This is a genomic window from Cytobacillus praedii (assembly GCF_001439605.1).
GTDB classification, from domain to species: domain Bacteria; phylum Bacillota; class Bacilli; order Bacillales; family Cytobacillaceae; genus Cytobacillus; species Cytobacillus praedii.
On record NZ_LMBX01000008.1, the window covers coordinates 96,654 to 140,295 of the forward strand.

The window sequence follows — 43,642 nt, forward strand, 5'->3', positions numbered from 1 at the left end:
ACAAGGCCCGCAAGGCCCGCAAGGCCCAGAAGGACCACAGGGCCCACAAGGCCCACAAGGCCCACAAGGCCCACAAGGACCTGGATTAACTGGTTTTCAAATAGTGTCACAATGTGTAACTTCACAAGCTGGTGTCGCGACCATTACAATTACCTGTCCACCTAGTAATATTGCGATCTCTGCTGGGTTTTCTATTACTGGCGGTAATCAAGTTAGACTTACTCAAATGCAACCGGTTGGTTCTCCCCCTAATCAATGGATTTTTCGAGCAGAAGGTCAAGGTGGTCAGCAGTTTACACTTTGCGGTTATATCATTTGTTCACAAATCGTATAATTGAGCTGCCAAATAACCCTCCACTATTTTATTTTGGAAGACTTCGTTGTTTAAATAAATTCAAATGCAACAGCAAAAAAACAGCATTTAGAGATAAATTCGGAGTAGATGGAAATGTATTCCATAGAGGGAAATAAATATACTGATTTCAAGGTTAGCGGGTACTTTAGTTCAAGTAGCGTAAGGCTTGTCTTTAGCAAAATTCTATTTTAGTTATTCCGTTAAAGGGCGTTTTTCTGAAACAAGAAAAACGTCTTTCTTAATGCAAATGGCCAATTAAAGGCACAACTTTATTGAATTACGATCGAGTTGTCTTTAGACAAAGCTGTTCTCAGTCAACTAAGCCCTGACCCAAAGCAGCAGGAATCCCTCTCACCTATTTCTATGTTGGGAGGTGTCACCTCAAACAAAGTGATTATGGTTACAACTTTACAATATTTCTTTCTCTTGACTGATAATCGTAAATTCCTACAAATATAGATGCTTTATCTGAATTCTTAGTTACATCAAAAGTGATGTAGTTTACTTCATTTCCATTTCCATAGGCGAAATCAGCAAATATGAATAGGTCTTACTAGTCTTTTCTCTCGCAAATATATCGCGGTTGCCTTGCACCCATCCTTTGTGGATTTGTACGTTAGTTTTGATTGAAACATCTGTAATTTTGTCAATTTCTAATTCAAAAGTGTGCTCATTTCTTTCGAAAATAATCTTATCACTACATCTATAAACGAACGTATTAGTACCCGTATTAATTGGGAGACCTGACACATGTTTTAACTTTAAACATACATCAGCACCTAGTTCTTTTATTCTAGCAATTGAACCAGGTGTTAATTTTTTTCTTTCCCTTCTAAGTTCTATTTCCCTATGAAGAGATTGGTTATTGTTATAGGATAGGAGTTTTTTTATTAAAAAGGATTCAAGTATGACCAAAAAAACCAGAAAAACCAAAACTATTGCATAGTCAACTGCTTGGTAACTGTTCATGTTAATAAAAATACCCGATACAAATACCACAAGATACAAGCCAACTAGTACAGAACCAATTAAATACAAATTCCTTTTCAATACCATCTTCACTTGACCTCTTTTTCCTTATAGTTTTTTTAGAAATGCTGAAATGGTAATTTTATTCCCTTTATAAAATGTAGCTCCTTAATATGCTGTCTAAGCCATTTATTAAAAATTGTTCAGGTAAATATAGTTTTAAAGTTAAGAATTAAGTACTTTTGAAAAGACATCATTCCGCTTTAAAAGAAACTCCCATACTTCCATTGTAAAGGAATTTATTGGTGTCTGCACCTTACGTGTAATGGCTGACTTGAAACAAATTTTATGCATAATGAGTTTTATTTAAGTAAATCTAGACAAGGCAGGCAAGAACTTTTGCAAAAAAAACTTGGATGGTCGTTAATGTACGTGCTTTAAGTACGTACTGTTTTTGATGATATGGCGGTTGTTGTAATGACATTCGCAGTACAAAGTTATAAAGGATTCAGGTCTTTTTTCGAAAAAGCTCTTATTAATGATAAGGTCACATAAAAGATAAGAACCATTAGTTACGTTGCAGGTGCAATCCAGTATTTTTCAGTTGATTAAAATAACTGTAAAGTTTATAATTACAGTAGGGGTTTTTCAAAGTGAATTGTGTGTGATGCAGGTGTATTTCCATCGTCTGTAGAATGTAGTTACAGACAGTTCAAGTTAAGAAAAATTAAGCATTGTCGAATAGATCACATTAGGTGATTTTGATTGTAAACTGTAATTTTTTTTTGATACATTTTATCATCTCATTCTTGAATCAGCCTGGCATTGTACATTTGAAAAAAATATTAAAGGAGAGTGTAATAACATGGTGATTTTATATACAACTCCAAGCTGTGGTTCATGCCGGAAAGCTAAAGCCTGGCTCGAGGAACATCATATTGATTATATTGAAAGAAACATTCTATCAAGTCCTATTACAGTTGATGAGCTTAAATCGATTCTTCGTATAACTGAAGAAGGGGTTACCGAAATTATTTCCACAAAATCCAAAACATTTCAGGAACTAAATATAAATATCGAGGCACTTTCGCTTAATGAATTTTATCATTTAATAATTGAACACCCACAAATGTTACGTCGGCCAATTATCCTTGATGAAAAAAGATTACAGGTTGGTTATAACGAGGAAGAAATTCGTAAATTTTTGCCACGTAGGATTCGAACATTTTTGAACACTGAATATCAAAAATTGGCTAATTAATAAGCATCATTTTTTGAAAGAAAAGTTTTTTGGAAGGAGGGGGCAGGAGATGATTCAAGTATTTGTTACAGTTAATTATAAAAATAGAAATTATCAAACCAATGTCATTGTGAGTAAAGATTCGATCTGGACAAATATTAAACAGTTAGCGGAGGAACAAGTCAAGAAACAATGGAATCTTTAAATTTTTTTGGACTTAAAAGCAAGCATAAATGATAGTTCTTTCTGGTTAAGAATTATTTTTGATATATCCAAACTTTGGATAAACCTACCAGTAACATTTATTGTTACAGTATGTTAGTATTGTGGGAAAAATACTTCAACGTAAAAATGGATTAACAATTTATATCTTAGGAGAAAAAACATGAACAGTGATTTTACACTTGCCATTCATAGTTTAGCTTTTCTAGCTTTACAGCCAGATCGGATGTCAACAAGCATTGATATTTCAGAAAGTGCAGGTGTTCACCCAGTACGCATTCGCAAAGTGTTAAGTTTATTAAAAAAACACAGATTTATCCAATCAAAAGAGGGGACTGGTGGAGGGTTTATATTTTCTTTGGACTTAAGTGAAGTAAATCTTTGGCATATTTATCAGTTAACCTCAGAAGGGGCTTTGCAGCCTAAGTGTCCTGAATCAAATAATCAGTGTATCGTGGGTTCGAATATGCAAAAAGTCCTTTTTACTATTTTTTTAGGTGCTGAAGAACATCTAGGTGATTATTTAAAGAACTATACAATAAAAGATGTAGTTGATCTTATCAATCAAAAACAATAAGCGGCTTAATTGTTATATAGCCGTGATTTTTATAAAGTTTAAATGTAACAAAAAACATTACAGTTTTATCGCATTTCAAGTCCTTTTAATACTTGAATTTTTTAAAGAAGGAGAAAAGAATGGTGTCAAATTATAATCCTGTTTTAAAAGTAGGAGATTGGGTTCGTGGAAAATCAAGGGAGGGTGAATTAATTATTGGTTACATTGAATCACTTGATCCCATAGGGGGAGTTGTTAAGGTAACTGTTGTTAAATGTGACAACAATGACACAATAAGCAAAACAATTTCAATGTTAAGACAACACGTTAAAAAACTCCCTGATTCTAAGGTAGTAAACAAGGAACAAATCCTTTTTCTAATAGACATAGCATTATTAACAGGTGATGAAGAATGGTTTATAGGGCTTTCTTCAAAACTCAACTCGATGAAACAGCTAGTTAATGGGGCGTTTTAAAAAATTACAATAAATACGCTATCTATCTGTATTTTTTAGTTGCGGTAAGATCAATTGTTTTGTTTAATTTGATCTGCAATAACACTTGGATTTAAAAAAGTTCATTTAAACAGGGAATCTAGCAGAAGCGTAATAATATCATTTTTCAAGCATGTTTTTTGTGACTTATAGCATTAGTTGAGCCTTAATATATCACTTATCTATTTTTATTGATTGTATAAGAAATAATATTTTTTAAAATTAACGGGCATTCCTTTAATGAGGACTGCCTTTTTCTTTTTAATGAAAGGGTGTGCTGCCATTAATAAGGCATGGATTACGGTAATTATCAAACATTTATCTTTAACAGAGCCTATGAAAAAGCATCAGGCTTGTTGATATCTTTATCTACCATTTTTAAACTGGAATATCCTAAATGGTACTCTATAAAAGCACAAAAAAAAAGCTTGTAATCGATTTTGATAATCATTATCATTGGTATTGAAATATTAAACTATTACGGAAGCGGGAACATGCATGAAAAAAATATCATTATTGTCAGTATTAGTAGCAGGAGGCATTCTAATGGCTGGCTGTGGGAATACAGATGAAGCGAAAAAGGATAAAAAATCCACAGAAGAGCAAACAGAAACAACAGCACAAGAGGTTGATTTATCTACGGAACTATCAGCCTATCAACAATTTGCTTTAGAGCAAATGGACCAATTCTTATTAGAAACAGAAGAATTCGTCAACCTATTTAAGGCGGGAGATATTGAAGGGGCGAAAGCAGCATATGCTCCAGCACGTATGTATTTTGAACGCTCAGAGCCCATTGCAGAAAGCTTTGGAGATCTTGATCCTCGTATTGACGGTCGTTTAGCAGATATTCAGGAAGAGGGGAAAGGCGAGGAAGAGTGGTCGGGCTACCATAAGCTTGAACATGCATTGTGGGTAGAAAATACAACGAAGGGCTATGAGGCTGTAGCAGATCAACTTCTTGCCGATGCGAAGGAATTACATGCACTTGTGCAAACAGTTGAAGTGACACCGGATTTAATGATCACCGGTGCTGTGGATTTATTAAATGAAGTATCCACCTCAAAAATTACAGGTGAAGAGGAAATTTATTCACATACGGACCTTTATGATTTTAAAGCAAATATTGAAGGCGCAGAAAAAATCTTTGAAATTTTACGTTCAAAATTAGAAGCGAAAGATCAAGGACTAGTAACAACTCTTGATGAAAAATTCAAAGCAGTGGATGATTTATTAGCACAGCATGCTACAGCTGATGGCGGCTATGTGTCCTATGAAGAATTAACAGAGGACCACACGAAAGCACTTGCAGCAGCTGTTAATCAACTTGGAGAACCATTAAGCCAAATGGGTATTATTTTGGAGTGAGCATAAATGATAGCGCCAAATGATGAAAAAAGAAGTATAAAAAAAATCTCTAGACGTGATATGTTAAAGCTGACAGGCATCGGTGCAGCTGGTGCAGCAATTGGTGCCTCCGGCTTAGGCGGTGTCATGAAGGCAATGGGCTATGATGTATCTGAGCCTGTTGCAGACAGCACTACAGCAAGCAATAAAGCAAATTTCTATGGCAAGCATCAATCGGGAATCACTACCCCGGTCCAAACAAATATCTATTTTGCATCTTTGGATGTTTTATTTTCAACTAAGAATGACCTGCAAGAGTTATTCAAACAATGGACACCTCTCGTTGTACGCTTAATGAATGGTGAATTAATGGTCGATTTAACAACGAACACCAGAATTCCAACAGGTGATACAGGTGAGGCAGTAGGCTTGGATGCTTCAAATTTAACTATTACGATCGGAGTAGGACCCTCTTTGTTTGATAAGCTTAGTATTCAGCATTTGAAGCCTGCGGAATTAGAGGACTTGCCACATTTCCCGAAAGATCAGCTGCAAAAGGAGTTTACAGGTGGCGATTTATGTATTCAAGCTTGTGCGGATGATCCACAGGTAGCGTTCCATGCTGTGCGCAATTTAGTTCGAGCAGCCTCAGGTAAGGTACAGATTAAATGGTCACAGGCAGGTTTTAACTCGTTTCCTGCTGGTGGCGGAACACCGCTTAACTTATTTGCGTTCAAGGATGGTACGGTGAACCCTGCTATTACAGATGAAAAAGATTTAAATAAAGTTGTCTGGGTCGATAAAGGATGGCTCAAGGGTGGCACGTATTTAGTTGCACGCAAAATTCAAATGCATCTTGAAACATGGGATCGTACATCTTTAAAGGACCAGGAAGCAACATTTGGACGCTATCGGGATAGCGGGGCTCCATTTGGGAAAACAAAGGAATTTGATGATTTCGATGTAGAGGCGAAGGACAGTAATGGTGACTATATTATGCCAGATACGTCACATGTACACTTGGCACGTAAATCGGGTGCGCGTATTTTACGGCGCTCATATTCTTATGCATCAGGTGTGATGTCGAATACTGGGGCACATGACGCGGGTCTAATATTCATTTCTTTTCAAAAAGATCCAGCTCAATTTACGACTGTACAAAATAGTTTAGGGCGATTGGATAAAATGAATGAGTACGTTACCCATCGAGGCAGTGCGGTGTTTGCTTGCTTCCCTGGTGTACAAAAGGGGAGTTATTTAGGTGAAGCACTTTTTAACGCGCTGTAGTATTTTGATTTGCTTAATCCTGACACTTGCTATACCAGTGCAGGCGGAGCAATCTTACAGTCACTTATATATTTCTATCAGTGATGCGCTTATTAATACGAAGCAGGATAAAGATGCCGAAGCAAAGCTTGCACTTGAACAGTTTTCCAAGGATTGGGCTTCCGTCACATCCGAACATAAGGAAGCCAAGGATAAAGTGAATGATAGTCTTGCCCAAGCAAGGGAAGCATCGTCCAAGGAGGATCGGCTACAAGCTCTTTCAGCATTGTCAAATGCATTACTGGCACTGGAGAAGCAAGAAAATCCAGTGGATGAAGCCGCACAGAGAGCTGAGTTTGGTACTAAATTTAAGCCTAGTATGAAAGCCTTTGAAGATGCCTTAGCAAGTGGTGACATTGCTGCAATTGAATCTGCCTATAAGGATTTCAATACAAAATGGAATAAAATTGAACGTCCAGTGCGAGAACAGAGTATGGCCATGTATGGCCAAATTGAAACACAAATGGCCTTTATACGAATATCACTTGCATCTGAAAAACCAGATATAGACTCAATGCAATCACAATATGAAGAATTAAAACAATCAATCCAGGACTTTGTGGCAGGGAAGGATACAGCGCAAGTTGTAGAGGGAGAATATTCTTTAGCAACATTAATTACTTATATTGATGAGGCGAAAGGTCTAATTGACGCAGGCGACTATAAGGGTGCATCTGATAAAATTAGAGAATTCATTAAAATATGGCCAAGTGTAGAGATAGACATTTCAACCCGTAACGGTAGTCTGTATACAAGAATTGAAAGCGACATGCCAATCCTTGTTAGTGATTTATTGAAGTCTCAAGTTGATGCCAAAGCTATTAAAAGTAAGCTTAATACTTTCCGCACTGAAATAGAGCTGATTCAAGGTGCCTCAGATTATACTTTATGGGATGCAGCGCTCATTTTATTGCGAGAGGGCTTAGAGGCGCTGCTTATTATTTTAGCCTTAGCTTCCTTCTTAGAGAGAGCAGGGCAAAAGAGTATGCGTAAATGGATTTATATTGGTGCATTGGCGGGGGGTTTATTATCAGCTGTAGCAGCTATTTTAATGTCGACAATTTTTCGCTCAGCAACAATTGATACGAGTCGAGAGCTAATGGAAGGCTATATTGGTTTACTTGCTGCCGCTATGATGATTGGCGTTGGTATTTGGCTTCATAGTAAATCAAGTGTGGCCAGCTGGAATCGCTATATCTCCAAACAATTGGGGAGTGCAATCTCAAATGGCTCCGTGCTTGCCATGGCAACAGTAAGCTTTTTATCTGTCTTCCGTGAAGGGGCAGAAACACTTATATTCTATGCGGGAATTGCTCCAAAAATGGAGACATTACAATTTATGTTAGGTATTCTAGTGGCATTTTTGATATTAGCTATTTTAGCCTTCGTGTTAGTTAAAGCAAGTGGAAAAATTCCAATTCATAAATTCTTTGCAGTGGCAACAGTGTTAATTTACGTACTTGCCTTTAAAATTATTGGTGCCAGCCTGCATACGCTGCAGTTAAGGGGTACAATTTCAACAACAATTGTAGATGGGTTGCCAGTTATCAGTATGATTGGTTTTTATCCAACAGCAGAAACAATGATTGGACAAGCGTTTTTACTTGTACTGGTTTTAGCTGCGATCATCTATAAAAAGAGAAAAAACTAATAAAGAAGGGCAGATGACTACTATGTTCATCTGCCCTTTTTTAAATTAGTTACTTTAATAAAATGGCTGCATAAGTAATTGAGTGAAAGGGAGACTAAATTCTATGACTCTTTTTCTTTATTATCAAGCGGGAAATGTGCATGATCTGCTGTATTCCTAATACCATTTTGATTTAGGAACCGACCTGTCTAATTTGCAGGCCGGTTTTCCATGTTATAATAATGAATAAGAATGATTTAATTCGAGGTGACTTATGAAACATAATGAAGAACAAGATGTGAGTAAGCTAAATAAGCAAATAAATTCTTTGGACGAAGAAACGCTGTTTATTGTGTCGCAAACCTTTAAGGCTTTATCAGACCCAACAAGAATTAGAATTCTATATTTATTATCTCAAAAACAGCATTCTGTAAATGAGATCGCTGAAAACTTGCACCTGCTTCAATCTACTGTTTCGCACCAATTGAGATTTTTAAAAAACCTGCGGCTAGTTAAATACCGCCGTGAAGGGACTACCATGATCTATTCATGTGATGATGATCATGTAATGGATATTCTAAAAGAAACGATTGACCATGCCAGACATCATTAATATTTATTGTGGGAGCTTATATTTACAAGCTTCTTTTTTTATGTTCATTTATTTATGCAAATAAGGGTGTAAAAATTTGAAATTGACAGAAATCTAGGCCTAGCTTATAATTGTTATATGAGCACATATTCATATTTTCTTATAAAAGTATTTACTCCTAAGGTACACATCGTGGCGAAGAAGCATATTAATGAATTATATATGTGCAAATGTTCATATATGTAGCTTTATACTTAAACATATTTGGGAAATAACAAATATCAAGAAATCCAGGTGATGAGATGGGAGCAAAAGCAGCAAGAAAAGAACTTGTACTTGAAGGTCTAGATTGTGCCTCATGTGCAGCTAAAATTGAAAACAATGTAAAGAGAATTAACGGAGTTGAGGCATGTTCAGTTAATTTTGTAACAAAAACATTAATAATGGAAACTGCAAGTACAAAAAACGAGTCAATTGTCGATGAGGCAAAGCAGTTAATTAATAAATTGGAACCAGATATCCGGATTAATGATAAAGCAAATAGTTCTGGGGCAAAACAGATAGTATATTTAAAAGGTCTTGATTGCGCAAACTGTGCAGCAAAAGTTGAAAAACATGTAAATAGCATCGACGGTGTGACTGCAGCATCTGTAGATTTTGTTTCAAAAAAGCTTATGATTGAAGCTCCAAACGAAAATGTACTTCAAAAAATTGTAAGTGAAGTATCCATTAGCATTCCAAAGATTGAACCAAACATTGAGGTTGAACTTGAGCAGCACTCAATATCCAATGAAAAAGAAAGCTTCGGCATGAAGAAGCTGATTATTAGACTTTCAGCAGGATTCCTTTTAGGAGCAATCGCATTAATTTTTGATCTTGGCTTTTCTGTTGAGCTTCCTTTATTTTTAATCGCTTACTTAATTATTGGCGGAGATATTCTTTTAAGAGCAGGGAAGAATATTGTACGCGGTCAATTATTTGATGAAAATTTCTTAATGTCCATTGCAACAATCGGTGCATTTGCTATCGGGCAATATCCTGAAGGAATTGCAGTTATGCTATTTTACCAGGTTGGTGAATTATTTCAAAGCATTGCCGTTAATCGTTCACGGAAATCAATTAGTGAGTTAATGGATATCCGCCCAGAGTATGCGACCTTAAAAGTTGGGAATGAAATGAAGAAAGTATCACCAGAGGAAGTTCATGTCGGAGATCTTATTATTGTAAAACCTGGGGAGAAAATACCGCTTGATGGGATGGTTATTGAAGGAAACTCTATGGTTGATACATCGGCTTTAACAGGTGAATCAGTTCCAAGAGAAGTGGAAGCAGGCAGCGAAGTTTTAAGCGGCTTTGTGAATTCAAACGGTGTTTTGTCTATTCAGGTCACTAAAGAATATAGTGAGTCGACTGTAGCCAAAATTCTAGACTTAGTCCAAAATGCTAGCAGCCGTAAAGCGCCGACAGAAAACTTTATTACCAAATTTGCCCGTTATTACACTCCTGTTGTGGTTATTATTGCGGCGATGCTTGCAATCATTCCTCCACTAGTAATAGAAGGTGCACTATTTTCTGACTGGTTGTATCGAGCACTTGTTTTCTTAGTTATCTCTTGTCCGTGTGCATTGGTAGTTTCTATCCCTCTTGGATTCTTTGGCGGCATTGGCGGTGCATCCAGAAGCGGGATTCTCGTAAAAGGCAGCAATTATTTAGAAGCATTAAATAATGTAAAATATGTAGTATTTGATAAAACAGGAACATTAACAAAAGGCGTTTTTAAAGTGACAGACATTTCTCCCAAGGGGGATATAACGAAGGAAAGCTTGTTGGAATATGCAGCCCTTGCCGAAAGCTATTCGAATCATCCCATTGCTCAATCTATTTTAACGGCATATGGAAAAGAAATAAATAAGGAAGAAATTGACCAGTATGATGAAATCGCCGGTCATGGAATAAAAATCAGAGCAGGCGGCAAAACCATTCTAGCTGGAAACAAAAAGTTAATGAAAAAAGAAGGAATTGCTTTTAAAGAAGAAGAGGTCATCGGAACAATGGTTCATCTGGCGGTAAATGGAAAATATGCTGGATTTATTGTTATTGCAGATGTGGTGAAGGAAGACTCTAAAAAGGCAATTGAAGGATTAAAAGCATTAGGGATAAAAAAGACAGTTATGCTGACAGGTGATGCAAAACGGGTAGGAGAGAAAGTTGGGAGTACATTAGGATTAGATGAAGTTTATGCTGAATTGCTGCCGCACGAAAAAGTGGAGCAAGTAGAGCGGCTTGATAGCTATAAGCAGAAAAATGAAAAGCTTATATTTGTCGGTGATGGGATTAACGATACACCTGTATTAGCAAGAGCGGATATTGGTATAGCAATGGGGGGACTAGGTTCAGATGCAGCCATTGAAGCAGCGGATGTTGTCATTATGACTGATGAGCCTTCAAAAATTGTTACAGCAATTAAAATCGCAAAACGCACCCGTAGAATTGTTTGGCAAAATATAATATTTTCCCTTTGTATCAAAGGTGTTGTCTTAATATTAGGTGCATATGGTCTTGCAACCATGTGGGAAGCAATTATTTCGGATGTAGGTGTGACCTTACTTGCAGTACTAAATGCAATGCGTGTACTAAAGGTTGATCGTTTATCATAATGATTTTTTCAATGTATTTTGTATTTGAATTAGCTCTGGGATGCCTAGGATTATAGGAAAAGGAGAGAATCTGCTTTTTTAGATTCTCTCCTTCTTTTTTGATTTCATTGGCTGCAGATCAATCCATTTTGCCCCCTTTTATAAGTGTGCTTTGCTTTATCAATAAGGAAAACAGGTATTAGTATAGAAGGAAAATAAATTGCAAAAGATAACCATAAGATATACAAAATGGTGGGGTTGAAGAATGACATTTGAAGAAGGTATGAAACAAACTGAAAATGCGAACGAAATGCTAATTGAAGTGAATAATTTATTGTCCGAAGCAGTAATTAATGCGTATATGTTTACGTGGGAATGGTGGTTTGGGGTCGTATTATTTATTATTCCATGGATAATCTGGTTTCTGTTTAGAGATAAGGAAAGTACAGGCCGGCTTTTAATTGGAGGCTTTATAACGATCATTTTGTCACTAATTATTGATCTTATAGCTTTGTCTTATGGGCTATGGTCTTACCCGATGAAATTTTCGCCAATAGCCCCACTTTTATTTCTCCCCTATCATTTTTCGTTAGATCCTGTTGCAATCATGTTTGTTATTCAAATTAAACCAAAAATGAATCCGCTTTTAAAAGGCGTAATATTTGCAGCAATCGCGGCATTCGGGGGGATGAATTTTTTTGCAATGATTGATTTTTATAATCCAAAAGGATGGTCCACGATATATGACTTTTTTATTTTTCTTTCCACTTTCTTAGTAGCTTATGGGTTCAGCAACATGGATAGCTTCAAAAAAATAACAGACCGTTCTTGAAATATGGGAAGTTGATCTAAAGGATCCTTTGATTTGTTCCATATGGGTGATATTTCTGTAATATCTCGAGTCTAATTATAGTCTTGTATCTGATTAAATTTCCGTTAAAGGGCGCAATTCTGCAATGCAAGGATTACGCTCTTTCTTTATGATAAGGGCGAAATTGTGCAATAACAATATCAAATGAGTTTGGACTTGGGATTCTAGTAATAGAAGTTTGTGAAGTGAGCAAGTTGTAAAATAAGGCTAATCAGCTCATTTAAATAATTTTAGTAATGGAGGGAAGGATAGTAATACTCATTTTAAAGGATTGGTCTTATGTATATTTTAATTAATATTCTCTATATGATAGCAGGGTTTAAATGGGGGGACTGGAGGAATTGGAAACAATATTATCCGACAATTCTTTTCTTCATCATTGGAGATTTTTTATATAATTTTCTACTCTATAAACAATCCATGTGGTTATTTCACGATATATTCTTGCCTAATCATACAACGATTACAGTTTTAGCTATGGTCGTATCCTACTCTGCAACCGTATTAATATACGTAGGCAGGTTCCCCATAGGATGGAAAAAACGTTCACTATGGTTTTTGTTATGGGCAGGAATATACATATGTGCAGAATACTTTAACAGTAAGTTTGGGTTTATTACATACCATAATGGCTGGAATATTTGGTGGTCTGTGCTATTAACAGGGATTATCTTCTTTATCTTGCCTATTCATTACAAAAAACCTTTGTTGGCTTGGGTATTATCAATAATAATTATAGTATCCTTGTTAAGCATCTTTGAAGTAAAAATAATTGAAATGAAATAAAGTTTGCTAGGCGATGCATTTTTACTTAGGAGCAGCATTCAGTAAATATACTACTAACAATAGTGCTGCGATAGTTAAAGATCAAAGCTGACATTGTGGGTGGACTTTTCCTAAAGCTAACGGTGCTGATATGTTTAAGGAAGAAAGGGAGCTGTTTTTTTCAGTAAAGAGGTTTTTTGACCCTGATTTTGTGAATCATGTTAGTAAGGTAAAGGGAAAAGTGGCGAAGTCTGTTGTTATTTTATATCCACAGATACGCCACTTTTGGTTTTAATAACTTATAAAAGGAGAATAGAAGCAGCTGTTTTAATCGTTTGTTTGCTCAACATATTGTTTGAAATGATTTAAAATCGCCTGCCATCCTTGCTGCTGAAATTCAATTGGGTTTGTCGGATCAGCGTCAAAAGTTTCAATTACTTTCGTTTCGTTTTCTTGGCCACTAAAAGTAATTCTTACTTTTCTTCTATCACCCATGGTATATGCAATCACCTCATGCAAATTTACTTCATCATAGATCCCGCCAAAATCGAAACCAGCACTGCCATCTTTTGCTTCCATTCTAGAAACGAATTTTCCGCCTGCTCTTAGATCGTTTTCAGCAAATGGTGTATGCCAATCATCTGAAGCATTGTTCCATTTTGTTATATGTTCGGGCTCTGTCCAATACTTCCACACCTTTTCTAACGGTGCTTGAACGGTTGTTTCTACTGTAATTATTTTTGAAGTTTGCATTTTATTTGCCTCCTCTTCAACCTCAATGTTTTAGGCATCTGCCCACGGCGGGTGCCTGGCTATATTATAAATGTTTTTTTGGAAATTAATACTATTAAAAATAGTTGAAAAATAAATAATTAGAATTTATGTTTAAAAGGACAAAACTTTTATCCTCCATAATTTTTATTAGCGAATAGAGCGGGGGGATAACAGGAATAGTTAATAAGATATAATGAAGGAATAGGAAAAAAGCGGATAGGAGGATGCTTATGGTTTATATTGCACTTCTTCGGGGGATTAATGTGGGTGGAAATAATAAGATTAACATGAAGCTGCTAAAACAAACGTTTGAACAAGCTGGGATGAACGATGTAGTAACATACATCAATACAGGCAATATTATTTTTTCATACAATGGATTATCAAAAACGGACCTCTCGCAGATTTTAGAAAAAGCGATACATAATGATTTCGACTTACAAATTAAAGTAGTAGTTCGCAGTATCGATGATGTCAGAGGCATCGTTAACGCAATTCCAGACACATGGAAAAATGATAAAGACATGAAAAGTGATGTTATGTTTTTATGGGATGAAATCGATGATGAATCTGTACTCGAGAGTTTAATAATCAAACCTACTATTGACACAGTAAAATATGTTCCCGGCGCAATTCTATGGTCAGTTGACAAGAAAAATGTAACGAAAGGCGGAATGAGTAAGATCATTGGATCAAAGATATACAAACAAGTTACAGTAAGAAATGTCAACACCGCTCGAAAAATATATGAACTCATGCAGGCCCAAAACAAATAGTTTGTACAATTATTTTTGTGAAATGAGAATCGGTTCATTTCGGCCTAAAGGGAAAATTAAACGGACTACTATTGTTAAAAAACAAATGTATCTTCAACAGAGGTTGCAGGACCGTGTCCAAGAGTTGAAAACAAGGTTGTCATTGCGACAGCTTTTTCTCATTGCGATAAAGAAGCGGATTCCTTCCTATATTAATGGGCTCATATCGCAATTAGCGAGGATACAGGAATTCCTTATAATGATATGGTTGCAGCGTTAGCAAAATCAGTTGAGGAATTTCAATCAGTACCAGGTTTTGATTCCAACATTAAATTTTTAGGGATATTATTAGATAGAAAATAGTTCATTTAAGAGAGGTGTATGGCCATTGAGGTCAACACCTCTTTTGTGATTTCGCCACATCTATCCATTGAGTTAAAGTATCTTTTGCCTAAACTTATTGTTTTTAGCAAGTTCATAAATTTAAGAAATTATAGATTGCAGTGCATTCTATTGCTTCTTGCCTAAAAGGCAGGTTAGTAATTTAAAAGGGGGATCTCAGAATAATTGGGAGGTTTTTTATGCAGAATGTAGAATTCTCTCAGTAGCATATTTCCAGGGAGGTTTATCAATGCAAAAGACTGCTTTGTTGATTATAGATGTTCAAAATGCCATGTTTCACGAATCCAACCCCATATATGATGGAGAACAGCTTCTCAAAAATCTTCAAGATTTAATTAATAGGGCACGTACTGTAAACATCCCTGTTTTTTTTGTTCAACATAATGATGAAGAATTCAAAAGTGGAACTTCTGCATGGGAGATCCATTCTTCAATTGCTCCAAATGTGGGTGAGGTTGTAATCCAGAAACATACGCCTGACTCCTTTCATGAAACCGAGCTTCATGAAAAACTTCAAACAGAACAAATCAAAAATCTTGTTGTTGCCGGAAATCAGACGGAGTATTGTGTAGATACCACGAGTCGGCGTGCATATAGTCTTGGCTATAATGTTACGCTTGTCAAAGATGCTCATCGGACATGGGACTCCTCTGCCTTAAGTGCCCAACAAATTATCGATCATCACAATGAGGTGCTGGGGAATGCTTTTGCTACTCTTAAGGAAACAAAAGAGGTTCAGTTTTCCTAGATTTTTTCTACAAGCAGAAGCAGCTAAAGAGAGAACGATTAAGAAAGAAGTAAATGGTATGAATAGAGAATATCTTATAAAATACTTGAACCATAAACATAAAGAATATGACAGTGTTATAAATACGAGAGAATTATATACGTGAATATTAAGGAGAGAAAATGCAAAATGGTGGTAAGGGAAGACATTTTGAATAGAAAAGGAGCAAGAAAGGCTAGCGAAATCCCTGAAGAGGTTTTCAAGTTATTGAATCAAGGAAGGATAGAGAGTGTTAATCTAACTGAGTGGCTAGCTGTTAATCATATTTCACTAATTAAACATATTTTGCCCTCAATGGGTTTAGAAGAAAAGCTGGAAATTATCATATCTGAAATTGAGAAACAGAATGCTGAATCTGGGATGAAGGCGATACGTTTAATCGGTGAATTACTAGACCAAGTTATGCTTGAAGAAAGTACAAATGAAAAGGAAATGTTAACGGAAAAATGTGCCAATCATGTATCAGATAGTGTCCGTTGCTGGGCGGCATTTATGAATAAAAGCCGTAACATTTCATTAGAAGCAAAGCTATCGTATATTCAGCCATTTGCGGCAGAGCATCATTTTGGTGTACGAGAAATTGCTTGGATGTCTATTAGAGAAGATCTCTCACAAGACATAGAGAAAAGTGTGGAACTGTTAACAGAATGGGCTAAAAGTGAAAATGAAAATATTCGTAGGTTCAGTATAGAGGCTATACGTCCTCGTGGGGTATGGACAAAACATATTGAAATATTAAAACAAGAACCCTACAAAGCACAATCTATACTAAATTTACTTAAGTCAGATCCTTCCAAGTATGTTCAAGATTCAGTTGGAAACTGGTTAAATGATGCGAGTAAAACCCAGCCAGAATGGGTGCTCAGCTTATGTGAAGATTGGGAAAAAGCCTCAAATACGAATGCTACAGAGAGAATTATTAAGAAAGCTAAAAGAACAATGATGAAGGGTGAAATTAATAGATAGGAAGTCTTGATAACAAGGAATGATTAGGAATAGGGTCAGGAAAATGGAGTATCTCATAATGTTGTACATCCTGCATCTGAATGAAGAATAGTTAAGCTGGATCCCGCTGCAAATTACGAAAGACGCCAGCAAATGGCATCTTAATGCAAATAAGTACTCTCATTGTGGCCATGCAGGAGGCAATTGTTATTTTTAATCTGAGGGACAAAATGGTTAGATAGCCCGTAAAATCTTATCGAAACGACACAATTTAAGGGCGCAATTCTGCAGCAAGCATTACGCCCTTTCTTTATGTAAAGACTTGGCTTTAGGTAATTTCCTTTTTGCCCAACAACCTTCAACAGAGTTAGTTCGCTGTTATTGTTCGATTACAACAAAAAAACAATGGACCTTAATAAAAATCATCGAAATCTAAGCTGATTTTTTGAATTTCCTTTTCTGATAATTTAAAGAATCCTTCGTGAGATACGTCTAATTTTAGCGCATCATCTTTTTCCATTTCACTATAGAGCCCACGCAATATTCTTCCAGTTAGTCCATGTGAAACTGCAATCACTTTAGGTTCACTTTTTATATTTTTAAGCCATTCAGATAACCGGTTCACAACAGTTTCATAACTTTCACCATCAGGGGAATTAAAATACCAGCTATATAAATCTGTGTTATTAACAAGATTTGGCCATGATCGCTCAATTTCATTTGTTGTTAATCCAGCCCATGAACCTACAGCAACTTCACTTAAGCGATTATCCTTTTCTACTTTTCTAAAATCACAACCTATTGTTTCACAGATAATTTTAGTACTTTGTAAAGCTCTTCCCAGTGGACTTGAAACAATTCTCCAATCATTTGGATCTCCAATAACACTTTTTAATAATTTGGCATTTTGCTTGACTTGAGCTATCCCATTGTCAGTTAATGGAGAATCTAACTCCCCTTGATACCGGCCTTTTGTATTAAAAACCGTCTCTCCATGACGAAACAGATATATTATTTGACTCAAAGTTATCCCTCCCTTTTATAGGATAAATTAAAAAGGGGAAAATCAGTTTGTTATTTTTAAATATTATAAACTCGTTTCACTGTCTTATTTGAATATACAATAACTTATTCAAGAATAGGGCAAGATTGGTGGTTGATATAAGTAGAAGAATCCATTTTCATCAATCTTGAATAAAATGGATTCCTTTTTAATTATGGCTCTTTTCGCAAACTTTGTTGCTTTTAATATAATTGGGTAGAAGTTGATTTGCGCTCCAGGATGCTCGCTTTCCGCGGGGTGGGCGCTGAACCTCCTCGTCGCTAACGCTCCTGTGGGGTCTCACCTGTCCCACTCCTTCCGCAGGAGTCTCGCACCTTCCGCTCCAATCAACTAGTCTTTTTGGTAAACGGAAAATTTCTCTAAAAACAACAATCTTTTAGAAAACAGCCTTAATAATAAACAGGTTTGTAAGGTATGTTCGATTCCTTTTTTATTTTAAATAGACGACTACGAGCCCATTCTACCTAATGGAAATATTAGGTGGGTGCATCTGAAGATAAACCGTACTGCAAAAGCTATTAGAGGCTAGTTCCTCTTAATATAATTCTCCTTACTATTAAAGATAGGATTCTTATGATCTGGCAGGAACCATTCGGTAGTAATAGCTATCTGATGTTCGATAAAGAGCTTTTTTAATTCTTCTATAAAGATCCCCCTGGTCATATCACAGGATGGACTGCTTTGAATGCCGAGAATACCAGTGATTTGATATCCGCATTTTATGTATTCCGTCAATTGTTCAAGGACTGGCAGTAAAATATTTCGACAGTGCTGACGATATTCTTTATTATCATATTCCTCATAGGTCATAGATGGACGCTCTAATCCTAAAAATGTGAATTCTGGACAAGGCAGCTGTATAACCCCTAGTCCTTCCTTTTGAATCCAATCTAATGCCGTAGGGATCGCACCAAAACTCCTTGCTTCCCCTTCTATGACCGTGTTTTGATTAAGAATGCAATGGGATACGAGCAGAATTTTTTTATTACGCTGCATGGCGGTGTTTGCCCTTATATATTTTTTTGAACATTGGTAATTTGCCAATGATAAACATGACTAATAAACAAGTAATAATTTTATCAACAAAGTTCCCGGTGATTCTTGATATAAAGGTAGAGGCAAAAATGCTTTCACCAGCAGTTCTCATCCATAAAACAATAACATCCATGCCGCTTCCATCTAAACCGCCAAAGACAGCTACAGCAATAGGGGTTCCTATAAGTGGTGCAATAATAGAAAGGAGAATACCTGTTATAAGTGCAATATACCATTTAGTGAAATAGAATTTTCTTGCCATGAATCCAACTACAATTGCAATTGCGACATTAACTAATCCGAAAAAGAAAGCTGTTGGGCTTGTTGTAACTCCCAAAACAACATTCGTTAACAAACCGGTTAAAGCACCCCACCAAGGCCCAAATATAACGGCCATTAAGACTGTTCCGATTGTATCAAGAAATAAAAGCGGAATTTTCATTGCTGAAATGATCGTTCCTAATACAACATTCATAGCAATACATAAAGCTCCATAATTTAAAATAACAGTTTTGCTATTACTCATATAAACTTCCTTTCTAGTTCTTATTGATAAGCAACTAATTAATATCACTTTAACTAAAAAGTTTGAATGACATTTATCACAAATCTGTTATATATCGGAAATAACTATAAGTCGTTATCGATTATATAGATAAAATAAATAAGGATCACATTGAGCCATTCACATTAGTATAGGGTGGATAAAGAATCAGTTAGTTTTAATTGAATATCTTAAGGATTTGATGATTAGTTAGAAACCTTCCATAATAAAAACACTGTGATTAAGAGGTATTTTCCCTTTGTTGGCGAATTTTTTTATTTAAAAGTTAGTATAAATCTGGGGGTTAAACGTTGGGTAATAATACTGAATTTGTAGGGACAATTAAGGATATCCGCCGGTTTCCTGTAAAATCAATTTTAGGAGAGTCTTTATCATCCATTTCAATTGACAAGAGAGGTCTCTTTGGAGATCGTCTGTGGGCAATAAAAGACATGAACGGAAAGTTTGGCAGTGGGAAAACAACACGTCGTTTTCAACAAATGGATGGTTTGTTTAAGTATAAAGCAAGATATGAGGGAACTGCCCCAATTCTAACTATGCCTGATGGAACAGAATATCGGGGTGACGATGTTGCTGTCAATGAGACATTGACTAAGCTGCTCGGATTTCCAGTAACTTTGACAAGAGAAGAATCGATATCTCATTTTGATGAGGGTCCAATTAGTATTATTACCACCTCTTCGTTACGCATATTGAGCCAGGAGCTAGGAGAGCCAGTAGACCCTCGGCGTTTTCGAGCAAACTTTTTAATTGATACAGAACTAACAGGATCCCTCGAAAAAGATTGGGTGGATCGACTAATCAAAGTCGGCCCCAATGTTATCCTTAAAGTTGTTGCTCCACTCGAAAGATGTGTTATGGTGAACAATTCTCAAGAAGAACTAAACCAGGACAATAGAGTCCTTCGAAACTTGGTTAATAATCACGATGCATCGTTTGGAGTTTGGGCTAAGGTTGAAGTTAGCGGCAAGGTAAATGATGGAGATAAAGTATTCCTGGAATAAGACAAACTTCGATTCACTAAAGGTGAGCGTTAGGGAATGAGGAATTAAATGTATTTACGATAGAGATCATATATATATTTCATAATATGGCGTAAGAGTTAGAGATGGTAATTTCTAATAAAATGAGAGAAAGGCTGGGAAGGTATTTGGAAGATTATAAAGCAATGATATTCGATTTAGATGATACCTTGCTTAATAGGGATAAGGCAGTAGATAAACTGTTTTTAATAATTTTAGAAAAGTGTTATGTGAATGTTAAACATTCAGTGAAAACAGAGATGCTGCGGAAATTCAAGGAATATGATAACAAAGGCTACGGCTGTAGTGATAAAACAAAAGTTTTGGAATCATTCTTTGATGAATTTCCACCAAAATATAGATTGCCGCACAATGACATTCAAGACTTTTGGAATAATCATTTTCCTCAGTGTTTTTCTGCAAACCCGAATACTATAAATATCGTAAATGCTATAAAGAAGCAAGTTAAAGTGGCTATTATAACAAACGGCTCCACACAGAGGCAAAAGGCTAAAATTATTAATACTCAATTAAATAGTTGTTTTGATAAAATAATAATTTCTGAAGAAGTGGGAATTAGTAAACCTGACAAACGCATATTTGAATTAGCATTAAATAAGCTTAATGTGCAGCCGGAAGCCGCATTATTCGTTGGCGATGACCTGGAAAAGGATATTGGAGGCTGTCAAAATGCAAATATAAAAGGCATATGGTTCAATCCTCATAGGGTCAAGAATAATACCGAAATAAAACCATATGCCGAAATCAATTCTTTGGATAGATTATTAAGCTATCTTACATAATAAATAGTTTACTTCACAATATTTTTATAATGAGTAAGCAATATTAATGATTATCGAAAAAAGAAGAAAAGGTAGAACTTAATAATATTGAAAAGATGTGTTATGACTAAATCGTTGTTGGACTACCGTGAGCTTTAGTTTAAAGTGCATTATTTGGAAATTAAAACTCAAAAACTATAGAACTTGATAACCCCCCCAGATTTTCTGCTTAGTAGAAAAATCAGGGGCTTTTTAATTACAAAAATGTATTAGTGTACAAATTTGAAGGGAAGGCGGTACCATTTTTACAAGTAGCAAAATAATTTGATAAGACAATTGGAAATTTTATGACATAATAAGAACAAAGGGGGGAGAAGGTGAAATTTTTTGTGTTTCTAATTGTCCTTATTATTTTGGCATTCTTATTAGAAAAAGTATTAAATAAATTGTTTGGTGTACAAAGGATAAAGCTTTCAGAAACAACTGCTAAGAATGTTGATCGATGGAGAAGAGGTATTATTGTAGGTATTTGTTTATGCTCTTTCCCGTTTATTATTAATAGTATTATCAGCATAAAGTGGTTTTGGATAGTATTTCTTATTCTTTCATCGGGTTCTGAATCCCTTTTGGAGTGGATATACATTAAGAACTCAAAGCAGTATATTACCACACTTATCTTTCTGATTTTAGGGTTAATTATTATTTATCATGTTGAGCACATTCTTTCAATTTTGGGCTGGAATTAGACATGTTGAACTTTTGAACATAGAGTTTCTTAAAATAAAAGATGCCTTAGGATAAGAAAGGTCGGCAGTACATATTGAAGCAAACATTGGAAGAGTAACCGTTTGAGCAGAGGCCATTTCCATTGGGATTGCGATTTAATAGAGAAATATGAGAAGGTTATTAAGAAATTTTATAGAAAGACTATGCATACGAATCAGTGAGGTGAGATGTTGGAGATACAGTTTTATGATTTAGGTTCTATAAATGAGGATGAGTTAAAATTTGCAGTAATAAGTGCTGTTCATAAAGGAAAGTGGGTTTATGTTAGACATAAGGAGCGAACATCGTGGGAAATTGCTGGTGGTCATAGGGAACCAGGAGAAACAATCGAGGAAACTGCTAAAAGGGAGCTATTTGAAGAAACTGGGGTTATTGATTATGAATTAATTCCCATTTGCGACTACTCGATGAAATATGCTGCTGTTAGTGGAAAAGGAAGGCTATTCTTTGCAAAGATAGAGGAGTTTGGTCAATTACCCAATTCAGAGATAAGCGAGGTAAAATTGTTTGATAATCCACCAATAAATCTAACCTATTTAGAGATTCAGCCAAAATTATATGAAAAGACACTGGATTTTATTAAAGATTGCGAAGTTAGGTACATATGTTAACGGGTGTGTTTATGTTAGGACAATTAATCATTTTATAAGACTGCAGCCAAGTCATAATTGTTAGATTGTATAGAAAAAAGCTTAATTTATTAGGATGCTGGGAGGTTTTTAAATGATAAAAGCGGCTACGTTACAAGATACAAAAGCAGCTGCACACCTAGCTTTACTGCTTTGGCCAGATCACACATTAGAAGAATTTATTCAAGAAATGACGCATATTATAGCGCAGCCAGATGCAAAGGTTTTTTTATACTATCATGAAGGCGAAACGGTTGGGTTTGCGCAATGTCAACTGCGATATGATTATGTTGAAGGGACAAGTTCAAGTCCGGTAGGATACTTAGAGGGACTTTACGTAAAAGATGAATATCGTAAACTAGGTTTTGCTAAAAAATTAGTGAATGCTTGTGAGAATTGGGCTAAAAAAAGAGATTGTGATGAATTTGCTAGTGATTGTGAATTAAAAAATGAGGAAAGCTTAGCAATGCATCTTAAATTGGGATTTAGTGAAGTAAATCGTATTATTTGTTTTAAAAAAGATTTATAAGTATTGAAGAAAATTAGGATTTTCTGAGATAAAAAATATTACGAATAACGATCTTCCGTAATCGGGCGCAATTCGCAGAAAGAATTACGCTCTTTCTTTATTTACAGGAGCATTTTCATGAAGAAGAGGGTTCTGAATGATAATCGGTCTTCCCCTACAACTAAAGTTGTATACCATTTCATACTTATATTGGATGGAGTCATGTTCGGTTACTGATATATTTTTGGTAAGAAATAAAGAAAAGGGGTTAAGAAAATGATTAAAGGATTGTATGAAGCGCATTTGCCTGTAAGTAATCTTAAACAGTCAATAGATTTTTATAAAAATTTAGGTTTGGAAATTGCCTATCAAACTGAAAAACTAGTCTTCTTTTGGATTGAAAAGGGGAAAAGCTGGATAGGATTATGGGAAACAGAAAAATCAACAACTCCATATCATCCTTCTTTAAGGCATATTGCACTGCAAATTGATATTGAAAGTATGCAAGATGTAAAAGAATGGCTTGAACTAAAGGGAGTAAAAATTAATACCAATTTTGGATTTCCACCAGAACAACAACCACTTGTTCTGCCTAATTACCCTAATGCTCATGCCGCAATTTATTTTTTAGATCCTGATGGGAATAGTCTCGAATTAATTGCTCCTTTAAATTTGGATTGTAAAGAACCATTTGAAATGATGACATTAGAAGAATGGAATAAACAAAATAGATAGTTTTAATTTAACATACCAGCTAATATAAGCTTCTTATTTATTCAAGAAATTGGCGCGATTATAGAATAACTTTAAGGTTTAACCACCTATGCTGTCATATTTTATAGTCAGTAAGATATCTGCGTTAAAATTCACCAATCCTTTTAACCCCCCTGCTAATCAGCATGGGGGTTATTCTGTTAGAGGCTTTAAAATTTATTAGCTTAATTGTCATTTAACGATAATAAAAACGGGGAACCTCTTCTTTATATTTATTGAATGGCTATTTACTTTGTACTTAGGTTTTGTTGAGCTGTAAAATAACCCCATAATAAATTTCGAGAAATTATTTTAACTTTTTTTAGATTTACCGCCACAAACTTGTCTGCTTTTGTCGAAGGGTATATTGAAAATGACATTAGGAGGAAACAATCTATGAAAATTAAAAAATCACTATTAAGCGGTGCAGCAGCATCAGCACTTATTCTTTCTTCTTTAGGAACAAGCGCTGTATATGCAAATGAGGATACAGCTGAAACAGCCACACCAGTTACGGAAGAAACAGTTAAGGTTGATGTAAACGATGGAGCGACAGCGGTAGAAGAGAATTTAGCTGATGGGGAAACTGCTGTAGAAGATAAGGTTTCAGAAGAAGTGGCTACGGATGAGGAAGTTGCAGCAGAGGAAGAAGCAACTGAAGAAAATTCTGCTATTGAAGAAGAAGCAGGTGACACAGAAACAGCAGAAGAAACGGATCAGAAACAAGAAGAGGCACCAGCTTTAGTTCCTGGGGATTTCTTCTACTTTGTAAAAACGATGATGGAAAAAGTAAGACTTGCTGTAACAGTTGATGATTACAAGGAAGCTCGTCTATTAGCAGATTTTGCTGCTGAGCGTATTGCTGAAGCAAATGCATTGCTTGCAGAGGGAAAAACTGATGAGGCAACAGCACTTTTAGAAGAGGCAATCGCTACTCAAAAGGAAGCTACTGACAGTTTAGCAGAATCAGAAGAAATTGCTGGTGAAGATACAGAAGCAACAGAGGAAGCTGCTAATGAAACTGAAGTAACTGAAGACCAGGCGTCTGAAGACACAGAAGCAACAGAAGAAACAACGGAAGGCGAAGAAGTTGCAGCAGAAGATGAAAAAACAGAAGTTGCAAAAGAAGATGAAAAGACAGAAGATGAAGTAGAAGCGAAACTTGCTCAAAACATTGATGCATTAGCTGCAGCATTGTCACATGTTAAAAATCCGAAAGCTCAATTAGCACTAATGAAAAATATTCAAAAGTCTTTTGCGAAATTAGACAAAAAACTTGCAAAGCTTGAAGCAAAAGCAGAAAAATTCGCAGTTGAAACTACTGAGGATGATAAAGCAGTTGAGGAAGAAGAGGCAGTAAATACTGAAACTGCTGCTAAAGATGAAACTGTTGCTACAGAAGAAACCCCTGCAGAAGAAGCAGAAAAGGAAACAGCAGTTGAGGAAGCAGTAACTGAAGAACCAGCAGTTGAAAAGGCAACAGAGGAAACAGCGGTAGAAGAAACTGAAACAGAAGAACAAGCTGAGACTGCTGCTGCAGAAGAAACTAAAAAAATGAAGAAACCTGCTGTTGCTCCAGGATTAGCTAAGAAAGAAGAGGCAAAGGCTAAGGCTGCAGAAAAACGTGCTGAAGGACAGGCAACAGCTGCTGCTAAAAAGCAAGAAGCTCAAGAAAAGCAAGTTGTTAAACAACAACAAGTAAATGAAAAGAAACATAACGGCCAAAATAAAGGCGCTGAAAATAAGAAAGACCATGGCAAAGGAAACGAATAATACATTTCATAGACCTAGTACTCCGAGTACTAGGTTTATTTTTTTTGCCTAGTAGTTGAGGAAGCAAATCTTGTATTAAACCATAGTGTAATGGGCAACGATAATATCCGGGATCAATTCATTTGATTACTCTCATTCAAGAAAAGGACGCTTTCTGCAGCAAGATCTTTTGGAGGGGCTTAGTGCTCCCTAGTCTGTGATAAGGAGAGAGGATGCTGTGGAAGATTCTTCACTAAAGAGATTTGGTGTTTCAATGGAGGCTCATTTGCTTCGAAAGTTTGATTGTTTAGTGATGCAGAAAGGATATGTGAATCGATCTGAAGCCGTTCGGGACCTTGTACGAGATGCTCTTGTTCAGCAGTCATGGGAAAAGGAAGATCAAACAGTAGCAGGGAGCATCGTATTATTTTACAATCATCACCAAAGAAATCTGCTTGATGAGCTAACAAAAATTCAACATGATATGCATGATAATATCCTGGCTACTACACATTTTCATCTGGATCATTCTAGCTGTCTTGAGCTCATTATCGTAAAGGGAAAAGCAAAAGAGATCCGGCTTCTAAGCAATAAACTGACGATTTTAAAAGGTGTCGAATATGGAAAATTTACAGTGGCACCAGTTGAACATGTGTAAATGGCTTCCTCGGTAAAAAAATAATAATGAAGGCTAGTTCTCCTCAATTAAAAATAATAAGTGCCTGTACTGCCGAAAATTTGTAAGATATCCACTCAACAAATTTTTGGCAATGCAGGCACGTTTTTTTATAATTTATTAGACGGTTTCCAGCCATTTAATCATTTTTACATACAATTGTTGTGCCTCTGGCAAATGGGTATTTCTGTCATAATCATGTTCTAGTCCATTGACTGTAAAGAGTTCATTATCAGGTATAATCTCAGATAAGCTATCTGTAATTTCATAGGGAACATCTTGATCAGCTGTACTTGCGGTTAAGAAAGTGGGCGGTAATGTTAATAATTCATCTTTAGTTAGAGAATAGTTTACTAATGATTCATTTGGATTGACCAGTTGATATACCCATTTACCAGTCTGGCGATAATAAACATATAGGGCATATCTTTTTTCGATTGACCCATTCACGAGGGGGGGACCTCCAATTAATCTTGTTAATGCCGAGGTTTCCAGCCTAGGGAATTTTAAATAATGCTGACTGGGACCTTTAAAAGAACTATTCATTAAAGAATGATATCCATATAAACTGACGATTGCTTTTGGTCTCTGCTGAAGGTAGCCCTTATTTAATAAAAAACATAAAAAGGCACCGCTGGACCTGCCGAATAAAATATACTCGTTTGTTTGAATCCCAAATGCGGGGATGGCATGTTCTAAAAACCAATTGACTCCATTCGCAGCACTTTGGATGATTTCACTTAATTTCGATTCAGGTGCTAATGGATAATCTAGAGTGAAGAAATCATATCCAGCATCTAACAGTTGATTGATATAGACTTCAGGTAAATCAAGTCTATTTCCATATACTAATCCTCCGCCGTGTATATAGATAATCGTTTTTTCCTTTCTATTTGTTTCAGATCTTATAAATGTTGCTTCTAATGCAAGATTTTGAATTTCTCCATATTTTATTGTCATTTTATTACTCATAAAATTGACAGCCTTTCTGTTATAAAGTTTTATCTATAAACTCAAGTAAGCGCAAGCCAATATTAATTTGCAAAAGTTCCTCGGGATTCTCAAAATTAATATTAGCTAGTTTTATAAGCCGTTCAATTCTGTACTTTGCCGTTTTTGGATGAATGAATAGCTCCTCTGCAGTCGTTTTGAAGTTTTGGTTATGATCTAGAAAAACCCTTAATGTCTTATTAAGTTCTGGTTTGTTTTTTTGAATTTCTAAGATTTTTTCAGGTACAAATTTTATTAATTCATCAATATTATTTGTTTCCAAAAATAATTGGAAGATTCCTAAGTCCTTATAGGACATGATTTTGTTTTTTTGGCCAGTTAGTTTTAATATCTTTAAAATGTTGTTTGCTTGTTTATTTGCCAAGTGTAAACCAGTTACATTTGATTTATTGCTGATTCCTATATTAAAGACTAGCTGTGAATAATAGGATAAGGAAGTAAAAGAGTTGATGGCTACAGAGATTTTTTCGGAAAATTCTTGATCATCATCTGAATTACAAATAAGAAAGATAATCTTATCCTTTTTTACCAAACTTACAAATTTGCTCCAACGAATCGAGATATAATTCGATAAGGTATTTACGATGGATTCAGAATCCTCCCGCTTTACTTTCTTTCTATCGCCCTCCACTGAAAGGTCAATGATGACGAGATGGATATTGTCTTTCTTGCTTAGATTTAGGAAATGCAATATTTCTGCTAATTCTTCCTCTGTTTGATATCGTGCATAGATTAAGTCATTAATGATCTCATTTAAATGACTCAGGTTCTGCTGCTTCAATGCATACTTCTTTAGCAGTTCCATTTGAAGAGAGCTTACTGTATTTTCTATAGCCATAAAATCCTCTTCAGTTGTCTCCTGATTTAATTCATGGATGATTAATCGATAAACATCCGTTCCCAGTGAAGGGATTTCTACAGATAATTGGGAAAGGTGTTGAGTTGATAGATCTGTATGTGTAACCACTTGTCTTTGATATTCAAAATTAATATAGCGATTTTTAGCCAGTTTGGTCGACTTACTTACATGAAAGTCCCCTAATTCTAAGTTTATACTTCTGTATATAATGGAATTGTTTTTTAAAAGACTGACAGGATTAGGGATAAGTTCCTCCAATAAAGCAAGTATATCTTTTAATCGCGGTTCTCGAAGTGCCATATTTGTGAATTGATTGCTAATCATGTAATAGCGGTCTAGCAGAACTTTATTTTTATTAATTAACGTTTCCATGACACTCAAAATAATGGCTTCGTACGGTGTGTCTTTTTGAATCTTTATCAGGGGTATTTGATTCACATTGCATTCCTCAATGAAATGTGCTGGAATCTGTTTTACTAAACGATCTAATTTAACAATGAAAGCTGCGATTCCTATCGAATTTGCTTTTATGAAAAAATCTTTCGTTTCAGTCAATGAAAGATTTTCAAGCGCAAAGAAACTAGTTAAGCATACTTGTCCAAAGTTCCCCCAAGCTTCAATATCAGGAGCTTCCATAACCATTATCCCAGTAACTTCTTTTTGCAAGCCTTTCATTCCCGCAATAAGCTCGGATTCATATAAAGATTCGAAGTCAAGTATATCTCTAACTGTTAATGGCATATCTTTACCTCCCATCGAACGTAGAAGTAGTTTTTTATATACTAAACTAAATAAATATAAAAGAAAACTTTTTATCTTTTAATAATAAAAAAGACATTTCATTCATTTAGTCCCTTTGAGATAAAAATATACTCCTGACTCTATACATAGCGGATAAAGACGAATGTAATTGACAACGTTTACAATGAAGTAGGGTCATCATAATGAATCACTCCTTAAAGTTGAGATTTTCCTCGGATCATTTCGTCATACTTTGTGAGTGGCAATTATAACAATTGATCGGTTAAAAACACTGCTCAAGCACTTAGTGTATGATCGATCTCGTATTTACTTTATTCCTTAAATAGATACCATTTTTAAACGAACGGAGGTTCTAGATAGAAAGACGGAAATAAGCAAGCAGCTTTAAATCTTTCATTATGATGAATGTAATATTCTGAATTTTTTTCTTACTCTGTAAAGAAAATGCATTTCGGGTGTATTAAACGATTAGTATTTATTTTTATCCAACATTAAGAATGGAGGTCTCCAAATGGCATTTAAAAAGCGTAATCTTTATTCAATAACAGCAGCCATCCTATTTATGCTGATATCTGGATATCAAGTATTTGCTGCAGGAGTTGATGAGGTCAGCATTCCAACTCCAACGGGTTTTAAGGCGATTTTAGTCATTGTTCCAATCATTTTAATAATTGTACTCTTATTCATGAAAGTGGACATGCTGGTAGCGGGGTTTGCCGGCGGTGCATTAGCTATGTTAATAGGTGGCATTGGGATTGCACAGGCAAACGAAGAGTTTCTAAAGACAATCCCTCAAATGCTTTCTAATACTGTTCCAGTTGTAAACTCAGCCATTGCTATGGCCGTATTCGCATCTGGCGGGTATACTGCAGCTTTAAATCTAGTTCGCCGTAAAATTGGCAACAAAAATGAGTACATGGCAGCCTTTATTGTTATTTTACAAGCTGCTGCAACGTATATGTCTGGTGTTGGCGGCGGTACTGCGATGGTAATTGCTCCTTTAGCCTTTGCGGCAGTAGGTGCGATTCCTGAATTAATTGCGGCTATGTCTATTGCTACAGCTGCTGCATTTACAACTTCACCGGCGTCTCTTGAATCAAGCGTGGTCTCTAAGTTATCTGGTATCCCAGTTGCTGAATACGTGGGAACAATGAGATGGGTTACATTGCTATTTGCAGTGCTTGCAGTAGCGCTAGCTTTCTATGGCGCGAAGAAGCGGGGAAGCTTGTTCGTCAGCGAAGAAAGTGAAGAATATGCTGCAATGAACAATGGTCAATTATTTAAAATTACGATTCCTGCGATTTTTATGTTATTAGCGATTATTGTCGGACCATTTATTAATAAGGCGTTAGGTTATTCGCTCATTAATCCTCTTGTTTATACAATTGGTACTGTCGCATTAATTTTTGTCTGCACGAAATTTAACTTAAACCAGACTACAAATTCTCTAATAGATGGATCCATCTATATTCTTACGAGATTATTTCAAGTTGGTATTTTCCTAGCGTTTATCAACCTTATTAGTAATACTGGAGCATTCCAGGTTATTGCTAATGCGGCTGGAAATGCTCCAACAGCATTAGTCGTTCCTGCGGCTGTGTTAGCGGGTGTTTTAATTGGGATTCCTGCGGGAGCATTTGTTGGTTCTATCCTGGGGTTAGTCCTGCCGATCGCTGTATCATTAGGTTTTTCGCCTTTAGCGATAGGTTTTGTCACAATTGGTGTTGGAATGGGAAGTCAATTAAGTTTTGTTAACATAACCATGCAAGCATTATCTGCCGGTTTCAAACTTCCTATTATAGAAGTAGTAAAAGGCAATGGTAAGTGGGTTGGATCTGCAATAGCATTACTTCTTGTATTATCATTTATTTTATCTTAATAACCTTAAATGGAGGGAATTAATATGGATATCTTAATCAAAAAGGCACGACTTGAAGAAGGTGCAGAATTACAAGATGTAGCAATTAAAGATGGCAAAATAGCAGCTATTGGGCATGCGATTGATGCAGATGCGAAGCAAGTAATCGAAGCAAATGGCAAGGTATTGGTTCCTGGATTTATTGAAGGGCATATCCACTTGGATAAAGCATTAATTGCTGACCGCCTTCCGAATAAATCTGGAACATTAAAAGAAGCTATTGAGGTTACTGCAAAGTTAAAACCAACATTTACAAAAGAAGATATTTTAGATCGTGCACAACGTACAATTGAAATGTTAATCGTAAACGGTACGACTCATATTCGTACTCATGCCGAATTTGATCCTTCACAAGGCTTCACAGGATTTGAAGCGATCATGGAATTAAAGGAAAAATATAAGAGCTTTATCGATATGCAAGTTGTTGCATTCCCGCAAGAAGGAATTTTTAAAGCACCAGGAACAGAAGAAATGATGTTTCAGGCAATGGAAGCCGGTGCCGATGTAGTGGGAGGAATTCCATATAATGATTCTCCTGCAAAAGAACATATTGATTTGGTATTTGAAATTGCAAAAAAATATGGCAAACCAATTGATTTTCACCAAGACTTCAAAGACGATCCAGAAGGGATGACAATTGAATATATTTGTGAAAAAACAATTGCTGAAGGTTATGAAGGACAAGTTTCACTAGGTCACGTAACAGCATTAGGAGCAGTTCCTAAAAAACAATTAGAACCAATTATTGAAGGTCTAGCAAAAGCTCAAATTAGTATTATGTCTTTACCAGCTACTGATCTGCATATGGGTGGACGTAATGATGAATATAATGTTAGACGCGGTCTTACACCAATTCGTGCGTTACGAGATGGCGGAGTAAATATGTGTATCGCTACAAATAATATTCGTAATGCGTTTACTCCTTATGGAACAGGCGATCTTGTTCAAACAGCCATGCTAGCTATTCCTACAGCACACTTGGGAGGTGCAGCAGATTTACCGACTGTTTTACCAATGATCACAACCAACCCAGCTAAGGCTCTTGGTATAAAGGATTATGGAATTGTAGTTGGACACACTGCTAACCTAGTATTACTTGATACGGAATCTGTTACAAACGCTATTATTGATCTGCCAACACGATTGTTCGTTATTAAAGATGGAAGAGTTACAGTAAAGACTGAAAAAATAGTAACTATTTATCGATAATAAAATGATAAGTCCCTATTTGTTGCCTGAACATTTAGGGGCTTTTTTTAATCTAAAAGCTTTTTTAATTTGGCTCATTTCTAAAAGAATGTTGTTTTTTGAATAAATGATGTGAATGAAAACCGTTGGTAAATAAGGTTGGATGATTGGAGCGGAAGGTGCGAGATTCCTCGAAAATGCTGACGCATTTTCTTCGTGCGATGACTATTCACTGTGGTTTACTCAATGTCCTGCGGAAGGTGTGGGACAGGTGAGTCCCCGCAGGCGCTACGCGCTGAGGATGCTCAGCGCCCACCCCGCGGAAAGCGAGCATCCTGGAGCGGAAATCAACCTCTGCGAATTCAAGTGAAAAGCAACAACGTTTGCGAGAAAAGCCTTAATTGTCATTCAATTAAATCTATCACAGCAGGTTTTTATCTATAAGAGATAACATATGATTGTCTATTTTATCTTCATGTAGCGATGGAAACACTTACAGTCAACTTTATAATTAATACGAGAAAAGGAAAGGGGAATATTTTTATGCTGCACACAATTATTAAAGAAAATAGTTATCAAGATTCCATCAATTTGATGTTATTAACGAATTCTGTTAATGGTTTAGACGGAGTAAATAAAAGTTCCATCATGATGGGAACAGACGCAAATAAAGATATTTTTAGAAATTCCGGATTACTTACTCCTGAAGCAGAAACTGCAAAAGGGAATGATATGGTGATTGTTGTTGATACAGATGACGATGCTGTGATGAATCTGGTATTAGCAGAAACAGATCGTTTTCTAAATGACCTATCTGTAACTAAAGAGTCAGGCGGATTAAAGAGTGTGAAAAATTGGAAGGATGCCCTAGAAGCACTTCCTGATGCAAACTTAGCTCTATTCTCTATCCCTGGAGAATATGCTGCGGATGAAATTGAAAAAGCGCTAGACTATAACCTAAATGTGTTCTCTTTCAGTGATAATATTTCAGTTGCTGATGAAGTTAGACTTAAGAAAAAAGCGCATGAAAAAGGTCTATTGCTAATGGGACCTGACTGTGGAACAGGAATTATTTCAGGTATTCCAATGGCGTTTACAAATGTAGTAAACAAAGGAAATATAGGAATTGTTGGGGCTTCTGGAACAGGTATTCAAGAAGTAACTGCTATGATAGACAAATTAGGCGGCGGTGTCGTTCACGCAATCGGGACAGGCGGCCGTGATTTAAGTGATAAAGTGGGAGCAATTACGGTGAAGGATGCCATTGTTGGTCTAGAGCATCATGATGCCACTGAAGTGATTGTCGTCATTTCTAAGCCACCTGCTCCACAAGTAAGAAACGAAGTTGTCCAATTGCTTCACGATGTTAGCAAGCCGGTGGTAGCGATTTTCCTAGGAGAAAAACCTGATCACCATGAAGGCAGTGTGTACCTTGCACACACATTAGAGGAAACAGCAAGAATTGCTGTAGATCTAGCGAATGGACAGTCTGTAAAAGCAAATTATTACGAGCCTGCTGCTCATCAGGTAGAAAATCCTCTACCGGCGGGTAAGACAGTTAAAGGACTATATTCAGGCGGTACATTAGCTGCCGAAGCAGGTATGTTAATTTCTGAATCATTAGAATTAGGCGGATTGGTTAAAGAAGAGGGATATATCTTAAAGTCTCATGGTTTTGAAGTCATGGACCTTGGAGATGACATCTACACACAAGGTAAACCGCATCCGATGATGGACCCTGAAGTTAGAATGAACAAAATTAAAGAGTATTCAATGGATTCTTCTACTGGCGTGATTCTGCTAGATTGTGTATTAGGATATGGAAGTCATCCAGACATGGCTCAAGCATTAGCTCCGGCGATTAAAGAAGCCATTGCAGCAGCTAAAGCAGATGGAAGAGACTTGCATTTTGTAGGGACTGTAGTAGGAACCAAACAGGATCCACAGGACTTCAATCATGCTGTTGCCACATTAGAAGAAGCAGGTGTGATTGTTGAAGAGAGCAATGCAAAAGCTGTTCAATTAGCACTTAAATTTATGGGTAAAGAATTAGTTGAAGAGGACAAGCAAGTGATTCCTTACAGCAAAGAGAAAAATCCATTACCTGCACTTAGCTCAGCTGTTGATGAAATGCTAAATACGATGCCTCGGGTAATCAATATTGGTCTTGAAAGCTTTAATGAACCAATTATTAAATATGGCGGTCAAAGTCTTCAATTCAATTGGAAGCCTGTTGCAGGAGGAAATAAGAAGTTAATCAAGATCTTAAATGCTTTACGTAAAAAAGAAGAAGAAATCAATGCTTCAAATGAAAAGGTAATTGATAGAATTAAGAATTCTCAACCATTCCTTGTAGATGTAGTATCTGCAAAATCAGTTATTCCAGAACTAAATGGAAAAGTATTGCTTCATGCAGGCCCGCCAATTACTTGGGATGAAATGACTGGTCCAATGCAAGGTTCATGTATCGGGGCTTCATTATTTGAAGGCTGGGCATCTACGGAAGAAGAAGCAAGAAAACAACTTGAATCTGGAGAAGTTACTTTCATGCCTTGTCATCATGTTCATGCTGTTGGACCGATGGGCGGTATTACTTCAGCGAATATGGCAGTGCTAGTTGTAGAAAACAAAGTAGATGGCACGGTTGGTTACTGCACAATGAACGAAGGAATCGGTAAAGTTCTGCGTTTCGGTGCATATTCCCAAGAAGTAGTCGATCGCCTGCACTGGATGGCAAATGTTTTAGGACCAGTTTTAAGCAAAGCTATTAAACTTAAAGGTGACGGAATCAACCTAAATGTAATGATTGCAAAAGCCATTACAATGGGGGACGAATTCCATCAAAGAAACATTGCTGGATCTCTAGTTTTCCTAAAAGAAATCAGTCCATCGATTGTTAAGCTGGATATTGAAGACAGCACGAAGGAAGAAGTTATTCAATTCTTGGCTGATACGGATCAGTTCTTCTTAAATATCATGATGGCGACAAGTAAAGCAATCATGGACCATGCGAGAAAGATAGAAAGTGGTACTGTTGTTACTACATTAACTAGAAACGGCAAAAACTTTGGTGTTCGTATTAGCGGAATGGGAGATCAATGGTTTACTGCCCCTGTAAACACACCAAAAGGATTATATTTTACTGGATACTCAGAAGAAGATGGAAATCCTGATATCGGTGATAGCGCGATTACTGAAACAGTCGGCGTCGGCGGTATGGCAATGGTAGCAGCACCAGGAGTTACTAGATTTGTTGGTGCTGGCGGCTTTGAGGATGCATTAAGGGTATCTAATGAAATGGCGGAAATCAGTATTTCACATAACCCTAACTGGAGTATTCCAACTTGGGATTTCAAGGGAACTTGTTTAGGAATTGATATCAGAAAAGTTGTGGAAACAGGCATTACACCAATCATCAATACAGGTATTGCTCATAAAAAAGCTGGAGTAGGACAAATTGGTGCCGGAACAGTAAGAGCTCCTTTAGCATGTTTTGAAAAAGCGCTGGTAGCATATGCAGAAAAATTAGGAATCACAGTTGAATAATGATTTCTAATTCCTTAGAAATTGAATATGGGGTAAAGAGCAATTATTTACCCCATATTTTATATGAAAATTCTGTTGGGAACATTCACAGTGTTTTTCAAACCAGCTTTAATCTTGTATTTCATGACCAATTAGTGCATGTCGGGGCTTTAGGGACACCAGTTTCCGCATTTGGGGTTAATATTCCGGGAAACAGCCTTCAACAGCTGTTAGACAGAATTTCCGCAGGAAATTCTGTTCGATATGAGGATGGAAAAATCATGATTGATGCATTAAATCATGAGGCGAAGATCAAACTGGATAAGCTTTCAGAAGTAGATTTGCGGGTAAGCCGTCTTCCAATCGATAGGCTGGACGTAAAAAACAATGAAATTTTTAGACTAATCAATCAAATCGACTTCCTTGGGGATTCAGGTGTTATTCAATCTGCCAAAGAATCATCCATGCTAAATGAATTCATTTCTGCACAGCCAGATCATAAGAAGGTTAACAAAGCAATTATCGAACATTTTTTTGGCAGAGGAATTGGTTTGACTCCAAGCGGGGATGATTTTATTTCCGGTCTGATTATGGCAGAGTCATGCTTTTCAGAGGATTCATCTTGTAGAGAAGAGCTGAGTGAGTTCTTAAGTAGTCATTCAACCACTGATGTTAGTCGCAGTTACTACCAATGCCTGCTGAAGGGCTATGTTAGTGAAAGTTTTAAGCATCTACTAAACAATTTATCTGGAACGGTTGAAATTGCAAAAGCTAGAAGAATTGTGAAAAACGTAACAAACTACGGTCATACTTCAGGGATCGATACTTTATTTGGTATACAAGTGGCATTAAAGAAGCTGATACAGTAATGAAAATTTAAGGAGTGTTATATAGATGGGAAAAAAAATCGTCGTTGCACTAGGCGGGAATGCAATCTTAACTGATGACCCCACTGCACTGGGACAACAAAAGGTATTAAAGGAAACAGCTGAAAAACTAGTAGCATTAGTAAAACAAGGACATGAATTAGTGATCAGTCATGGAAATGGACCACAAGTTGGAAACTTGTTAAACCAGCAAATGAATGCAGACTCTGAAATAAATCCTGCATTGCCTTTAGATTCCTGTGTAGCCATGACTCAAGGCAGTATTGGATTTTGGCTGCAAAATGCTATGAATGAAGCGCTTAAAGAGGAAAATATTGATAAACAGACGGCTTCAATTATTACTCAATGCTTAGTTGATAAAGATGATCCTGCTTTTATGAATCCTACAAAACCAGTTGGTCCTTTTTTAACAGAAGAGGAAGCAAAAACTGTCGCGGAAAAAGATGGGTCCGTTTATATAGAAGATGCTGGAAGAGGATGGCGTAAGGTCGTTGCTTCACCAAAGCCGCTTGAAATTATTGAATACCCGATAGTAGAAAACCTTGTGAAGAATGGATTTATTACAATTTCAGCCGGCGGCGGCGGAATTCCAGTTATTAAAACAGAAGAAGGAATCAAAGGTATTGAAGCAGTAATTGATAAGGATTTCGCTGCGGCAAAACTTGCTGAACTTGTGAAGGCAGATTACCTGATTATTCTTACTGGTGTTGATTATGTGTTTATTAACTATGGGAAAGAAAATCAGAAAAAACTTGAGGACGTTACTCTTACTGAATTGAAGGAATATATCAATCAAAATCAGTTTGCAGCAGGAAGCATGCTGCCAAAAGTTGAAGCTGTTGTTAATTTCTTGGAGAATAGTCCAAATGCAAAGGCGGTTATTACTTCATTAGATAATATCGCAAATCTGAAAGATGAGCTAACTGGGACAGTTGTAAAGAATAACAATTATTTAGAGAATGCCATTTAGTTTGTCATACTATAATTCGAGTTCATTCTAAAAGTAGAGTAGTAGTTTAGAAATAAATTTTTTATCATGTTTTTCATCTGGGACTGGAGAAATATCTAATTGTGTAGTCTCCAGTTCTCTTTTTTTACAAAAATATTTAAAGTAAAAGCCGCTAAATAGATTGTAAATCTGAAAAAAATAAATTAAATTAATATGATCCAGACACTCTTATAAGATCTAGGAGAAAAAATATGAAAATAAGAATGAACATAACCACTCAGATTATTCTAGCGACTATTCTTGGCGTTTTATTTGGTGGATTCTTTGGGAAATTCATGACATCAATTGATGTCTTTGGAAATATATTTTTACGGTTGATTCAAATGTCTATTGTGTTACTAGTAATGGGACAGATTATTGAAGCAGTGGGAGGGTTAAATCCAAGGAAATTAGGGAAGTTAGGATTTAAAACTGTCATTGTTTTCATCACTTCATCTTTCTTGGCTGCCCTATTTGGTATGGCAATAGGAGTGCTATTTAAAATAGGGAAAGGGATTGATTCCACTCTGCTCTCGGACAATCCGCTGCCAGAAATCGGTACAGCAAGCTCTGTAGAAGATACGATTCTTAACTTTTTTCCTACAAATATAATTAGCTCTATGGCGCAAGGATCAATTGTGCAAGTTATTATTTTTGCCATCATTTTTGGACTCGCATTAAGTTATGTAAGATTAGATGATAAAGAAAACAAAATATTCCAAGGAACAGTACAATTTAATTCAGTAATCTTAAAATTGGTTACTTTAATCATGAAAATTGCACCAGTGGGAATATTTTTTATAATAGCCTCAACTATCGGAAGTATGGGTTTACAAGTTTTACTGCCATTGGCAAAGTACTTATTAATTTATTGTTTGGCCACTTTTATCTTTCTATTTATATGGTTTCTATTCGTTTCCATATACTGTAAAGTGAGTATGGTTAAATTAATCAAGAATATGGCTCCAATGTCTATCATGGCTTTAACTACTACATCTTCTGCTGTTACTCTGCCTATTGCTTTAAAGGATGCGAAGGAGAAGCTTGGAATTAGTGAAAGAATTACAAAATTGGTCCTTCCATTAGGAATGTCACTCAATAGTAACGGGTCAGCCATGCATATGGCGATTACATTAGTCACAATTTCACAGATTGCTGGAATTTCTTATTCAGGTGGCGAATACTTTTATCTTGTTATTTTAGCCACCTTAGCTTCCCTCGCAAATGCAGTTGTACCAGGTGCGGGATTAGTATCTTTATCTATTGTCGTTCCACAATTAGGATTGCCAATTGAGAGCATCGCTCTATTTGCTGGAGTAGAATGGTTTGTTGGCATGCTTCGGACCATTTTAAATGTTGATTCTGATACTTTAAGCGCATTTATTATTGCTAAAAGTGAAAATGAAATTGATTATAAGGTTTTCAATCAATAAATGGCTTTATCATTCAGTACCTAGGCTTAGAGCAAAGTCCAAGAGAAGGTTGTTAGAGTGATAGCACATGTAATGCGCTGTGCATGGTTAGCAGGGAATCTACAATTCTCGTTCATGGAATATTGATTGATAAGTCAGGTGCAGACGTTTCAAAGGTGAACGTCCCCATTAGAAAATTACCCTAAAATTGAAAGATGCCCTGCACCGAAATTTTTGGAAGCTGTTTGGGGAGCTGGATATCAATTCAATGTTAAATTAAATAAAAAGTTTAAAAGACCCGTCACAATGATGATGGGTCTTTTTTTATAAATATGAAGAAAATTTAAGAATAAGTTTATCTCATTTTAAGAAATAATTTAGAGGGAGTTTATAATTGTGCATTAACATAATAGAAGTAGTAACTTAGTTCATTAAGTAGATCTAAGAGTATTTATTTCAAGATAACAACAAAAAATAATAAAGAATGTTAGGCAGGTGAATTGGATGTGGAGGTGGCCAATTGTTATTGGAGGAATTCTCCTCCTTCAGGGATGTTCCTCAGATCATGTTGCAGAACCAAATACACAGGAAAAAGAGATAAGGGCAGAACTAGATAGGAATGAACAATTAATTCAAGCTGCAGAACGTAAGGAAACAGAAACAATAAAGAGATTGGTTGAGGAAGGTATCGATATAAATACAAAGGACTCAGAAGGACGAACGGCTATTATGATCGCAACTTATAATAATGATGTTGACACCGCTAAAGTCTTGATTAAAGCGGGGGCTGACGTCAACATTCAAGATAACTTGAAAAACAATCCTTTTTTATATGCCGGTGCAGAAGGATATGTTGAAATACTTAAGCTTACGATCGAATCAGGTGCTGATCCAACGATTACAAACCGGTATGGGGGGACTGCTTTGATCCCTGCTTCTGAACATGGATATGTGAATGTTATTAAAGAACTTCTTGCCAATACCGATACGGATGTTAATCATGTCAATGATCTTGGTTGGACGGCTTTATTAGAAGCCATTATTTTGAATGATGGAGACGAAAAACAGCAGCAAGCAGTACAATTGCTTATAGATTATGGAGCAGATGTGAACATACCTGATAAAAATAATGTAACCCCTTTGAAGCATGCACGTGAGAATGGGTTTAAAGAGATTGAACAAATTTTGCTGAAAGCAGGAGCAAAATAGCCAGATTCCAATCAGCAATCAAAAACGTAGAAACTATAAATAATAGGCACCAATGTAGATTACACTACAATCATAAAATGAGGAGTCGAAAAAAATGAACAAAAAAGCAAAAGCAATAGCAATATCTTCAATACTGCTCGGATGTACATTAGTATTAACCGGGTATAGTGGTGGTGCTAGCGCACAAGAAAATCATAGCAAACAGAAGCAAGAACGTGCTTTTAAAGAGTTGAAAAAGGAATATAAGTTAACCAAAGGTCAGGAAATGGCTAACATCCTTAGCAGTACAAATTGGCAAGGTACGAGAGTGTTTGACAAAAATAAGAATGACTTAACTAAAGAAAATGCAAACTTCATTGGTCTTGCGAAATATGATGGGAAATCAGGAAGATATGAATTTTTTGATGCTAAGACAGGTGAAAGCCGAGGTGATAAAGGAACATTCTTTATCACCAATGATGGGAAGAAGAGAATATTAATTTCAGAATCAATGAATTATCAAGCTGTTGTCGATATGACAAAACTAAATAAAGATGTTTTTACTTATAAGAGAATGGGAAAAGATGCTAACGGCAACGATGCAGAGGTATTTGTTGAACATGTGCCATATAAAGAAAAAGAGCTTTCCTTTACTGACCCTGACAAGCAGCTGGACACAGCTACGGGAGATATCGTGAAAGATATTGATGGAGATAAAATATTAGGCAGCACCCTTTGGAATGGAACAAAGGTACTAGACGAAAAAGGCAATGATGTAACAGCGTATAATACGATGTTTATAAGTTTAGCCAAATTTGATGATAAGTCTAATAAATATGAGTTTTTCAATCTTGAAACAGGGGAGAGCCGCGGCGATTTTGGCTACTTCGATATTGTACACGAGAATAAAATTAGAGCCCATGTTTCCATTGGCAATAATAAGTATGGTGCAGCTCTTGAACTTACAGAACTTAATAATAATAAATTTACGTATAAAAGAACGGGTAAAGACAAAGATGGGAAGAACATTACTGTATTCGTTGAACATGAACCTTATAAAGGGAATTTTAAACCAAAATTCAGTTTTAAATAAACGCCGAGAAAAATTGATTTGTCGTCAAGGGAGTGGTGAAATCCATTCCCTTTTTTGTGATTTGGAACTAGTGCTCCTTTCCTCCTTTTTAAAGTGGATGGCGAAAATTCTTCGAAAGTGGATGGGTCATTTCCTTATAATATATTTTATACTGATTACTTAAATATAGGGAGTTAAATATTTTTTATAGAGGTGGACGATGAAATTACTAATTGCTTTTGTCTTTATTATTTTGTTAATCGCCTTGGTTGGGACTTTAATGGTAACGAGGAAAACGGATGAAAAATATAGTGAAACGGCGAAAAAAAACACAGCTAACTTAACGTTAATATATGTTGCGGTTATTTTTCTATCTACTATCGCACTTGGTGTGTACATTAGCTTCTCAGGATAATTCAAATCGTGATCTAATTTTCGTTATAATAGATAAAAATAACGAAAATTAGTCTGCAATTTTGTATGGAAAGAGATGGAATGAAATGGACTGGAATCTTGATCGAAAAGCTAAAAAGCCAATATATAAACAAATTGCGGAGTTTATTGAAAACGGAATTGCTGATGGGACCTTTCCGCCAGATAAACCTCTTCCATCCGAGAGATACTTAGCGAAAGAGCTAAATATCAATAGAAGTACAGTTGTATCTGCCTATGATGAGCTTGAATCAAATGGTTTAGTTCAACGAATACGCGGAAGTGGCACGATGATAAGTCAGGATATCTGGGGGATAACGAAAAAACGCATCCCTAGTTGGAATAGATATATAGAAGCCGGTTCATTTTTGCCAAATTTGCCGCTCAACCAAAGAATACGAAAAGAGATGGAGGAGAAAAAGCTAATCAATCTTGCCAGCGGTGAATTATCAGAGGATCTCTTTCCAACGAGTGCATTAAGGGAGATTACGTCCACTCGCTCTTTTATCGGCCGGTTAGGTTATGATCATCCTCAGGGGAATGCAGTATTGAGGATGACCATTGCAAAGCATGTGAAGGAGCTGCGAAATATAGAAACAAATTCCTCCTCTATTTTAATTACTTCTGGAGCACAGCAAGCTTTGCATTTAGTTGTTCAATGCTTGTTAAAGCCAGGGGATGCCGTTTTAATAGAGGACCCGTCCTATCATTACAATCTTCCAATATTTCAAACAGCAGGTATAAAGACGTACTATTTACCGGTAAATGATGAGGGGATAGACACGGATGAGTTATTAGCATTGCATAAAAAACATCGCATTCGAATGATATTTTTGAATCCAGTATTTCAAAATCCAACAGGCACTTTGCTGAGAGAGAGTCAGCAGAAAGCCATTTTAGAAATATCTTCAGAACATGGCATTCCTGTAGTGGAGGATGATCCGTACAGTTTAATGGCGTTTAGCGGTGAAAGGGTTTCAACATTAAAGTCGATGGATACACATGGGAATGTCTTGTACATTAGTTCTTTATCAAAGGTTGTTGCGTCCGGTCTTAGAATTGGCTGGATTATCGGTCCAAGATCGGTAATAGAAAGATTATCTGATGCCAAACAGCAAATTGATTTTGGACATGCGAGCTTTACTCAATGGATTGCTAACGATTTTTTGGAATCAGCGCATTTCCATTCACATATTCAGAAATTAGTGAAGGAACTAGAAAAGCGGTGCGATCAAATTGTCTCTAGCCTTAATTACTTTTTAAAAGATCAAGTCGAATTTACGATTCCGCAAGGTGGAATCCATATTTGGTGTAAATTAAAAAGAGACGTAGACGAAATGAAGTTATTAGAAAATGCGATTAAGCAGGGAGTCATCTACGTACCAGGTACGACAATGGGATCCGAAAAAGGGTATGTGCGATTTACTTTTGCCAGAGAAAAAGAAAAGGCGATTGAGGAAGGAATCAGGCGTTTTGCTGATGCACTAAATGCAGCTAAGGGAGCTGTCATAAAATAGAGGTTTATTGGACTTAATCTCTAAATAATGATGGAGTCTCATAGAGGAGGTATATGGGACTTCATTCTAGAAAAAAATCTGGTGGGTTAGTCTCGTAGAAAGGTCCTATGAGACGATTCTCCGAAAAAGCTTAAGGAAAAGTCCCATAGAAAGGTCGTATGAGACGATTCTCCGAAAAAACTTAAAGAAAAGTCCCATAGAAAGGTCGTATGAGACGATTCCCCGAAAAAGCATAAGGAAAAGTCCCATAGAAAGGTCCTATGAGACGATTCCCCGAAAAAGCATAAGGAAAAGTCCCATAGAAAGGTCGTATGAGACGAATCCCCGAAAAAGCATAAGGAAAAGTCNNNNTCTATGAGACGATTCCCCGAAAAAGCATAAGGAAAAGTCCCATAGAAAGGTTCTATGAGACGATTCCCTGAAAAAGCTTAAGGGAAAAGTCCCATAGAAATGCCCTATGAGACGATTCCCTGAAAAAGCATAAGGAAAAGTCCCATAGAAAGGTCCTATGAGGCAATTCCCCGAAAAAGCATAAGGAAAAGTCCCATAGAAAGGTCCTATGAGACGAATCCCCGAAAAAGCATAAGGAAAAGTCCCATAGAAAGGTCGTATGAGACGAATCCCCGAAAAAGCATAAGGAAAAGTC

Annotated in this window: 39 protein-coding genes and 1 pseudogene; 33 read left to right on the forward strand and 7 right to left on the reverse strand. The window is 36.3% G+C overall.

Features of this window, described 5'->3' with window-relative positions:
• Positions 1–856: 856 nt before the first annotated feature.
• Positions 857–1,417 (reverse strand): hypothetical protein, encoded by a 561-nt coding sequence (locus tag ASU02_RS10750; protein ID WP_157684509.1) that lies wholly within the window; start codon positions 1,415–1,417, stop codon positions 857–859.
• A 772-nt stretch (positions 1,418–2,189) separates the two neighbouring features.
• Between ASU02_RS10750 and spxA the strand changes: the two genes are divergently transcribed.
• From spxA to ASU02_RS10805, 11 genes are all read left to right on the forward strand, one after another.
• Positions 2,190–2,585 carry a transcriptional regulator SpxA gene (gene spxA, locus ASU02_RS10755; RefSeq protein ID WP_057763420.1) on the forward strand — a complete coding sequence of 132 codons (396 nt, stop codon included), beginning with the start codon at positions 2,190–2,192 and terminating at the stop codon, positions 2,583–2,585.
• A gap of 49 nt (positions 2,586–2,634) precedes the next feature.
• Positions 2,635–2,769: a BA3454 family stress response protein gene (locus tag ASU02_RS10760; protein WP_057763421.1), complete on the forward strand. Its 135-nt coding sequence runs from the start codon at positions 2,635–2,637 to the stop codon at positions 2,767–2,769.
• A gap of 180 nt (positions 2,770–2,949) precedes the next feature.
• Entirely contained in the window at positions 2,950–3,363 is a 414-nt protein-coding gene (locus ASU02_RS10765; RefSeq protein ID WP_057763422.1) for an RrF2 family transcriptional regulator, read from the forward strand.
• A gap of 119 nt (positions 3,364–3,482) precedes the next feature.
• Positions 3,483–3,818, forward strand: coding sequence for an IDEAL domain-containing protein (locus ASU02_RS10770; protein WP_057763423.1), 336 nt, complete (start codon positions 3,483–3,485; stop codon positions 3,816–3,818).
• Between the two features lie 516 nt (positions 3,819–4,334).
• Complete coding sequence (gene efeO, locus ASU02_RS10775; RefSeq protein ID WP_057763424.1) at positions 4,335–5,204, forward strand: iron uptake system protein EfeO; 870 nt, start codon at positions 4,335–4,337, stop codon at positions 5,202–5,204.
• Positions 5,205–5,210: 6 nt separating this feature from the next.
• Complete coding sequence (gene efeB, locus ASU02_RS10780) at positions 5,211–6,470, forward strand: iron uptake transporter deferrochelatase/peroxidase subunit (protein WP_057763425.1); 1,260 nt, start codon at positions 5,211–5,213, stop codon at positions 6,468–6,470.
• Positions 6,445–8,160: an FTR1 family protein gene (locus tag ASU02_RS10785; protein ID WP_057763426.1), complete on the forward strand. Its 1,716-nt coding sequence runs from the start codon at positions 6,445–6,447 to the stop codon at positions 8,158–8,160. Before efeB ends, ASU02_RS10785 begins: the two co-directional genes overlap by 26 nt.
• 253 nt (positions 8,161–8,413) lie before the next feature.
• Positions 8,414–8,752: an ArsR/SmtB family transcription factor gene (locus ASU02_RS10790; protein WP_057763427.1), complete on the forward strand. Its 339-nt coding sequence runs from the start codon at positions 8,414–8,416 to the stop codon at positions 8,750–8,752.
• A 281-nt stretch (positions 8,753–9,033) separates the two neighbouring features.
• Positions 9,034–11,388 (forward strand): heavy metal translocating P-type ATPase, encoded by a 2,355-nt coding sequence (locus ASU02_RS10795; RefSeq protein WP_057763428.1) that lies wholly within the window; start codon positions 9,034–9,036, stop codon positions 11,386–11,388.
• 244 nt (positions 11,389–11,632) lie between these two features.
• Entirely contained in the window at positions 11,633–12,199 is a 567-nt protein-coding gene (locus tag ASU02_RS10800) for a CBO0543 family protein (RefSeq protein WP_057763429.1), read from the forward strand.
• Between the two features lie 318 nt (positions 12,200–12,517).
• Complete coding sequence (locus tag ASU02_RS10805; RefSeq protein ID WP_057763430.1) at positions 12,518–13,024, forward strand: CBO0543 family protein; 507 nt, start codon at positions 12,518–12,520, stop codon at positions 13,022–13,024.
• A 306-nt stretch (positions 13,025–13,330) separates the two neighbouring features.
• On the opposite strand, the gene ASU02_RS10810 is transcribed toward ASU02_RS10805, so the two are convergent.
• A complete protein-coding gene (locus ASU02_RS10810) occupies positions 13,331–13,756 on the reverse strand; it encodes an SRPBCC family protein (RefSeq protein ID WP_057763431.1) in 426 nt (141 codons plus the stop codon).
• Between the two features lie 251 nt (positions 13,757–14,007).
• On the opposite strand from ASU02_RS10810, the gene ASU02_RS10815 reads away from it, so the two are divergent.
• The 3 genes from ASU02_RS10815 (at position 14,008) to ASU02_RS10825 (ending at position 16,687) form a co-directional block, all read left to right on the forward strand.
• Positions 14,008–14,553 (forward strand): DUF1697 domain-containing protein, encoded by a 546-nt coding sequence (locus tag ASU02_RS10815; RefSeq protein ID WP_057763432.1) that lies wholly within the window; start codon positions 14,008–14,010, stop codon positions 14,551–14,553.
• Positions 14,554–15,163: 610 nt separating this feature from the next.
• Positions 15,164–15,682: a cysteine hydrolase family protein gene (locus ASU02_RS10820; RefSeq protein ID WP_057763433.1), complete on the forward strand. Its 519-nt coding sequence runs from the start codon at positions 15,164–15,166 to the stop codon at positions 15,680–15,682.
• Between the two features lie 168 nt (positions 15,683–15,850).
• Positions 15,851–16,687 (forward strand): DNA alkylation repair protein, encoded by an 837-nt coding sequence (locus ASU02_RS10825; RefSeq protein WP_057763434.1) that lies wholly within the window; start codon positions 15,851–15,853, stop codon positions 16,685–16,687.
• 391 nt (positions 16,688–17,078) lie between these two features.
• Here the strand turns inward: ASU02_RS10825 and ASU02_RS10830 are convergent, their stop codons facing one another.
• The 3 genes from ASU02_RS10830 to ASU02_RS10840 form a co-directional block, all read right to left on the reverse strand.
• On the reverse strand, positions 17,079–17,690 hold the full coding sequence (locus tag ASU02_RS10830) for a histidine phosphatase family protein (RefSeq protein WP_057763435.1): 612 nt from the start codon (positions 17,688–17,690) through the stop codon (positions 17,079–17,081).
• A 564-nt stretch (positions 17,691–18,254) separates the two neighbouring features.
• Complete coding sequence (locus ASU02_RS10835) at positions 18,255–18,725, reverse strand: CD3072 family TudS-related putative desulfidase (RefSeq protein ID WP_057763436.1); 471 nt, start codon at positions 18,723–18,725, stop codon at positions 18,255–18,257.
• Positions 18,715–19,290 (reverse strand): CD3073 family putative ECF transporter S component, encoded by a 576-nt coding sequence (locus ASU02_RS10840; protein ID WP_057763437.1) that lies wholly within the window; start codon positions 19,288–19,290, stop codon positions 18,715–18,717. Before ASU02_RS10840 ends, ASU02_RS10835 begins: the two co-directional genes overlap by 11 nt.
• A gap of 329 nt (positions 19,291–19,619) precedes the next feature.
• Here ASU02_RS10840 and ASU02_RS10845 point away from each other — a divergent pair, with 329 nt between their 5' ends.
• From ASU02_RS10845 to nikR, 8 genes are all read left to right on the forward strand, one after another.
• Positions 19,620–20,333 (forward strand): MOSC domain-containing protein, encoded by a 714-nt coding sequence (locus ASU02_RS10845; protein WP_057763438.1) that lies wholly within the window; start codon positions 19,620–19,622, stop codon positions 20,331–20,333.
• Between the two features lie 164 nt (positions 20,334–20,497).
• The gene (locus ASU02_RS10850) at positions 20,498–21,154 is read left to right on the forward strand and encodes an HAD family hydrolase (RefSeq protein WP_057763564.1); all 657 of its coding nucleotides are present in this window, start codon (positions 20,498–20,500) and stop codon (positions 21,152–21,154) included.
• Positions 21,155–21,510: 356 nt separating this feature from the next.
• A complete protein-coding gene (locus tag ASU02_RS10855; protein ID WP_057763439.1) occupies positions 21,511–21,879 on the forward strand; it encodes a DUF4181 domain-containing protein in 369 nt (122 codons plus the stop codon).
• A 210-nt stretch (positions 21,880–22,089) separates the two neighbouring features.
• Positions 22,090–22,530 carry an NUDIX hydrolase gene (locus ASU02_RS10860; protein WP_198317427.1) on the forward strand — a complete coding sequence of 147 codons (441 nt, stop codon included), beginning with the start codon at positions 22,090–22,092 and terminating at the stop codon, positions 22,528–22,530.
• Between the two features lie 112 nt (positions 22,531–22,642).
• Entirely contained in the window at positions 22,643–23,077 is a 435-nt protein-coding gene (gene aac(6'), locus ASU02_RS10865) for an aminoglycoside 6'-N-acetyltransferase (protein ID WP_057763441.1), read from the forward strand.
• 255 nt (positions 23,078–23,332) lie between these two features.
• Positions 23,333–23,791 (forward strand): VOC family protein, encoded by a 459-nt coding sequence (locus tag ASU02_RS10870; protein WP_057763442.1) that lies wholly within the window; start codon positions 23,333–23,335, stop codon positions 23,789–23,791.
• A 414-nt stretch (positions 23,792–24,205) separates the two neighbouring features.
• Positions 24,206–25,582, forward strand: coding sequence for a DUF5667 domain-containing protein (locus ASU02_RS10875; RefSeq protein WP_057763443.1), 1,377 nt, complete (start codon positions 24,206–24,208; stop codon positions 25,580–25,582).
• Between the two features lie 217 nt (positions 25,583–25,799).
• Complete coding sequence (nikR, locus tag ASU02_RS10880; protein ID WP_057763444.1) at positions 25,800–26,219, forward strand: nickel-responsive transcriptional regulator NikR; 420 nt, start codon at positions 25,800–25,802, stop codon at positions 26,217–26,219.
• Positions 26,220–26,357: 138 nt separating this feature from the next.
• On the opposite strand, the gene ASU02_RS10885 is transcribed toward nikR, so the two are convergent.
• Positions 26,358–27,209, reverse strand: a complete 852-nt coding sequence (locus ASU02_RS10885) for an alpha/beta hydrolase (RefSeq protein ID WP_082631758.1) — start codon at positions 27,207–27,209, stop codon at positions 26,358–26,360.
• 19 nt (positions 27,210–27,228) lie between these two features.
• Complete coding sequence (locus tag ASU02_RS10890) at positions 27,229–28,848, reverse strand: PucR family transcriptional regulator (protein ID WP_057763446.1); 1,620 nt, start codon at positions 28,846–28,848, stop codon at positions 27,229–27,231.
• A 532-nt stretch (positions 28,849–29,380) separates the two neighbouring features.
• On the opposite strand from ASU02_RS10890, the gene ASU02_RS10895 reads away from it, so the two are divergent.
• The 11 genes and pseudogenes from ASU02_RS10895 (at position 29,381) to pdxR (ending at position 42,996) form a co-directional block, all read left to right on the forward strand.
• Positions 29,381–30,748, forward strand: a complete 1,368-nt coding sequence (locus ASU02_RS10895) for a hypothetical protein (protein ID WP_057763447.1) — start codon at positions 29,381–29,383, stop codon at positions 30,746–30,748.
• Positions 30,749–30,772: 24 nt separating this feature from the next.
• On the forward strand, positions 30,773–31,996 hold the full coding sequence (locus ASU02_RS10900) for an amidohydrolase family protein (protein WP_057763448.1): 1,224 nt from the start codon (positions 30,773–30,775) through the stop codon (positions 31,994–31,996).
• A 522-nt stretch (positions 31,997–32,518) separates the two neighbouring features.
• Positions 32,519–34,240 (forward strand): annotated as a pseudogene (fdrA, locus tag ASU02_RS26975) (acyl-CoA synthetase FdrA); the annotation flags it as partial.
• Between the two features lie 30 nt (positions 34,241–34,270).
• Positions 34,271–35,521, forward strand: coding sequence for a YlbE family protein (locus ASU02_RS26980; RefSeq protein ID WP_408607265.1), 1,251 nt, complete (start codon positions 34,271–34,273; stop codon positions 35,519–35,521).
• Positions 35,521–36,369 carry a DUF2877 domain-containing protein gene (locus tag ASU02_RS10915; protein ID WP_057763449.1) on the forward strand — a complete coding sequence of 283 codons (849 nt, stop codon included), beginning with the start codon at positions 35,521–35,523 and terminating at the stop codon, positions 36,367–36,369. The genes ASU02_RS26980 and ASU02_RS10915 overlap by 1 nt, the downstream gene beginning before the upstream one ends.
• A 25-nt stretch (positions 36,370–36,394) precedes the next feature.
• Complete coding sequence (gene arcC, locus ASU02_RS10920) at positions 36,395–37,357, forward strand: carbamate kinase (protein ID WP_057763450.1); 963 nt, start codon at positions 36,395–36,397, stop codon at positions 37,355–37,357.
• A gap of 230 nt (positions 37,358–37,587) precedes the next feature.
• Complete coding sequence (locus tag ASU02_RS10925; RefSeq protein ID WP_057763451.1) at positions 37,588–38,808, forward strand: dicarboxylate/amino acid:cation symporter; 1,221 nt, start codon at positions 37,588–37,590, stop codon at positions 38,806–38,808.
• 483 nt (positions 38,809–39,291) lie between these two features.
• Positions 39,292–39,996, forward strand: coding sequence for an ankyrin repeat domain-containing protein (locus tag ASU02_RS10930; RefSeq protein WP_082631761.1), 705 nt, complete (start codon positions 39,292–39,294; stop codon positions 39,994–39,996).
• A 94-nt stretch (positions 39,997–40,090) separates the two neighbouring features.
• Positions 40,091–41,068, forward strand: a complete 978-nt coding sequence (locus ASU02_RS10935) for a DUF4822 domain-containing protein (RefSeq protein ID WP_057763452.1) — start codon at positions 40,091–40,093, stop codon at positions 41,066–41,068.
• Positions 41,069–41,267: 199 nt separating this feature from the next.
• The gene (locus ASU02_RS10940; RefSeq protein ID WP_057763453.1) at positions 41,268–41,462 is read left to right on the forward strand and encodes a hypothetical protein; all 195 of its coding nucleotides are present in this window, start codon (positions 41,268–41,270) and stop codon (positions 41,460–41,462) included.
• A gap of 85 nt (positions 41,463–41,547) precedes the next feature.
• The gene (pdxR, locus tag ASU02_RS10945) at positions 41,548–42,996 is read left to right on the forward strand and encodes a MocR-like pyridoxine biosynthesis transcription factor PdxR (protein ID WP_057763454.1); all 1,449 of its coding nucleotides are present in this window, start codon (positions 41,548–41,550) and stop codon (positions 42,994–42,996) included.
• Positions 42,997–43,642 lie beyond the last annotated feature (646 nt).

Coding starts and splice junctions, on each gene's coding strand:
- ASU02_RS10840 (WP_057763437.1), bottom strand. CDS start 19,290: ATGAGTAATAGCAAAACTGTTATTTTAAATTATGGAGCTTTATGTATT.
- ASU02_RS10895 (WP_057763447.1), top strand. CDS start 29,381: ATGGCATTTAAAAAGCGTAATCTTTATTCAATAACAGCAGCCATCCTA.
- efeO (WP_057763424.1), top strand. CDS start 4,335: ATGAAAAAAATATCATTATTGTCAGTATTAGTAGCAGGAGGCATTCTA.
- ASU02_RS10900 (WP_057763448.1), top strand. CDS start 30,773: ATGGATATCTTAATCAAAAAGGCACGACTTGAAGAAGGTGCAGAATTA.
- ASU02_RS10835 (WP_057763436.1), bottom strand. CDS start 18,725: ATGCAGCGTAATAAAAAAATTCTGCTCGTATCCCATTGCATTCTTAAT.
- ASU02_RS10770 (WP_057763423.1), top strand. CDS start 3,483: ATGGTGTCAAATTATAATCCTGTTTTAAAAGTAGGAGATTGGGTTCGT.
- ASU02_RS10760 (WP_057763421.1), top strand. CDS start 2,635: ATGATTCAAGTATTTGTTACAGTTAATTATAAAAATAGAAATTATCAA.
- ASU02_RS10805 (WP_057763430.1), top strand. CDS start 12,518: ATGTATATTTTAATTAATATTCTCTATATGATAGCAGGGTTTAAATGG.
- ASU02_RS10820 (WP_057763433.1), top strand. CDS start 15,164: ATGCAAAAGACTGCTTTGTTGATTATAGATGTTCAAAATGCCATGTTT.
- pdxR (WP_057763454.1), top strand. CDS start 41,548: ATGGACTGGAATCTTGATCGAAAAGCTAAAAAGCCAATATATAAACAA.
- ASU02_RS10825 (WP_057763434.1), top strand. CDS start 15,851: ATGGTGGTAAGGGAAGACATTTTGAATAGAAAAGGAGCAAGAAAGGCT.
- ASU02_RS10925 (WP_057763451.1), top strand. CDS start 37,588: ATGAAAATAAGAATGAACATAACCACTCAGATTATTCTAGCGACTATT.
- spxA (WP_057763420.1), top strand. CDS start 2,190: ATGGTGATTTTATATACAACTCCAAGCTGTGGTTCATGCCGGAAAGCT.
- ASU02_RS10935 (WP_057763452.1), top strand. CDS start 40,091: ATGAACAAAAAAGCAAAAGCAATAGCAATATCTTCAATACTGCTCGGA.
- ASU02_RS10885 (WP_082631758.1), bottom strand. CDS start 27,209: ATGAGTAATAAAATGACAATAAAATATGGAGAAATTCAAAATCTTGCA.
- efeB (WP_057763425.1), top strand. CDS start 5,211: ATGATAGCGCCAAATGATGAAAAAAGAAGTATAAAAAAAATCTCTAGA.
- ASU02_RS10940 (WP_057763453.1), top strand. CDS start 41,268: ATGAAATTACTAATTGCTTTTGTCTTTATTATTTTGTTAATCGCCTTG.
- ASU02_RS10765 (WP_057763422.1), top strand. CDS start 2,950: ATGAACAGTGATTTTACACTTGCCATTCATAGTTTAGCTTTTCTAGCT.
- ASU02_RS10930 (WP_082631761.1), top strand. CDS start 39,292: ATGTGGAGGTGGCCAATTGTTATTGGAGGAATTCTCCTCCTTCAGGGA.
- ASU02_RS10810 (WP_057763431.1), bottom strand. CDS start 13,756: ATGCAAACTTCAAAAATAATTACAGTAGAAACAACCGTTCAAGCACCG.
- ASU02_RS10875 (WP_057763443.1), top strand. CDS start 24,206: ATGAAAATTAAAAAATCACTATTAAGCGGTGCAGCAGCATCAGCACTT.
- ASU02_RS10915 (WP_057763449.1), top strand. CDS start 35,521: ATGATTTCTAATTCCTTAGAAATTGAATATGGGGTAAAGAGCAATTAT.
- ASU02_RS10795 (WP_057763428.1), top strand. CDS start 9,034: ATGGGAGCAAAAGCAGCAAGAAAAGAACTTGTACTTGAAGGTCTAGAT.
- arcC (WP_057763450.1), top strand. CDS start 36,395: ATGGGAAAAAAAATCGTCGTTGCACTAGGCGGGAATGCAATCTTAACT.
- ASU02_RS10790 (WP_057763427.1), top strand. CDS start 8,414: ATGAAACATAATGAAGAACAAGATGTGAGTAAGCTAAATAAGCAAATA.
- ASU02_RS10890 (WP_057763446.1), bottom strand. CDS start 28,848: ATGCCATTAACAGTTAGAGATATACTTGACTTCGAATCTTTATATGAA.
- ASU02_RS10850 (WP_057763564.1), top strand. CDS start 20,498: ATGATATTCGATTTAGATGATACCTTGCTTAATAGGGATAAGGCAGTA.
- ASU02_RS10800 (WP_057763429.1), top strand. CDS start 11,633: ATGACATTTGAAGAAGGTATGAAACAAACTGAAAATGCGAACGAAATG.
- ASU02_RS10870 (WP_057763442.1), top strand. CDS start 23,333: ATGATTAAAGGATTGTATGAAGCGCATTTGCCTGTAAGTAATCTTAAA.
- ASU02_RS10815 (WP_057763432.1), top strand. CDS start 14,008: ATGGTTTATATTGCACTTCTTCGGGGGATTAATGTGGGTGGAAATAAT.